Below are 56777 nucleotides of genomic sequence, written 5' to 3'. Positions count from 1 at the left end.
CGTCCCGTAGCGCTGGACCACCCCGGCGTTGTCGACCGCCCGGTACACCGGCATGAGCACCCGGCCGGTTCTGTCGTTGTCGGGCGCCATCTGGGCCCGGAGGGTGCGCAGCAGCGCCGCGGAACGCGTGGGCACGGTGGAGGGCGGCGGGTGGAGACCGCTCGCCGGGCACAGCCGCGCGTAGGCGTCCGCGAGGCGGGGCGTCACCATGGAGCCACCGAGCCGGGTGCTGTTGTTGAACTCGAGGAGACGGGGCCGCCCGTTCTCGATCAGGATGTCGGGACGGGCGTACCGGGTGAGCTCCGCCGCCACCAGCGGGCGGTCCTGGTCCATCAGCGGGAGCTCATGGGGGAAGCGGAGTACCTGGCGCAGCTCGCCCAGTGTCGAGGCCCGGCGCCGGCACGCGTCCACGGCCAGGTGCAACAGCCGGGCCGCGAGCGACTCGAGCCCCCGGTATGCCCCCTCCCCGATGATGACCGGCCGGAGTGGTTCCCAGCGCCTGCCGTCGGACTCCTGGCGCGGGTAGGACCCCCATCCGGTCGGCGTCGTCATCCGGCGGGTGAGGAACTCGCCGCGGAACTCGGCGGGAAGTGCATCCCACGTGTCCTGGACCCGGAGGTCGAGAAGCTCGCTGCCTGCGCTGCCACGAGCTTCTGCCGCGGCGAGGGGGGCGGCGGTACGGAGATCGCCTGTTGGCGAGGTCACGGTCAGCGCTCCCGACTACGCCGGCAGACCATGACGTTCGCATCCTCTGTAGTACAGCGAGAGGAGGAGCGAGTCGCGGATCCGGCCGCGCTGGAAGTGCGACCGGAAGCGTGCGTTGTATTCCTTGAACCACTTCGCTGAATGATGCAGGAAGAGGATGTCGTGCGGCGCCATGTGCCGGATGGCGAGCATGGCGACCGGGGCGACGGAGACGCGGAAGTCCGGGTTGCGCACTGCTCTCTCGTCGCAGTGGGGATGGAACTGCCCGATCATCAGGCCCGACTCCACGGCGAAGTCCTTCAGGGTGTTGTCGTACACCGCATCGAGGCGCTTCCAGCCGTCGGGGCCCATGCAGGGCATGACGATCAGCCGGCTGTCGAGCACCACCCCACTGCTCTGCGACGGGCGACCGGCCTTGCCGAACTCGATGATCTCCGCCCGGAGCTGCTCGGCCAGTTCCGACTCACTGGATCCGTGGATGTCGTGTCGCATGATGCTCTCCAGCGCGTGCTGAGCGAGCGTGCGCGGGATGAACGGGCACACCGGTCCGGACCGGCCGACTCGCCGGTCGCCGACGGACACGTACTCCCGCAGCCAGGTGTCTACTTGCCGGTGGTGCTCGTCGGAAATCGTCTCGTCCGTCATGGCGTGCCCGCCACCGGGACAGACGATATCGCGAGCACGTCGGCCCGTACGGAACTGTTCATACGACTCTTCCAATCTTGCAATGCGCCGACCTCCCTGTGGACGCGCTATCGGCGCGGCTGGGAGTCGGGACGTGCGGTCGGTTGTGGCCCGGCTGATCGGTCTGGACCGGATGGGGTCTGAGCTGGCGGGGTCTGGGCCGGCTGGGGCGTGGCCTGCGGGGTCTGGGCTCAGGTCGCCTCGTGGAAGCGCAGGCGCAGGAGATGGCGTTCCGGATCGGTGAACGCGGTGCGCCCGTGCAGCGCGACGTGGTTGTCGAAGATCATCATCCCGTCGGTGGGAATGACCTGCTGGATCTCCCCGGGACCTTCCTCGAGGTGCCTGGTCACCGTGTCCACCGCCTGGAACACCTCCGGCCTCTGGTATTCGGGATGGGCTTTGATACCCTTCCGAATCCCGTTCTTCCGCCAGCGCCACATGGGTTTCTCGGCGAGCACCGGCGCGTAGAGGTAGCCATCCGAAGAAATGCTTGCGTACTTCTTGAACGCTTCCGGAATGCGCCTGGGCAACGGCGTGTCGGTTAGTAGGCGCACCGCATCGCGACCTTCCGGGGTTTCCTCGAGCTGGTTTCTGACGACGCGCCCGTCGCGGAGCAAGGACACCCCGCCGCCGCACTGGGCGGCGCGCACGGCGTACAGGAAGAAGAAGCGCTCCGGAATGGGCAGGGCCCCGTTGTCCGTGTGGTAGCCGGCCTTGAGGTCGTTCTCCGAGAAGCTCGTATGGCCCGACGACTCGTCTCCGCGGTTCTGGACGTCCCACAGGACGTGGTCGAACGGTATGTTCGCGGTCGGGTCGCCGAGCAGCACGGCCAGTGCGAAGACGGCCTTGCGTTTGTCGTCGATCCCCAGGTCGCGCAGGCCGACCTCCTCCAGCAGCACCGCACAGGCCTCGTCGTCGTCGAACGCCGAGCGGATGCGGTCGGTGAGTGCCGTCAGTCGGGGCGCGACCTCCCGTAGTCGCTCCCGTAGGGCGACGGGATCGTGCGGAGGAGCCAGCGCCTCGCCGGGGACATCAGCTCCGTAGTGGTCGGCGAGAGCGGCCCTGACGGCGTCCTTCTCCGTCGGCCACCACGCTCGTGCCCCGTCCGTCTCCAGCCGCACGATGCTGGTGAACGATGCGGTCGTCGTCATCTGCGATACCTCCGAACCCTCGAGTCCGGCAGCCACGGTCATCTGCCGGATCGGCTCACATTCGTTTCGATTCCCGCCTGCTGTGCCGACGGGCTGGTCTCATCGAGAAGGAGAGGTCGAGTAGGCGATCGCCGGACTCCGGGGCGTCGGCGAGGTGCTTGGTGGCTCCTGTCGGCTCAGGCGCGCTCGGGCGGCCAGGGAGAGGTCGTTGTTGCTGATACCGAGGTGGATCCCGTGCCCGGCCATGGCGGCCAGCACGTCGGGGGCGAGTGCGGGGTCGGCTTCGGCCATCGCGGCCATCAGCCGGGAGAAGTGCCGCCGTTCGCGGAGGGCATCGCCGATGAAGCCCGCGGGATTGTGCCGTCCGGCCAGTTCCAGCCCGCGGAGCAGCAAGGTGTCGAAGCGTGCGGGGTCGGCGCCTGCGTCGATGACGCGCCTGCGTGCGCTCCAGCACGCGGACGCCCAGACGGTGCCGTCGGCGTGGGGATCGCTGTGCGGGCCACCCTGGAAGTGGGCCATCGTCCAGCGGGGATCGAGCTTGCGGCGCCGTTGCTCGGTCTCCGGCACGGCGTGGCGGTGCCAGCCGTAGATGTCGGGGGTGCCCAGCAGCATCGCCGTGATCACATCGGAGGTGCCTTCGTCCAGTGCGGTCTTCTTGTTCGTCTGCTGCCCTGGCGGCCGCAGCCGGTTGAGCCGGAAGTCCGCGGTGTGGCGGCACACGTGGTGGCCGACCTCGTGACAGATGATGGCCGCGTTGTGTGCCGGCGCGCAGAAGTACGGCGCGGTGCCGGGGGTGACGACGAACCCGGCGCCACCGCTCAGATGCACCTCGCCGTCCGGGCTGGCCGCGTCCGGGTCGGCTCCCAGCCCCTGCCCGGGCAGCCGGTAGTGCCCGCCGCGCCATCGGCGCGTCTGCTCGTGGATCCCGATGCGGACCAGTAGCCGCGGCAGGGGATGCCCCAGCAGCCCGCTGACGTAGCGCAGCGCCCGCTGGGCGTGGAACGCCGCGTTGACCACCCCGAACGCCCGTGCTGCCCGGTCGGCCGCCGCGCCGGCAACGGGACCACCGCCGGCGGAGGGGTCGAAGACCAGCCCCTCGCCGGTGAACAGTGCCCCGCCCCGCTCGTCGCGGACCGTCACCTCGGGCAGTACCACGTGCGCCGGCCCGACCTCGAGGACGTCCAGTTCGACCTCCCCGAGCCGGCCCGGCCCGGTTGACCAGCCGGGCGGGTCGGGGAGGTAGACAGTGGCGCGGGTCACGCGGGAACCGCCACGCCGCTCAGCAGTTCGAGCGCACCACCGGCGATCAGCTCGGCGGGCGACAGCACCGGAAGCCCGGTCGCCGCCTCGGCTTCCCGGGACGCCAGCGGGCTCGCGGTCAACAGCCCGCTCACCGCCCGCACCGGCGTGCCCAGATCCGCCATGATCCCGACGCCGGCCACGGCACTGAGCGCATCGGCCACCGCGAGCACGACCCCGTCGGCGAATCCCGCCAGACCGGCGGCCAGTCCCCGGGTCTCCTCCTGCAGCAGGCCGTCGGCGATCTCAAGCACCACCACCGACGCGCCGCGCTCGACCAGCGCGTCGCGGATCCCGACCATGGTGGCGTGCAACCGCTGCGGCGGGTAGCCGAACGTCGAGGGCATCCCGAAGTCCAGGAAGTCCACGATCTCGGACGCCCCCGCGTCCTGGTACATCCACCGGTCCTTCCCGCTCCCGGACCCGGTGACCTTGCCCGCCCCGACGCGTAACCCGGCGCTCGACCATCCGCGCACCAGCGCCGATGCCGTCGTGGTCTTGCCCGCCCCCATCGACGAGCCGACCACCACGTAGGTGCCCAACTCGGGCCGGCCCGGCGCCGGCGCCGGCATCGCGTATCCGTCCAGCGACAACGGCCGGCCGGCCGGGTCGGCCAGCAACCCCAGCACCTCCAGCACGGTGGGCTCCGCCCGCCGCGCGTGCGCCGAGGCCACCTGCCCGACCACGCCTCCCGCGGTCAACATGTGCGCCACGGTCCCCGTCGGCAGGTACCCCTCGTAGTAGTCGGTGGCGTACCGATTACCGAACGCACCCGCGACGACGTCCCCCGGATACAGCCGGACCTGCCGGCCGTGCGTGTCCTCCAGATGGTCGTGGGCCCCCACGCTCACGACCCTGGCTCCGACGAGATCACCCAACCGCGGTTCCCGGTCAAGACTCCCCAGCGTGACCGTTCCGCGATCAATCACCCCGCGGGTGACATAGCTCCACTTGGCATCCACAAACTGTTGCATCACTGGCCCCTCGCGCAGGTTCTCGATCGGATCTCCGCGCTCACGTATGGTCGTTTCACACTGCTTGCAACATCACCCGTAGCGCCCGCGGCCGGAAGCTCGGCAGGCGCGCAAAGAATCGAGTGTGTCGATGATCTCGTTGCCGGCCCCCGCCGGCGACCGAGATCGTTTCGTGCATTTTCTCTCCCGGATGGGTGTGCTCGTCATCGATCACCGGTGGCGACCGCAGACCATCCCCTTCGTCTGGGCGTCCGGTTCGTACCGGGCGCAAACCGCTCAAACGAGACCGCGTCGACGGCTGTCGCCGCAGCTAGGCAGGATGATCACGCGCCGCCTGCCCCGTCTCGTCCGGCGTTCGGCACGCAATCACAAATGTCCAGATTGACATCATGATCAATCGAAACCTGTATTGCTCCCCGCCGACGAACGGCGTCGTGATCTTCCCGAGTTGACATCCGGCCCGGTCTATTCGGCTTAAACCCGGAGCGGAGGGCGCATCGCCAGTGTAGGACAGAACCTCGGTGGCCGCCCTGATGACGCCTTCTCATCGTACGCTTGCTTCACCGACGTGCAAGGTTGTCATTTCAGCGTGGCGGATTTCATGATCCCCCGTCGAGCGGTCCGGCGGTCGACCACCATTTGCCGTGCCGCTGGTTGGCGGAGAGTAGGCGGCGATTGGTGGACAAGGGTAGGCTGGGTGGCCGTTCATACGGTTGCCGGTAAAGATTCACAAAGTGCAAAGTAAAAGATCGGCTTTAGGCAATTCGGGTCGCCGGTCGCAACTGTGAACACGCCGCGTCAGTGGAACCGCATCGAGGCATGCCGCCGGCCGGGTGGCGGCGGGGCGGGTCAGCGGGCCAGCGGTTCGGCGGTGATCAGCGCAGCCCGGCGCCCGGCGCGGCGGGCACCGAGCCAGCCGAGCAGTGTGGCGATCGCGTCCTCGGCGAACGCCCCGGGCTTGTCCGAACCGAAACGGCGCGCCGCGGCGGCGCGCAGGCGCACCCCCAGCGCGGCGGCGGCGCCGGCGGAGGCCAGGCCGACCAGCGCGGGCAGTGTCGTGTCGTACTGGTTGCGGCGGGCCATCGCCGCCGCAGAGGTGGCACCCAGCACGGCCCGGGGCAGCAGTCCCGGCAGAGCGAGCCGGCTCGGGGTGGCCGGCAGCTTGTCGGCCACGAGCTCGCCTGCGGCGGCCAGCGCGGAGATCACCGTGCCGGCGCGGCTGCCCAGCCGCGCCGCGACGGCACCGGGGTCGTCGCGGCCGGAGGTGAGGGCGATCGCGGTGACCCCTGCGGTGCTGCGGGACCCGGTGGCCGCGCCCAGCGCGGCGGCCCGCAGGAGCGTCGCCGGGCTGCCGGGGGGTACCGGCTCACGGCTCTCGGCCACGCGGGAGACGGCGACGAGGGTGGCGTGCGTGGCGACCCCGTAGACGAGGTGCGGGACGACGTCGGCGACCCAGTCGGTAGTGCTCCAGGTGCGGGGGTCGCTGATGCGCCATGCGGTGAGCGGCCCGCCGGCGGCCGCCATCGCCGCCAGCCCCAGCAGGGGGCCTCCGATCACGGTCGGCAGTCGCAGCCCGGCAGCGCGCAGCACGCCCGCCGCGCTGCCGATCGCCACCCCCGTGGCGGTGGCGGCCAGCGGACCCGGCGCGGAGAGCCTGCCGGTCCGCTCCCAGGGGTTGCGGAGCGTCTCCGGCCCGGCCGCCCGCCCGCGCACGGCCCCACCGAGGTACGTGGTCGTGCCCCGCGCTGTCGTGCCGGCGGCGCCGGCGACCGCTCCGCGGGCGAGGCCGGTCCAGCTCGAGCTCACGACGGTGCCGTACCCGGGGCGCGGGAGAGCGCACCGAGCAGCCGGTCGACGAACTCCGCCTGGGCCGTCACGAGCTTGCGCCGTGCCGTGCCGGTGTCGAACCACGCCGCGCGGTCGATCTCCGGGAACTCCCGCACGGTGCCCGACCGTGGCGGCCATTCGAGCTCGAAGACGCCGGGCGTGATGTGGTCGGCGTCGAAGTCGCCCTCCCGGGCGAAGACGGTGATCAGCTTCCCGGTCCGTTGCCGGACGGTGCCCAGCTCCAGCACCGGGCCGGGCGGAGGCGGGGAACCGAGCTCCTCGGTGAACTCGCGCTCGGCCGCTGCCTGCGCGTCCTCGCCGGGGTCGTGCTCGCCCTTCGGGACCGACCATGCGGCGTCGTCCTTGCGGGCCCAGTACGGCCCGCCCATGTGTCCGAGCAGTACCTCGACCTCACCGGCGGCACCCGGCCGGAACAGGAGCAGCCCGGCGCTCAGCACGGTCATGTCGCTGCCGGCCCGGTTGCTGATGTCCCGGTCGCCGCCGTCCCCGTTATGGCCGGGGTGGCGCGGTTGCGGCGCCGTCCCGGCGCCCGTGTCACAGCCGCCACCGGCGCAGCATGGCAGACCGCCTGCCCGCGGAGCGGGCGGCGCGCGCCGCCGCGGCCCGGACGTGTCGTCAGCTGCCCCCGTACGGCTCGGCAGTCTGGCGCGATCGGCGGCCGGACGATGGACCGGACGGCGCACCCAAGCGGAGCAAAACGGACCAATCGTGATGGCGGCGCAACGGTTGGGTAACGTACTCGTAACGCAGAGTCGCCAGGGTCTGGTGCTGGCGCGCGAGGGCCCGGCGGCGCTTCCGGTCGCCGGCACTGGCTACGGACGTCCGGAAGGAGGCCCTGCAGGTGGACCCCGACGATGCGGAGCCCACGGTCGGGCGCACCGGAGCGCGGTTCGGCGGTGGCTCCCGGCGGCGGAAGTCGAAGCGGCGCGGTCCCGGTGGGCAACCGACCTCCGAGTTGAACACCGAGGCGCTCGCGGCCGTTCCCGAGGCCGAGGCGGAGGGAAAGCCCGACCACGCACCGGATGACGGATTCGTCGTGTATCGTTCCTCGCCCGTGGGGCTCACCGGGGCGCGGTTCGGGGGAGCCCCCCGCGATCACAGCCGGAGCGCCCAAACTGACCCCCCTGACCTCGAGGAGGGACCGATCAACGGTCCATCGGCCGGTTCTGACCCGGCAGGCGCTGACCCCGCATCCGCGTACCCCTACCAGTCGGGCGGGGACTACCTCGCGTCCGGCTACGGGGCGGAGTCAGGAGCGGCGGTCGAGGGCCCCACGTCGTTCGTCCGACCCTACGTCCTGACGCGCGGTCGCACACGGTCCCAGTACGAACTGTCCATCGAGACGCTGGTCTCGGCCGTGCCCATGGCCACCAGCGGGCCCGCCGCGGCCGAGCACGAGGCCGTCATCTCGCTCTGCCAGGAGCCTCGTTCCGTCGCCGAGGTGGCGGCGCTGCTCGGCATCCCGCTCGGCGTGGCCAAGGTGATCCTGGGCGACCTGGTGGCGAACGGCGCTGTGGCGGTGCACCGCACGGTCGGCGTGGCCGGCCCGGATCTTGCGCTGATGGAGCGCGTGCTCGCCGGGCTCCGCCGGCTCTGACGACGTCCCCGCCGCGCCGGGGGAGGGGAGCCGGCCATCGGGCGCCGACGCTCAGGCCTGCGGGTCGCTCTGCTTGCGACGCCCGCCGCGCTGCATGTTGCCGGTGGTGATGCGCCTGCCGGGGTCGACCAGCCGCTTCCACTTGGCCTGCGCGGCCTGCCGGCTGCCGAGCTGCGCCTGCACGGCTTCGGCCACCTGGGCCCAGGTCAGACCGTCCTGGCGGAGCTTGCGGATGAGATCGCGCTCGTACCGGTCGGCCACCCGGTGCATCTCGTGCACGATCGCGTACCAGGCGGCTGCCGCGTCGCGGGTGAGAGGTCCGTCGGCACTGCGCTGTTTCAGGGTCTCGAGCTCCTCGGTGAGGGAGCGGGCGGCCCTCGTGACGCTGGGTTCGGCCCGTTCGAGCCAGAGGCGAGCTTCCTCGTACTTCATACTGTCAATGATACAATGACGCCAGCACAGCGGCAATGATCGGTTGACCCTCGTGGCGCCGGAGCGCCACGACGGGCGACCCAGCTGCTCAGAGGCCGCCGAGCGGCTCCACGGCGGTGATCCAGACGACGGGGGAGCCCTCCTCGTCGGAGGCCGCGAGGTCGACCTCGGCGGTGATCGCCCAGTCCCGGTCGCCTGCCGGGTCGTCGAGCACCTGCCGGACGAGCCAGCGCTCGGGCTCCTCGGTGACGGTGATCATGGCCGGTCCGCGGGCGTCGGGCCCGGTGCCGATGTCGGTGTGCTCGGCGAAGTAGGGCTCCAGCGCCGCGCGCCAGGCCTCGGCGGTCCACCCGGACTCGGCGTCGAGCTCGCCGAGCAGGTCGAAGCGCCGCAGCGCCGCCAGCTCGACGCGGCGGAACAGCGCGTTGCGCACGAGAACGCGGAAGGCGCGGACGTTGCGGGTGACCCCGGCGGGGCCCTGGTCGAGCGACGGGGGAGCGGGCTCCTCGCCCGTCCCCGCTCCGGCGGCGAGGGCCTCCCACTCGTCGAGCAGGCTGGAGTCGACCTGGCGGACGAGCTCGCCGAGCCACTCCTCGACGTCGGTGAGCTCCTCGGTCTTCGCCTCGTCGGGCACGGTCTGACGCAGGGCGCGGTAGGCGTCGGCGAGGTAGCGCAGCACCAGGCCCTCGGAGCGGGCGAGCTGGTAGTGCGAGACGTACTCGACGAAGGTCATCGACCGCTCGAACATGTCGCGGGCGACCGACTTGGGCGACAGGCGGGCGTCCTCCACCCACGGGGCGCCCCGCCGGTAGGTCTCCAGCGCGGCGTGCAGCAGCTCGTCGAGCGGCTTCGGGTACGTGACGTCCTCGAGCAGCGCCATGCGCTCCTCGTACTCGATGCCGTCGGCCTTCATCGCCGCGACGGCCTCGCCGCGGGCCTTGTTCTGCTGCGCGTAGAGCACGGCCCGCGGGTCGTCGAGCGTCGCCTCGATCACCGAGAGCACGTCCATGGGGTAGCTCGGCGCCTCCCGGTCCAGCAGCTCGATCGCGGCCAGCGCGAAGGGCGACAGCGGCTGGTTGAGGGCGAAGTCGAGCTGCAGGTCGCCGACGAGGCGCACCCGCCGGCCTTCCGCGTCGGGCTCCGGGAGCTCCTCCACCACCCCGGACGCCCGCAGCGCCCGGTAGATCGCGATGGCGCGCAGGATGTGGCGGCGCTGCCGGGGCCGCGGTTCGTGGTTGTCCTCGAGCAGGTGGCGCATGGCCGCGAACGCGTCACCCGGCCGGGAGATGACGTTCAGCAGCATCGCGTGGGTGACCTTGAAGTGGCTGGTCAGCGGCTCGGGCTGGGCGTTCTGCAGCTTCTCGAAGCTGGTCTCCGACCAGCCGACGAAGCCCTCCGGGGGTTGCTTGCGCACGATCCGCTTGCGCTTCTTGAGGTCATCGCCCGCCCGAGCGAGCAGCCGGGCGTTCTCCACCTCGTGGTCAGGTGCCTCGGCGACGACGGTGCCCACGGTGTCGTAGCCCGCGCGCCCGGCGCGGCCGGCGATCTGGTGGAACTCACGGGCCTTGAGCGGACGGGTCCGCTGCCCGTCGTACTTGGCGAGGCCGGTGAACAGTACCGTGCGGATCGGCACGTTGATCCCGACGCCGAGGGTGTCGGTGCCCGCGATGACGCGCAGCAGCCCGGCCTGGGCGAGGGTCTCCACCAGGCGCCGGTAGCGCGGGAGCATCCCGGCGTGGTGCACGCCGATGCCGTGGCGCACCAGCCGCGACAGGGTCTTGCCGAAGCCCGAGGTGAAACGGAAGTTGCCGATCACGTCGGCGATCGCCTGCTTGTCCTCCTTGGACGTGACGTTCACGCTCATCAGCGACTGCGCCCGCTCCACGGCCGACTGCTGCGTGAAGTGCACGGCGTAGACCGGCGCCTCGTGGGTCTGCAGCAGCTCGCTGATCGTCTCGTGCAGCGGGGTGAAGACGTAGCGGTAGTGCAGCGGCACCGGCCGTTCCACGGATGTGATCACCGCGGTCGGCCTGCCGGTGCGCCGGGTCAGGTCCTCCTCGAAGAAGGAGACGTCCCCCAGCGTGGCGCTCATCAGCAGGAACTGCGCCTGCGGGAGCTCGATCAGCGGCACCTGCCACGCCCAGCCGCGGTCGGGGTCGGCGTAGAAGTGGAACTCGTCCATCACCACGGATCCCACGTCGGCGTCGCGGCCGCTGCGCAGCGCGATGTTGGCCAGGATCTCCGCGGTACAGCAGATGATCGGGGCCTTCTCGTTGACCGCGGCGTCCCCGGTGAGCATCCCGACCTTGTCGGCCCCGAACACGTCGATGAGCGCGAAGAACTTCTCGCTGACCAGCGCCTTGATCGGCGCCGTGTAGAAGGTGCGCTGCCCCCGGGCCAGCGCCGCGGCGTGCGCGCCCACCGCCACCAGCGACTTCCCGGACCCGGTCGGTGTGGAGAGGATGACGTTGCTGCCGGTGACCAGCTCCAGCAGCGCCTCCTCCTGCGCCGGGTAGAGCGAGAGACCCTGCTCCTCGAACGCCCAGTCGGTGAACGCCTCGACGAGCGCGTCGGGGTCATCAGGTGTGGGTGGGAGCCGGTCGGTGAGCGTCATGATGCCCCGATCGTCTCTCGCCGGGCAGCCACGCCGGTGCGCGGGGCCCGGAACGGCCACGTCAGCGGCGCCCGCGGCGTTCGATGCCGCCGGTAACCGTTAGCGTGTGTGCCGTGACAGGGGGGCCGACTTCGGGCGAGTTGCCCGATCTCGTCCCCCCGATGCAGGCGGCCTCGGTGGCGGGGGATCCGCCGGTCGGACCGGACTGGGTGGTCGAGGTGGCCTGGACCGGCCACCGGTGCATCGCGTACGTGCAGCCCGGCAGGCGGGTGCGGCTGCTGAGCGGCGGCAACAACTCGATGAGCGCCGCCTACCCGGAGCTGTCCGAGCCGCTGCTGCGCCGCTCGCCGCCCGGCGGGATGGTGCTCGACGGCACCCTCGTCGCGCGCGGCGAGGAGCACGCGGTGCGTCCCCGCCTGCTCAAGCGCCGCAGCGCACGGCATCGTCCCTCCGACGAGACGATCCGGCGGATCCCGGTGGACTTCCAGGTGGCCGACCTGCTCTGGCTGGATGGGCACAGCACCACCGACCTGCACTACGCCGACCGGCGGGCGCTGCTCGACGGCCTCGGGTTCGCCAGCCCTCCGGTGTGGACGACGTCACCGCTGCCGGCCACCGAGCTCGACACGATGTTGGCGATCGCCGACCAGAAGGGCGCCGAAGGCCTGCATGCCCGGCACCTGCGGGGCCGCTACCACCCCGGGGGCCGCTCGCGCTTCTGGCTCCGGGTGCCCATCCGGCGCACGCGCCAGGTGCTCGTGGGCGGCTGGACACCCGCCGACCCGCGGCGTCCGGACACGGTCGGCACGCTCCTGCTCGGCGTGCCCGTCGGCGGCGGGCTGCACTACGTCGGGCGGGTGGGGGTGTCGCTGGAGCAGCGCCGCCAGCTGGCCGCCGAGCTCGTGGCCCGCAGGCTGGCGAAGCGGCCCTTCTCGGGGGAGGTGCCCGCCGATGCCGGGCGCCACGCCAGCTGGGCGGCGCCCGAGCTGGTGGGGCTCGTGGAGTTCACCGGCTGGATCGGCGGCGGCCGGATGCGCCGCCCGCACTGGCGGGGACTCCTCGCCCCGTCGGCGGTGCAGCAGGCGGGATGGGCCCGTCCGCCCGAGCCGGTGATCGAGACGCCGGCTCCGGAGCTCGCCCCGCCGGTGGAGCCGGCGGTGGCGATGTCCCCCGGCCCCGCGTCATCCGGACCCGCGGCTCCCGAACCCGTGGCGGCCGAACCCGGTGCCGGCGAGCCCGCCGCTGCCGGGCAGGTGGTGCAGGCCCGCCGCCTCGAGCAGCACTTCTTCTACAACTCGCTCAACACCATCGCCGCGCTGATCCGCACCGACCCGATGCGGGCGCGCGAGCTGCTGTTCGGTTTCGCGGACCTGTCCCGGGTGGCCGACCTGCCGGGCACGAGCACCCTCGGCCGGGAGCTCGACGCGGTGCGCGGCTACCTGCAGCTCGAGCAGGCGAGGTTCGGCGAGCGGCTACGGGTCGAGGTGGACGTCGAGAGCGGCGTCGAGCCGGTTCCCGTCAGCGCGATGCAGGTGCTCGACGTGGTGCGCAGCGCCGTGCAGCAGGAGATCGAACCGCTGCCCGACGGCGGCACCCTCGCCCTGGTCGCCCGCCGGACGGCGGCGGGTTGCGCGATCACCGTGACCGCGGGCGAACGGGCTCCGACAACGCTGCTGCTCGCGGCGCCACCCGACTGAGCGAGGGCGTGACCCGTGTACCGCCGAAGGTGATCATGGACTTCGGTACCGTGGAGAAATGCTCGGCCTTCCTGATGGCACCCGCGCGTGCCTCTTCGATCTCGACGGTGTCCTGACCGACACCGCCAGCGTGCATGCCGCCGCGTGGAAGCAGACGTTCGACGACTTCCTGCGCTCCCGTGCCGAGCACGACGGCACCCCCTTCAAGCCGTTCGACGTGAAGGCCGACTACGGCCCCTACGTCGACGGGAAGCCACGACTGGCCGGCACCGACTCGTTCCTCCGCTCCCGCGGCATCGCACTACCCGAGGGCGGCCCCGGTGACGCCCCTGACGCCGACACGGTCTACGCACTGGCCACGAGGAAGAACGAGCTCGTCCAGGAGAAGATCACGACCGTGGGCGTCACGGTCTACCCCGGTTCCGTGCGCTACCTGAAGGCCGTGAAGGAAGCCGGTCTGGCCACGGCCTGCGTCTCGTCATCGGCCAACGCGGCCCAGGTGCTCGACGTCGCCGGCCTCACCGCGTTGATCGACCACCGCGTCGATGGCGTCACGGCCCGGGAGCGGGGCCTGCCCGGCAAGCCCGCCCCCGACACGTTCCTCGCCGCGGCGGCCGACCTGAACGTCGACCGGAAGCAGGCCGTCGTGTTCGAGGACGCGCTGGCCGGAGTGGCGTCGGGTAAGGCGGGTGGGTTCGGCTTCGTCGTCGGGGTCGACCGCCTCGGGCAGGCCGACGCACTGCGGGAGCACGGCGCCGACACCGTGGTCACCGACCTCGCACAACTGCTGGAGGAGCAGCGATGAGCGAGCTTGCGAGCGAATCAGTGACACAGCGCCTGCGCGAAGCGCCGGCCGAGCGCAGCGAGGGCGAGCGATGAGCGAGCTTGCGAGCGAATCATGGACACAGTGCCGGACGAACTGCCGGCCGAGCGCAGCGAGGACGTGCAATGAGTCCTGATCCGGGACGGCCGTTCACGGTCGAGCCGTGGGTGGTACGCGAGTCCAAGCTCGACCTGGACGCGATCGGCCAGGTGGAGTCGGTGTTCGCGCTCTCCAACGGCCACATCGGGCTGCGGGGCAACCTGGACGAGGGCGAGCCCAACGCCTGGCCGGGCACCTACCTCAACTCCTTCTACGAGCGCCGCCCCCTCCCGTACGCCGAGGGTGGCTACGGCTACCCGGAGTCCGGGCAGACGATCATCAACGTCACCAACGGCAAGCTGATCCGGCTGCTCGTCGAGGACGAGCCGTTCGACCTGCGCTACGGCGAGCTACGCCGCCACGAGCGGGTGCTGGACCTGCGGGCCGGCACGCTCACCCGCGAGGTGGAGTGGGCGTCGCCGGCGGGTCGCGTGGTGTCGGTGCGCAGCACGCGCATGGTGTCGCTGACCCAGCGTGCCGTCGCGGCCATCTGCTACGAGGTGGAGGTGCTCGACGCCCCCGCCCTGCTGGTCGTGCAGTCCGAGCTGGTGGCCAACGAGCAGCTGCCGTCGCGCAGCGACGACGACCCACGGGTCGAGGCCGCACTGACCGACCCGCTGGTGGCGGAGCAGTGGCGCAGCGACGAGGCGGGCGCGATCCTGATCCACCACACGCGCCGGTCCGCGCTGCGGGTGGCGGCTGCGATGGACCACGAGGTGCACGGCCCGGACGGCGTCAAGATCACCTCGGAGGCGACCGAGGACATCGGCCGCACCACCGTGATCGCCCGGCTGGAGCCGGGGCAGAAGCTGCGGATCATCAAGTACCTGGCGTACGGCTGGTCGGCGCGCCGGTCGCAGCCCGCGCTGCACGACCAGGTGCGCGCGGCGCTGGCCGCGGCGCGCTACACCGGCTGGGAGGGGATGCTGGCGGAGCAGCGCCAGTACCTCGACGACTTCTGGGAGACCGCCGACGTCGAGATCGACGGCGACGCGGAGCTGCAGCAGGCGGTGCGGGTGGCGGTCTTCCACGTGCTGCAGGCGGGCGCCCGCGCGGAGCGGCGGGCGATCGGGGCCAAGGGGCTCACCGGCGAGGGCTACGACGGGCACACGTTCTGGGACACCGAGACGTTCTGCCTGCCGGTGCTGTCGCACCTGGCCCCGGAGGCGGCGGCCGACGCGTTGCGCTGGCGGCAGTCGATCCTGCCGATGGCCTACGAGCGGGCCGAGCAGCTGGGGCTGGGGGGCGCGGCGTTCCCGTGGCGGACGATCCGCGGGCACGAGTGCTCGGGGTACTGGCCTGCGGGCACCGCGGCGTTCCACATCAACGCCGACATCGCCGACGCGGTCCGGCGCCACGTGGCGGCCACGGGTGATGTGGACTTCGAGCGCGAGGTCGGCCTGGAGCTGCTGGTGGCCACGGCGCGGCTGTGGCGTTCGCTCGGGCACCACGACTCGGCGGGGCAGTTCCGGATCGACGGGGTGACCGGCCCGGACGAGTACACGGCCATCGTCGACAACAACGTCTACACCAACCTGATGGCGCAGCAGAACCTGCGGGTGGCCGCCGACACGGCGGCCCGCCACTCGCGCGCGGCGGCCCGGCTGGGCGTCAACGCCGAGGAGATGGCGAGCTGGCGCGACGCCGCCAAGTCGATGCGCATCCCCTACGACGAGGTGCTCGGTGTGCACCCCCAGTCGGAGGGCTTCACCAACCACCAGGGCTGGGACTTCGAGAACACCCCGCCGGAGAAGTACCCGCTCCTGCTGCACGTGCCCTACTTCGACCTCTACCGCAAGCAGGTGTCCAAGCAGGCCGACCTGGTCCTGGCGATCCAGCTGCGGCCGGAGGCGTTCACCCCGGAGCAGATGCAGCGCAACTTCGCCTACTACGAGGCGATCACGGTGCGCGACTCGTCGCTGTCAGCCTGCACACAGGCCGTCGTCGCGGCGTGGACGGGGCATCTGGACCTGGCCTACGACTACCTCGCCGAGGCGGCGCTGGTCGACCTGAACAACCTGGCGGGCAACACCGAGCACGGCGTGCACATCGCGTCGATGGCGGGCACGTGGACCGCGGTGGTGTCCGGGTTCGGCGGGATGCGGCTCGACAACGGGGGCATCGCCTTCGCGCCGCAGCTGCCGCCCGCACTGTCGCGGATCTCGTTCGGGCTGCTGTGGCAGGGCCGCCAGCTGCGCGTGGAGATCCGGCCGGGCGAGGCCGAGTACCGGCTCGTCAGCGGGGCCCCGATGCGGCTGCGCCACCACGGCGAACCACTGGCGCTGGCCGATGCCCCGCAGGTCCGGCCGATCCCGGCGTGCGAGCCCGTCGAGCCCGTCGAGCAGCCCTACGGCCGGGCGCCCAACGCCCGCCACCCGGGGAGCTGACGGCTCGCCGTTCGCCCGTTCCCCCCGTCCGTCGGTCCGCTCGGCCACCCGTACGCCTGCACCTCCCGGTGGAGGCGTACGGGTCCGGCGGGGTGGGTATGCGAGAGCGCTGATGCTTCCCGCACGTGACGGAAGGACGACCGTGGACCTCGATCGCGCCCGCAAGATGCTGACCACCGAGCTGGCCGAACTCGACGAACGCGCCCGCTTCGCCGAGCAGAGCCGGGCCGAGGCGTCGGCCGACACGCTCGGCCAGGAGGGCGCTCTCGGCCAGCACCCCGCCGACTACGGCACCGAGGTGAACACCTCGATGGAGGCCGAGCTGAGCGTCGACACGATCGAGGAGCAGCGTCGCCGGATCATCGACGCCGTGGAACGCCTCGACGCCGGCACCTACGGCCGCTGTGCGGTCTGCCACCGCGAGATCGACGACGAGCGGCTGGAGGCCCGTCCCGAGGCGGCCACGTGTCGCGAGCACGCCGACACCCCGGTGGTCACCTGACCGGTTCGCCCGTCTCTCCGGCGGGTATGGGGCGGGGTGTGAGTGAGCCACCTGCCGGACTGGTCCGGGTCGACCCCGCGACGCCCGGGCTGACGCGCCGCCGCCGCGGGCGCGGATGGAGTTTCCACGACGCGAGCGGGCTGCCGATCAGCGACCCCGTGGAGATCGCCCGGATCAAGTCGCTGGTCATTCCCCCCGCGTGGCGGGACGTGTGGATATCGCCCGACCCGAAGGGGCACATCCAGGCCGTCGGCACGGACGCGGCCGGGCGGCGCCAGTACCGGTACCACGACGAGTGGCGCCGCCTGCGCGACCGGGACAAGCACGACAGGGTCCTGAGCCTGGGGGCGCGGCTGGTCGACGTCCGCGGTGAGGTCCTGGCCCGGCTGACGGAGAAGGGCCTCGGCCGGGACCGCGTGCTGTCGGCGGGGGTTCGGATGCTCGACGTCGGGGTGTTCCGGGCAGGCGGGGAGGAGTACGCCCCCGGTGACGACGACGAGGACGGCACGTTCGGGCTGGCGACGCTGCGCCGCGAGCACGTCCGGCTCCAGCGGGGCGCCGTCCTGTTCTCCTATCCGGCCAAGGGCGGGATCCCGCGCACCCTGGCGCTGCGCGACCCGCTGCTGCACCGGGTCGTCAACTCGTTGCTGCGCCGCCGGGGCGGCGGGGACGACCTGCTCGTCTACCGCATCGGCCGGGGCTGGCACGACGTGCGTGCCGAGGATCTGAACGCGGCCGTGAAGGAGCTGATGGGGGAGCAGTACACCTGCAAGGACCTGCGGACCTGGAACGCCACCGTGCTGGCTGCGGTCACGCTGGCCGCGGGAGTGGCCCGCGGCGGCGTCCCCGAGAAGGAACGGGCCCGCAAGCGTGTGGTGAACCGGGCGATCAAGGAGGTGTCCGAGCACCTCGGCAACACCCCGACGGTGGCGCGCAACTCGTATGTCGACCCGCGGGTGCTGGAGCGCTTCGAGGAGGGGCGCACGGTGCTCCCCGCCCTGCGCAGGCTCGACGGCATCTCGGCGGTGCCCGACCTCACCGACGACACGACCCGCGCCGCAGTGGAGCGGGCGGTCGTGCGGCTCATCGGTTCCTGAGGTGCTTGCGCGGCCGACGGGAACAGGCCGGCTAGTCGTCGCCCTTCGGCTTCTTCGTCAGCGCCCCCGGGCGGTGCACCGCGTCGCGCCCGCTCTTCTCGCTGCGCACCCGGTACTGCGGGTCGTCGGGGGTGGCCCGCACGGTGCGGCCCGCCGCCTCGGTGTCCTCGGTGATCTCCTCCTCGACCTCTCCCTCAGCGATGCCGCCGTGACTCTTCCACGTGACGTGGTCGCCCTTCTCGAACTCGCTCATGCGGGGCGCTTACCCCGTGCCGGACCCGGGTACGCGATCTGCGTACGGCAACGAGGAAAGGAAGAACATGGCAGGCAAGCTGGACGGTAAGCGCATCGCGATCCTGGCCACCGATGGTGTGGAGCAGGTGGAGCTCACGCGTCCACGCGAGGCGGTCGAGCAGGAAGGCGCCCGGACGGAGATCATCTCGCTGTCCGAGGGCGAGTTCCAGGCGATGAACAACGACATCGAGCCCGCCGACACCTTCACCGCCGACAAGGCGGTGCAGCAGGCGTCGGCTGCCGACTACGACGGGCTGATCCTGCCGGGCGGCACGGTCAATGCCGACCGCCTCCGGATGGACCCCGACGTCGTCGCGTTCGTGCAGGAGATCTTCCGCGCCGGCACGCCCGTCGGCGTGATCTGCCACGGGCCGTGGACGCTCGTCGAGGCCGACCTCGTGCGGGGCCGGACCCTGACGTCCTACCCGAGCCTGCGCACCGACATCCGCAACGCCGGCGGCACCGTGGTCGACGAGGAGGTCGTCACCGACCACGGCCTCGTCTCCAGCCGCAACCCCGACGATCTGCCGGCCTTCTGCGCCAAGATCGTCGAGGAGTTCGCCGAGGGTGCACACGCGGTGCACCACCAGGGCGCAACGGTCGCCTGATCCGGACATTTTCGGGCGCGGTCCGGGTACTCCCCGTCCATGGGGTGCCCGGACCGCCGCGCTCCCGCGCCGGGGCCGGAGCGCCCCGGCGAGGGGCCGCTCCAACGCGCCGACCGCAACATGATCGAGCTGCTGCAGGAGCTGCGCGTGGCGCAGACGGGGGTGCAGATCCTCTTCGCGTTCCTGCTGTCGCTGTCGTTCACCGACCGGTTCGCCGAGCTCGACGACGTGGAGCGGTGGACCTACGTCGTCACGTTGCTGCTCTCGGTGATCTCGGCCGGGTTGCTGGTCGCCCCGGCCGCCGCCCACCGGGTGACGTTCCGCCGCGGGCTGAAGAAGGAGACCGTGCAGCTGGGCCACCAGCTGTGCACCGTGGGGCTGGCCGCGCTGGCACTCACCCTGACGGGCGCGGTGCTGCTCGTGCTCGACGTCGCGATCAGCCTGGCGTTCGCCGTGCCGGTCGCCGCCGCCGTCGGGATCGTCCTGCTGACGATGTGGTTCGTCCTCCCGCTCCGGTTGCTCTGGCGGACCGGGAGGATCGACGACGGCGCGCCGGACGGTGACCGGGCCGGGAACGGACGGGTGCCCGCCCGGACCTAGTGGGTGCCCCCGGCTACCCGTCCTCCTCGATCATGCGGCGGCGCAGCTGCGCCACCGTCTGGGAGAGCAGCCGCGACACGTGCATCTGCGAGATCCCGACGCGGTCGGCGATCTGGGTCTGGGTGAGGTTGCCGAAGAACCGCAGCAGCAGGATGGTCCGCTCGCGCTCAGGCAGCTCGTCGAGCAGCGGGGCGAGGGCCTCCCGGTACTCGACCTTCTCGAGCTCCGCGTCGGCGCTGCCCAGGGTGTCGGTCAGGGTGGTGTCGGCGCCGGCCACGAGCTCGTCGAGCGAGCTGCTGCGGTAGGCCTGCTGGGCGTCGAGACCCTCGACGACGTCCTCGGTCGGGATCCCGAGCCGCGCCGCGATCTCGCTCGGCCGGGGCGCGCGTCCCAGCTCCTGGGAGAGCGGCCCGATGGCGCCGTTGATGCCGCTCTGCAGGTCCTTGAGCCGTCGGGGCACCCGCATGGACCACGTCCGGTCCCGGAAGTGGCGCCGGATCTCGCCGGTGATGGTGGGTACCGCGTAGGACAGGAAGTCGATGCCGCGGTCGGGTTCGAACCGGTCCACGGCGTTGAGCAGCCCGACCGTCCCCGCCTGCTCCAGGTCGTCGACCGGCTCACCTCGTCCGGCGAATCGGCGGGCGATGTGCTGGGCCACCGGCAGGTACCCTGTTACGAGCTTCTGGCGCAGCACGGCCCGGCCCGGGTCGTCCGGTGGCAAGGCCGCGAACTCGGCGAACAACGGCGCCAAGTGCGCGTAGTCGGAGTCGCGGGAGGTGTCAGACACGGCAGCGCGGGCAGCTCGGGCACGGGACGGATCGCACCCCGTGAGCTACCCGCGGGTCGGCGGGAGAAAACGCTCGCGCTGGTACGTTCGTAAGTCGCCATTCCGTCCGCCCGCTTCGCGAAGGTGAATTTGCCGGTGTCGAACAGCACGTCCCCCGCTCGAAGCGGCAGCGGCTCTCAGGGCGCCGACTCGCCTGCCGGCTCCGCGGCGACGAACGGCAGCGGGAGTGCCACTCCCGTCGAGGAGGGGCTCGAGTACGAGCGCCGTTACGTCGGCATGCTCTACGAGCGTCTCGACGCCCGCCGCGCCGACACCGCGCGGCGCCTCGAGGGCGTGCTGCACGACGAGACCGTGGGCACGCCGCAGGCGCTCACCGAGCGCGATGCCGCAGCGGCGATGTACACCGACCGGCTCGCCGCGCTCCGCGCCGCCGAGCACGGGCTCGCGTTCGGCAGGCTCGACACCGACGACGGCGAGCGCCGTTACGTCGGTCGGCTCGGGCTGCTCGACGAGGACAACGAGTACGAGCCGCTGCTGATGGACTGGCGGGCGCCCGCGGCCCGCCCGTTCTACACCGCCACCGCGGCCTCTCCCGAGGGCATCCGCCGCCGCCGGCACCTGCGCACCCGGCGCCGCGAGGTCACTGCGGTCGACGACGAGGTGCTCGACCTGGACGACGCCACCGCCACGTCGCAGGCCGGCGGGCTGACGAGCGAGGCGGCGCTCCTCGCGGCCGTCGCCGCCCGGCGCACCGGGCGGATGTCCGACATCGTCGCCACCATCCAGGCCGAGCAGGACGCGATCATCCGGTCGAAGCCCAGCGGCGTGCTCGTGGTGCAGGGTGGCCCGGGCACGGGCAAGACGGCGGTGGCGCTGCACCGTGCCGCCTACCTGCTCTACACCCACCGCGACCGGCTGGCCCGCCGCGGCGTGCTGGTGGTCGGCCCCAACCCGACGTTCCTGAGCTACATCGGGCAGGTGCTGCCGTCCCTCGGGGAGACGGCCGTGGTGCTCGGCACTGTCGGGCAGCTCCACCCCGGCCTCGACGCGCGGCGGGTGGAACCCACCCTGACCGCCGCGGTGAAGGGCCGGGCCGAGATGGCGGCGGTGATCGCCGCTGCCGTGCGGGACCGTCAGCAGGTGCCGCGGCGTCCGATCGAGCTCGTCGTCGAGCAGCAGCGCGTGCGGCTCGACCGCGACGTGGCCAACGCGGCCCGCACCCGCGCGCGGCGCTCGCGCCGGCCACACAACGAGGCCAAGCGCATCTTCCACAAGGAGGCGATCCGGCTGCTCGCGGAGCAGGTGGCGCGCACGCTGGGCGGCCGTGGCCTGCTGGACGCGGGCGACCTCGCCGACATCCGTGAGGAGCTGAGCGAGAGCCGCGAGCTCACCCGCGAGCTCGACGCCCTGTGGCCGACGCTGTCGGCCGAGCAGCTGCTCACCGATCTGTTCGCCTCGCCGAAGCGGCTCAGCACGGTGGCCAGGCGGATCCCCGCGGCCGAGCGGGAGCTGTTGCTGCGCCCCGCGCCCGGCGCCGACGTCCCGCCCGACCAGCGGTGGACCCCCGCCGACGTCCCGCTGCTCGACGAGGCCGCCGAGCTGCTCGGTGACGACGGAGCCGAGGCGGCGGCGCGGGAGGCGGCCGCGCTGCGCGAGGAGGTGATGTACGCGCAGGGGGTGCTCGACGTGCTCGACCTCGAGGAGGACCTCGATCCCGAGCTGCTGCGCGCCACCGACGTCGTGGACGCCGACCGGCTCGCCGAACGGCAGGCGGTGCGCCGCTACGACTCCACCGCCGACCGCGCCGCGGCCGACCGGGAGTGGACCTACGGGCACGTGATCGTCGACGAGGCGCAGGAGCTGTCTCCGATGGCGTGGCGGCTGATCATGCGGCGCTGCCCGAGCCGTTCGATGACCATCGTGGGGGACATCGCGCAGACCGGCGACCTGTCCGGCGCCGCGTCGTGGGGCGAGGTGCTCTCGCCGTTCGTGGCCAACCGGTGGCGGCTCGAGCAGCTCACGGTCAACTACCGGACGCCGTCGGAGATCGCCGACGTCGCCGACGACGTGCTCGCCGCCATCGAGCCGGGCCTGGCCGCGCCGCGCTCGGTGCGCAGCACCGGCGTGCCGCCCCGGGCGGTGGCGGTGGACGCGAGCCGGCTCGACGACGCGGTCGCCAAGGTGCTCGCCGAGGAGACCGGCGCGGTCGGCGAGGGCCGCACCGCGGTGCTCGCCCCGACCGCGCGGGTGGCGGCGCTGCGGGAACGCCTGGTGGGCGAGCCACCGGCGGACGCCCCCGACATCGACCTCAGCGCACCGGTGGTCGTGCTGCCGGTGAGCTCGGCGAAGGGCCTGGAGTTCGACGCCGTCGTGCTGGTGGAACCCGCCGAGCTGCTCGCCGAGTCGCCGCACGGTGTCAACGACCTCTACGTGGCCCTCACCCGCTCCACGCAGCGCCTCGCGGTGGTGCATGCCCAGCCGCTCCCGGCGATGCTGCACCGGCTGGCCGAGGGCTAGTGCGCGCTACAGGGGCGTGACGTAGGCGCCGGAGATCCCGCCGTCCACGAGGAACGTGGACGCCGTGATGAACGAGGCGTCGTCGCTCGCGAGGAACGCCACGGTGCCGGCGATCTCCTCGGGCCGCGCGAACCGGCCCATCGGGATGTGCACCAGGCGGCGCTGGGCCCGCTCGGGGTCGGCGGCGAACAGCTCCTGCAGCAGGGGGGTGTCCACCGGTCCGGGGCACAGGGCGTTGACCCGGATGTTCTCGCGCGCGAACTGCACGCCCAGCTCACGGGACATGGCGAGCACGCCGCCCTTGGACGCCGTGTAGGAGATCTGCGAGGTGGCCGCGCCCATGACCGCCACGAACGACGCCGTGTTGACGATCGAGCCGCGCCCGGCCCGCTGCATGTGCGGGATTGCGGCGCGGCAGCACAGGTACACCGACGTGAGGTTGACCTCCTGGACGCGCCGCCAGGCGGCCAGGTCCGTGGTGAGGATCGAGTCGTCCTCCGGCGGGGAGATCCCCGCGTTGTTGAACGCCACGTCCACGCTGCCGTAGTGCTCCGCGGCTGCGGCGAACAGCGCCTGCACCTCGTCCTCCGACGTGACATCGGTGCGCACGAACAGGCCGTTGACCTCGTCGGCCGCCGCCTGTCCCGGCCCGGCGTCGATGTCGCCGACGACGACCCGGGCGCCCTCCTGGGCGAGCCTGCGGACGGTGGCCAGCCCGATGCCGCTGCCGCCGCCCGTGACGACCGCCGTGCGCCCCGCGAACCGCTCGATCATGTCCGCAGACTATTCGCCGGCTAGGGGCGAGCTCCGGCCGAGCCCGGCGGGAGGGGTGGCCGCTGCACCGGCCTGGCACCGGTCGGCGTGTGCCGCAGGTGGGGACGGTCGGGTGCTCGCTCGGCTACCGCCCCGGTGGCGTTGGGTTCCCGGTCGCCGCCGCCACCAGTGCCGTCATCAGCCGAACGTCCGTGGCGTCCTGTTCGGGATGCCACTGGACGCCCACCACGAACGGTGCGCCGTCCAGCTCGACGGCCTCCACCGTGCCGTCCGCGGCCCGCCCGGTGACCCTCAGCCCGGGAGCGACCCGGTCGATGGCCTGGTGGTGGTGGCACTGCACGGCCACCGTGGTGCCGACGGTGGCGGCCACGCGCCCGCCGGGCACGAGACCCACCGTGGTGGTGCCGAAGACGCCCGGGGTGGGGTTGTGCCCGGTGTGGCCGACGGCGTCGGGGACGTGCTGGACCAGCGTCCCGCCCAGCGCGACGTTCAACAGCTGCACCCCGCGGCACACACCGAGCACGGGAATGCCGCGCTCGAGCGCCCGGTGCAGCATCGCGATCTCGGCGGCGTCGCGCTCGGGCCGCGGCTCCCCGGTGCGGGGGTGCGGCGCCTCGCCGTACCGGCCCGGGGCGATGTCGGGGCCACCCGAGAGCACCAGCGCGTCGATCCGGTCGACGGCGACCGCCGACTCGACGCGGGGTGGCAGCAGCACGGGGATTCCGCCGGAGGCGAGCACCACGTCGGGGTAGGTGACGGGGAGCAGCACGGCCTCGTGCTCCCACACCCCGTACCGGACGTGCTCCCCGTATGCGGTGAGCCCGACGATCGGGCGGTGGGTGCGGCTAGAGCCGTTCGAAGCCACGCCGGCGCTCCCAGTCGGTGACGGCGGAGTCGAAGGCGGCCAGCTCCACCCGCGCCGCGTTGGCGTAGTGCTCGACGACCTCCTGGCCGAAGGCGTCGACGGCCACCGTGGAGCCGGCGAACAGCTCGGCCGCCTCCCGTAGCGTCGACGGGACCCGTGGTGCGTCGGAGGTGTAGGCGTTGCCGGCGAGCTCCGGCTCCAGGGGCAGCTCGTTCTCGATGCCGTGCAGCCCGGCCGCGATCAGTGCGGCGACCCCCAGGTACGGGTTCATGTCACCGCCGGGCACCCGGTTCTCCACCCGCAGCGAGGGGCCGTGCCCGACGACGCGCAGCGCGCACGTCCGGTTGTCGAGCCCCCAGGCGACCGCGGTGGGCGCGAACGAGCCCTCGGCGTAGCGCTTGTAGGAGTTGACGTTCGGTGCGAAGAGGTAGGTGAGCTCGCGCAGACACGCCTGCTGGCCCGCCACGAAGTGCTCGAACAGCGGGGAGAAGCCGTGTTCGGACTCCCCGGCGAAGACCGGCCCGTCCTCCCCGCGCAGCGAGATGTGGATGTGGCAGGAGTTGCCCTCCCGCTCGTCGTACTTGGCCATGAAGGTGAGCGCCGTGCCGGCCTGGTCGGCGATCTCCTTCGCGCCGGTCTTGTAGATCGTGTGGTTGTCGCACGTGGTCAGCGCGTCGGCGTAGCGGAAGGCGATCTCGTGCTGGCCGAGGTTGCACTCGCCCTTCGCCGACTCGACGACCATCCCGGCGCCCGCCATCCCGTTGCGGATCCGGCGCAGCAGCGGCTCCACGCGTGCCGTGCCGAGCATCGAGTAGTCGACGTTGTAGAGGTTGGCGGGCTCGAGCTGGTGGTAGCCCTTGCGCCAGGCGGTGTCGAACGAGTCGGCGAAGATCATGAACTCCAGCTCCGTGCCGACGTCGGCGTGCAGGCCGTGCTCGGCGAGCCGGTCCAGCTGGCCACGCAGGATCTGCCGCGGCGACGCGACGACGGGCGACCCGTCGGCCCACTGCGCGTCGCACAGCACGAGCGCGGTGCCCTCCTGCCACGGGACGAGCCGCAACGTCGCGAGGTCGGGCTTGAGCACGAAGTCGCCGTAGCCGCGTTCCCAGCTCGACATCGCGTACCCGCCGACGGTGTTCATCTCGACGTCCACGGCCAGCAGGTAGTTGCAGGCCTCGGCCGCGTGCGGCACGACGTCGGCGAGGAAGTACGGGGCGGCGCAGCGCTTGCCCTGCAGCCGGCCCTGCATGTCGGTGAACGCGACGAGCACGGTGTCGATCGACCCCTCGTCCACCGCGGCCCGCAGCTGGTCGAGCGTGAGCATCCCGCGTGGCTTCATGGGGATGAGGATCTCACGGGGCATCGGCCTCCAGCTGTCCCTCGATGCCGGTCAGCTCCTCCTCGGTGCCGGCCTCCCGGACCGGGCCGGTGAACCAGTGGCGCGCTGAGAGCAGGTACCAGCCACCGAACAGGAGCAGCGCCCCGCCCACCGTGATCGGGGCGTAGTTGACCACGTTCCAGTCGAAGTCCGCGGCGCCCGGGATGCCCTTGGGGGAGACCGGCAGCAGGAACAGGACGCACACGAGCGCGATCCACGCGACGGCGACGGGTGCGACCCAGCGGTAGTGGTGACCGAGGCTCCACGCGCCGCCCTCGAACCGGGAGCCGGCCCGGATCCGCAGGACGATCGGCAGTGCGAACGCGATGTAGAGGCCGATCACCGCGATGGAGGTGCCGACGAGGTAGCCGACCACGCCGTTCGCGAGCGTCGGGAGCATCAGTGCCCAGCTCAGCACGGCGATCGCGGCCACGGCGTTCACCGGCACGCGGTTGGCGGCGACCTTGCGCCACAGCCGCGAGGCGGGCACGGCGCCGTCGCGGGAGAACGCGAAGAGCATCCGCGACGCCGACGTCACCGACGCCGTACCGCAGAAGAACTGCCCGACCACGGCGATGAGCAGCAGGAACTCGGCCCACGCCCCGCCGAGTGACTCCGTCCAGATGTAGACGACGGCGTTGCCTGCTGCGTCGAGCGTGCCCTGGACGTCGGGCACCGCGAACGTCACCGCGACCAGCAGGACGAAGCCGAAGACCACCGACACGGCGACCGACATCACCATGCCCCAGGCCGCGGCCCGGGACGCCAGGCGCGTCTCCTCGCTCATGTGCGCCGATGCGTCGTACCCGGTGATCGTGTACTGGGCCATCAGCAGGCCGATGCCGAACACGAACCAGAACCCGGCGTCGCCGAAGCCCTCCCCGGAGAACCCGGAGTTGTTGAGCGTCTCGCCGAACACGAACGCGGCGGACTGGTGGTTGTCGGGGACGACGATCAGGACGGCGACGATCACGAGCACGCCGACCATGTGCCACCACGCCGAGAACGTGTTGAGCCGGGCCAGCAGGTTCACGTTCAGCAGGTTCAGCGCGAGGTGCAGCGCGATGATCACCGAGTAGACCACGAAGACCGTGCCTGTCCCGGTGCCGACGACGGCGGGGAACCACAGGTTGAGCAGCGCGGTGGTGAAGATCGCGGCGCCGTAGTCGATCGCGGCGGTCACCGCGATCTGGCCGATCAGGTTGAACCAGCCGGTGAACCAGCCCCACGCCGGGCCGCCCAGCTTCGACGCCCAGAAGTACAGCGCCCCGGCGGTGGGCATCGCCGAGGCGATCTCGCCCATGGCCATCGCCACCAGCACGCAGAACCCGCCGACCAGCAGCCAGCCCCATGTGATCGCGACCGGGCCGCCGTTGTTGAACGCGATGTAGTACGAGGTCAGGCAGCCCGCGAGGATCGAGATGATCGTGAAGGAGATGGCGAAGTTGGAGAACCCGCCCATCTCGCGGTAGAGCACCTGCGCGTAGCCGAGCCGGCGCAGGGTGGCCTCGTCGCCGTGCCTGTCGTGCCCGTTCCTGTCGTCACTGTTCGGGTCGTCGGCGGGCATGCGGCCTCCAGGTGTCACAGATCTCGGTCGGGCGGGTGCGCTGCCGTGAGCAGGTGCTCGAGGTCGGGGCCGTCGAACTCCGCGACGGCCCGGTCGTACTTCTCCATCCCCCAGGACCAGAAGTCGAAGTGCAGCGGGCTGGAGCCGTCCTGGATCGACGCCCACAACGTCCAGCCGTACTTCGCCATCAGCGCGAACAGCCGGGCGCGGGCCACCTGGCGGGGGCACGGGCGGCCGAAGTAGGCGGCGACGAGCACGTCGAGCAGCGGGGCCGGCAGGGCCGCCTCGCTCCAGATGTTGCCCAGCTCGAAGCACGGGTCGTTGTTGCCCGAGTACTCGAAGTCGATGATCCGCACCCGCTCGCCCCCGCTCCCGTCCGGGCACAGGAGCAGGTTGGCGGCGAGGAGGTCGTTGTTGCATGGCGCTGTCACCCGCGGTCCGAGCGCCGCGCGGATCCGGGGCACCAGCGGGGCGAACTCGTCGTAGCGCGGCGGCAGCCGGAAGCCGTGCTCGGCGACGATGCGCCGGTAGCGGGCCTGCACGGCGAACATGTCGAAGTCGTTGACGAAGCGCGGCCCGGCGTGCAGCCGCCGGCACGCGGCGGCCACGAGGCCCAGCACGGCGGAATCGTGGAGGTCGCCGTCGGTGAGCGGGCGCCCGGGCAGGTACTCGACGGTCAGCCCCACGCCCGGCCGCCGGTGCAGCACCCGCGCCCCCACGCCCGCCGCCGCGGCGGCCACGGAGTTGGCGTACTCGTGGTCGCGGTCGATACCGAGCAGGCCGCCCCCGTCCTGGGCGGGGATGCGCACGACGCAGCACCCGTCGGGGTTGGTGACCTTGAGGTTGCGGTTGGTGAGGCCGCCGGGTAGCTCCTCCACCGTCCGGGGCCGCCGGGAGGTGCACGGGATGGAGTCGAGCAGCGCGTCCGTCACGGGGTCGAGCACCGCGGATCGGACTTCCATCGCAGGATCGTAGGGCTCGCTCCGGGAACGGTCTAGACCGTAGGGTCGGGGCATGGTGCAAGCGCTCCCCGGGCGGGCCCGCGTCGTGGTGATCGGTGGGGGAGTGGGCGGCACGAGCGTGGCGTTCCACCTCGCCGAGCGCGGCGAGCGGGACGTGCTGCTCGTCGAGCGCGCCGAGCTCACGAGCGGGTCCACGTTCCACTCGGCCGGCCTGGTCGGGCAGCTGCGGTCCGACCCGGCGCTCACCACGATCAACGGCTGGTCGGTCGAGCTCTACCGCAGGTTGCAGGAGAGCGAGCACGCCCCGGGGTGGGTGGAGTCGGGGTCGTTGCGGCTCGCGTCCTCACCCGCCCGGCTCGAGGAGATCCGCAGGCAGGCGGGCTGGGCGCAGCGATCAGGGCTGCCACTGGAGCTCATCTCGGCCGACGAGGCACGGGAGCTGTTCCCGCTGATGTCGGTCGAGGGGGTGCTCGGCGCCGCGTACACGCCCACCGACGGCCAGGTCGACCCCGCCCGGCTCTGCTACGCGCTCGCCGCGCTCGCCCGCGAGGGGGGTGTGACGATCGCCCAGCGGACCAGGGTGGTCGGCATCGACACCGACGGCGGCCGGGTCACCCGCGTGCGCACCGACCGCGGCGACGTCGAGTGCGAGGTCGTCGTCGACTGCGGCGGCATGTTCGCCGCCGAGATCGCCCGGCTGGTCGACGTGCGGGTGCCCGTGGTGCCGATGTCGCACCAGTACGTCGTGACGGCCCCGCTCCCGGCAGGCACCCTGCCCGACCACCCGCTGCCGTCGCTGCGCGACCCCGACCTGCTCGTCTACTACCGCCAGGAGATCGACGGGCTGGTGATGGGCGGCTACGAGCGTCACAGCGCGCCCTGGACGGCCACCCCGCGATCGCTCGACGCCGTCCCGGCCGACTTCAACGGCAAGCTGCTCCCGCCGGACTGGGAGCGGTTCGAGGAGATCCTCGAGAACTCCCAGGTCCGGTTCCCGGTGCTCGCCGACACGGGCGTGGCGTCGATGATCAATGGGCCGGAGGCGTTCACCCCGGACAACGAGTTCTGCCTCGGTGAGACCGAGGTGGCCGGGTTCTTCGTCGCCGCCGGATTCTGCGCGCACGGCATCGCCGGTGCCGGGGGCATCGGGCGCGTGCTGGCCGCCTGGATCCTCGACGGCGACCCCGGTCTCGACCTGTGGCACATGGACGTGCGCCGCTTCGGCCACCGGCACTACCGCTCGCCCGGCTACACGCTCGCGCGGGTGCGGGAGAACTACGAGAGCTACTACGACATCCGGTACCCGGCCGCGGAACGGACGGCGGGGCGCCCGTTGCGCACCTCGCCCGCCTACCCGTGGCACGCGGCGCACGGCGCCGTGTTCGGGGAGAAGGCCGGTTGGGAGCGGGTCAACCACTACTCCGAGCCCGGCTCCGAGGAGCTGCGCCCCCGGGGCTGGGCCGGGCGGCACTGGTCGCCCTGCGTCGAGACCGAGCACCTCGCCGTCCGGGAGGCAGCAGGCCTGTTCGACGAGAGCTCGTTCTCGAAGATCGAGATCTCCGGGCCGGACGCGGCGGCGTTCTGCCGGCACGTCTTCGCCGGGCGGACCGACCGCGAGCCCGGCGCCGTCGTCTACACGCAGGCGCTCAACGACCGTGGCGGCATCGAGATGGACGTGACCGTCACCCGGGTGGGCCCCGAGGAGTTCCTCGTGGTGACGGGCACGGCGTTCGGGCCGCACGACCTCGGCTGGCTGCGCCGCCAGGCCCGGCGCACCGGTGCCGCGTTGCGGCTGGCCGACGTGACCGGCGCCTGGGCGTGCTTCGGGCTGTGGGGGCCGCGCTCCCGCGAGGTCCTCGCCCCCCTGACGCCCGCGTCGCTGGCCAATGCCGACTTCCCGTACCCGTCGATGCGCGAGACCACGGTCGGGGACGTCCCGGTGCGCGCGCTGCGGGTGACGTTCGTCGGGGAGCTGGGCTTCGAGCTCTACTGCTCCACCGAGTACGGCGCCGCGCTGTGGACCACGCTCGTGGAGGCCGGCGCGCCCCACGGGCTGCGCCCCGGCGGCTACCGCGCGATCGAGAGCCTGCGGCTGGAGAAGGGCTACCGCGTGTGGGGGTCCGACATCGGCCCCGAGACCACCCCCGACGAGGCCGGCCTGGGCTTCGCCGTGCGCCGCGACGGGGAGTTCGCCGGGCGCGGGGCACTGCTGGCCGCCCGGGCGCGCGGGGTCGCCCGGAGGCTGCGCTGCCTCGTGCTCGACGATCCCCGCGCGGTCGCCCTGGGCGGGGAGCCCGTGCGGGTCGGGGACGAGGTCGTCGGCCAGGTCACCTCCGGCGGCTACGGCTACACGGTGGCCCGTTCCCTCGCCTACGCCTACCTGCCCGCCGGCACCCCCGAGGGGGCGCCGGTGGCGGTGCAGGTCGACGGGACGTGGGTGGACGGCGCTGTCGCGGCGTCGGTCCTCTACGACCCGAAGGGCGAGCGCATCCGCGCCGACGGCTGAGGGCGTCCCCGCGCCGGGGTCACCGTGGTTGCGGCCAGAATGGCGGGGAGCCGCGACAACGGAGGTGCAGATGGTGACCGGTCCCCACGTCGTCACGTTGCCGTCGGGCGAACAGGTGGCGGCGCTCGGCCAGGGCACGTGGTACCTGGGCGACGATCCCCGGCGCCGCGCCGACGAGATCGCGGCGCTGCGCCTGGGCCTCGACCTCGGCCTGAGCGTGGTCGACACGGCGGAGATGTACGGCGACGGCGCGTCGGAGGAGCTGGTCGGGGAGGCCGTCGCCGGCCGTCGCGACGAGGTGTTCCTGGTGGACAAGGTGCTGCCCCACCACGCCACCCGCGCCGGCACCGTGCGCGCCTGCCAGGAGAGCCTGCGGCGGCTGCGCACCGACCGGATCGATCTGTACCTGCTGCACTGGCGCGGCCGGGTCCCCCTCGCCGAGACGCTCGCCGGGTTCGCCGACCTGTTCGACGCCGGCGCGATCCGGTACTGGGGGGTGAGCAACCTCGACCGGGACGACATGGAGCAGCTGTACGGCCTGCCGGGCGGCCACGCCGTGGCTACCGACCAGGTGCTCTACAACTTGACCCGCCGCGGTCCGGAGTACGACCTGCTGCCGTGGTGCGGTGAGCACCGCGTGCCGGTGATGGCCTACTCGCCGATCGAGCAGGGCAGGCTGCTCGGCGAACCCGGGCTGACCGAGGTGGCCCGGCGGCACGGGGCGACGCCCGCCCAGGTGGCACTGGCGTGGGTACTGCACCGGGATGCCATGATCGCGATCCCGAAAGCCGCCGACCCCGAGCACGTCCGGGAGAACGCCGCCGCCCGCGACCTGGCCCTCACCGCCGACGACCTGGAGACGCTGGACGCGGCATTCCCACCACCGCGGCGCCCCCAGCCGTTGGAGATGCTCTAGAGGTCCCGCTCCTCCTCACAGCACTACGGCTCCACAGTGCGCAGGTCGGCCGGTGTGACGACCTTGCAGAATCGGAAGGATCAACGATGTTCAAGGTCTTCGCCTACCTGACCAAGCGTGCGGACCTCAGTCGCGAGGAGTTCATCGACTACTACGAGAACCATCACGTACCGCTCGTGCTGAGCCATGCGCCGCTGCCGAGGGTGTACAAGCGCAACTATCTCTCCCGCGGCGATGCGGCCAACCTCGAGTCACCGGCCATCGGGTTCGACGTGGTCACGGAGACGGTGTGGGACGACCGCTCCGGGTTCGAGAACTGGATCTCCAGCCTGGGCATTCCCGCGATCGCCGAGGACGAGGCCCGGTTCCTGGACCGTTCGAAGACCACGGCTTACGTGATCGAGGAGGGGGTGTCGGCCCCCTGACCTCGGGAGACCGCACCTGAGCTCAGCCCGCGAGCGCCTCGAGCACCTGCGCGCCGTACTTCGCGAGCTTGTTCTCCCCGATCCCGCTGATGGTGCCCAGCTCCGCGGTGGTGGCGGGCATCCGCGTGGCGATCTCCCGCAGTGTGGCGTCGTGGAAGATCACGTAGGCGGGTACGCCCTGCTCCTTCGCCGCGGACCCGCGCCAGGCCCGCAGCCGCTCGAACACCGGCGCGGCCGCGGCGGGCAGCTCCACCTGCGGGGCCCGTGCGGAACGCGTGCGCCCCTGCGCCTGGCGTTTCGGGTCGCGCCGCAGCATGACCTGTCGCTCACCCCGCAGCACCCCCCGGCTGGCCTCGGTGAGCACGAAGGTCTGGTAGTTGCCCTCGACGGCCAGCAGGCCCTGCGCCATCAGCTGCCGGATGACCCCGCGCCACTCACCCTCTCCCAGTTCGGTGCCCACACCGAACACGGTGAGCGAGTGGTGGTCGAACTGCTCGACCTTCGCGGTGCGCTTCCCGAGCAGGATGTCGACGATCTGCCCGGCCCCGAACTTCTGGTGGCGCTCCCGGTCGAGCCGGAACACCGTGGAGAGCACCTTCTGCGCGGCGACCGTGCCGTCCCACGACTCGGGCGGAGCGAGGCAGGTGTCGCAGTTGCCACACGGCTTGCCCTGCTGCCCGAAGTAGTTGAGCAGCTGCACCCGCCGGCACTCGACGGTCTCGCAGAGCGCGAGCATCGCGTCGAGGTGCTGGGCGAGGCGGCGGCGGTGGGCCAGGTCGCCCTCGGAGTCGTCGATCATCTTGCGCTGCTGCACGACATCGGCGAGCCCGTAGGCCAGCCAGGCCGTGGACGGCAGCCCGTCGCGCCCGGCGCGGCCGGTCTCCTGGTAGTAGCCCTCCACCGACTTGGGCAGGTCCAGGTGCGCGACGAAGCGGACGTCGGGCTTGTCGATGCCCATGCCGAACGCGATGGTGGCGACCATGATCACGCCGTCCTCGCGCAGGAACCGCGACTGGTTGGCCGCGCGCGTGCCGGCGTCGAGACCGGCGTGGTACGGCAGCGCCGTGAGCCCCTGGGCCACGAGGAACTCGGCGGTCTTGTCGACCGAGTTGCGGGAGAGGCAGTAGACGATGCCGGCGTCGCCGGGATGCTCGGTGCGCAGCAGGTGGAGCAGCTGGCGGCGGGGCTCGTCCTTCGGCGCGATCCGGTACTGGATGTTGGGCCGGTCGAAGCTCGCGACGAAGTGCCGGGCGCCCTCGAGGTTCAGCCGCCCGGCGATCTCGGCGTGGGTGGCCTCCGTGGCGGTGGCGGTGAGCGCGATGCGGGGCACGTCGGGCCAGCGCTCGTGCAGCTGTGAGAGCGCGAGGTAGTCGGGGCGGAAGTCGTGGCCCCACTGGGCCACGCAGTGGGCCTCGTCGATGGCGAACAGCGCGATCCGGCCCCGCTCCAGCAGGCGCAGGGTGGACTCCACCCGCAGCCGCTCCGGGGCGAGGTAGAGCAGGTCGAGCTCCCCGGAGAGGAACGCGGCCTCGACGGCGCGCCGCTCGTCGGGCCCCTGGGTCGAGTTGAGGAACCCCGCCCGGACGCCGAGCGCGAGGAGGGCGTCCACCTGGTCCTGCATGAGCGCGATCAGGGGGGAGACGACCACCCCGACTCCGTCGCGGACCAGGGCGGGGATCTGGTAGCACAGCGACTTGCCGCCACCGGTGGGCATGAGCACGAGGGCGTCGCCGCCTCCGCAGACGTGCTCGATGATCTCCTGCTGGTTCCCGCGGAACGTGTCGTAGCCGAAGACCCGGTGGAGCACCTGCTGCGCGTCGGCGGTCCGGGGGAGCGTCACCCGGCGATCGTAGGCGCCGGCCCCGTCAGCATCGGTAGCCGCTCGGGTCGCCTCGGCCCGCCGCGTGCACATGGCCGGTGATCAGCCGGGTCAGCTCGGGGACGAGCTGAGGGGGTTGCTCGTGGCCGACGCCGTCCCACGTGACCAGCGTGGCCGCCGGGATGCCCTCGGCGAGGACCTCGGCATGGTCGTAGGGATAGATCGGGTCCTCGGTGCCGTGGACGACGAGGGTCGGTACCTGGATCCGGGCGAGATCGTCGATGCGTGAGGACGCCGAGGGGGCGTTGGCCGCCGGGTTCGTGCCACGGGCGTGATCGGCGACGGCGATCTCGCGGTAGTACCGCTCGTCGAACGCGAACCGGCTGCCCGCCACGGCGCGGCAGAAGTCGACCTCCAGGTCGGCCAGGTCCTCGTCGGTCTCGACGGGGCGGTCGAGGCCGGCGAACACGGAACCGTCACCCGGCGACAGGCGGGGGTCCGGCCCGGGTGTGGAGCTGATGAGCGTCAAGGAACGCACGCGGTCGGGATGTTCCAGGGCCGCGACCTGGACGACCATCCCGCCCACCGACACACCGACGAGGTGGGCGGCGGCGATGCCGAGGGCGTCGAGCACGCCGACCGCATCGGAGGCCATGTCCCCGATCCCGTACGGCGCACTGGCCCAGTCGATGTGGGTGGACAGCCCGACGTCCCGGTTGTCGAACCGCACGACCCGGTACCCGGCGCCGACGAGGCCCTCGATCAGCTCACGTGGCCACCAGAGCACCGACGCCCCGCCTCCCATCACCAGGAGCACCGGCGTCCCGTCCGGCCGGCCCAGCTCCTCGTACCACAACGTCACTCCGTTGGTGTCCACATATCCCGCGGCCATCACGCCATTCCTTCCGTCGGTCCTCTCTGAGACCTGCTGGGCGCTCGATGCTCATCGGTCGAGCTCCGGCGACCGTCCGCGGGATGGAAAATGGGCTGGAGCGGCAAGCCTCCCACTGCGATTCACGGGCGTCGTGGAGTGGGTCGAGTGGGTAGTCTCGAATTCGAGTCGCCGATCTCCCGACTATTCCCGGGGGCTGGTCCGATATCGGCGGAATGGGATTTGTTCCCACAAGGGGGGATTTGTGTTGCGCACTGTCGCCGACGTGGTGGAGAGGCACCGCTCGTCCGGTCGCGACTTCGAGGCCGACGGGGTGCGGAGCTTCGTTCTCGACCGGGGCGACGGACCGCCGGTGGTGTGCCTGCACGGCGTCCCGGCAAGCTCGTTCCTCTTCCGCAAGCTCGTGCCGGAGTTCGCCGGTCGCGGACTGCGGGGCGTCGCGTTCGACTTTCCCGGCCTCGGCCTGGCCGATCGCCCGGTGGGGTTCAACTACTCCTGGAGCGGCCTCGCGGAGTGGACCGGCCACGCGGTCGACGCGCTGGGGATCGATCGGTGCCATCTGGTCGTGCACGACATCGGCGGGCCGATCGGGTTCGAATGGGCCATCACCCACCCGGAGCGGGTGCTCTCGCTGACCGTGCTCAACTCGCCCGTCGACGTCGCGGTGTTCCGGCGCCCGTGGTCGATGCAACCCTTCGCGATCCCCACCGTCGGGGAGGCCTGGCTCGCGGGACTGCGCCCTCCCGGCTCCCGCTGGCTCTTCCGCCACGTGGGGCTGGCCGACCAGACCGCCATGGACAGCTCGGAGATCGACGCCTACTTCGCGTTGCTCAAGCGCGAGGACGGCGGGCGGGCGTTCCTGCGGATCATGCGCGGGTTCGAGCTGACGGAGGCGAAACAGGCCTTCTTCTACAAGGGCCTGCGTTCCCGGCCGTACCCGGCGCAGGTGGTGTGGGGGCAGTACGACCCCGCGCTCGGGGAGAACCGCCGCCGCGCGGTGCAGGACGCATTGGGAGTGGAGAGCGCCACTCAGCTGCGCGCCCGGCACTTCCTGCCGGAGGAGCAGTCGCCTGCCATCGCCGCGGCCGTCGTCCGGCTGGCCGGGCAGCAGGCCACGCCGCACTAGCCGCCCGGGTGCTGCCGGCGCCGCTCCTGGATGTCGGTGCGCACCATCAGCCGGACGCGGTCGGCGCGGTAGACGTCGCGGGCGAACTCCACGGGCAGCCCGGCCACCGATTGGGCCACCCGCTCCACGCTCATCAGCGCCGTGCCTCGGGGGACCCCGAGCGCGTCGGCGTCGGCGGCGTCGGCGCTGACCGACTCCAGGTACTCCACGGCGGTGTGCGGGGCGAGCCGGAACTGCAGCGAGAGCAGGTCGTAGATCGACCCGGTCAGCGGGTGGTCGAGCAGGCCGGGGAGGTGCTCGGCCGGGAACCAGGACCGTTCCAGCGCGAGTGGCGTGCCGTCCGCCGAGCGCACCCGCACGAGCTCGTGCACCGCCGTGCCCGGCGGCATCCGCAGCGCCGCCGCGACCGTCTCCTCGGCGGCCACCGTCCGCGCGGACAGCACCTCGGCCCCGGCGCGCCGGTGCGCCCGCCGCATCTGCTCGGTGAACCCGGCCAGGCCCGTGAGATCACAGTCGATCTTGGGCTCCGCCACGAACGCCCCGCCCGTGCGTCCCGGCAGCCGGACGAGCACCCCGCGGCGGGCGAGCCCGTCCAGTGCCTGCCGCAACGTCATGCGGCTCACCCGCAGCGCGGCCGCCAGTGCGCGCTCCCCGGGCAGCCGGTCGCCGGTGGCGATCTGGCCGTGCGTGATCTCGTCCATGAGCCACTGCTCGATCTGCGCGTGCACCGGCAGCCCGTGGCGACGTTCCAGGGTGGGGGCGCGATCGAGCAGCTCCGTCGACACGCTCCCAGGGTAGGCCGCGGCGGTTGCCGAGCCCTCGGGCCGGTGCGATCGTCGGGTATGGACCCAGCGACCGGTACCGCTCCGCTCCTCGGCGACTTCTTCCGCTACGCCGACCTCCTCACCGACGAGGAGCACGAGGTGGTGGCCCGGGTGCGGGAGTTCCTGCGCACCGAGGTGGCGCCGGTCGCCGTCGAGCACTGGACGCGCGCCGAGTTCCCGCACCACCTCGTACCGGGGTTCGCCGCGCTGGACATCGCCGCCCTGCCCTACGACGACCTGGACGGCCCGGCCGCCCGTCGCCTGCTGATCGGGTTCGTCGCACTGGAGATCGCCCACACCGACCCGTCGATGAACAGCTTCTTCGGCATCCACAACGGCCTCGCGATGGGCAGCATCGACCTGTGCGGCTCGGCCGAGCAGCGGGCGCGCTGGTTGCCTGCCATGGCGCGGATGGAGCGGATCGGTGCGTTCGGCCTCACGGAGCCCGACGGCGGGTCGGACGTCGCCCGCGGGCTGCGGACCACCGCCCGCCGCGTGGGCTCCGGACCGGACGCGGAGTGGGTGCTCGATGGTGAGAAGCGCTGGATCGGCAACGGGACCTTCGCCGACCTCGTCGTGATCTGGGCCCGCGACGTCGCCGACGACTCCGTGAAGGGCTTCGTCGTGGCGCAGGACAACCCCGGCATGACCACCAGCAAGATCGAGAACAAGGTCGCGCTGCGCACCGTGCAGAACGCCGACATCGTGCTCCAGGACTGTCGCGTGCCCGAGTCCGACCGGCTGCAGAACGCCGGCTCCTTCGCCGACACCAACAAGGTGCTGCGGCGTACCCGTGGGGGAGTGGCGTGGGGCTCCACCGGCACGATGATGGCCGCCTACGAGGTCGCGCTGGCGTATGCGAAGGAACGCGAGCAGTTCGGCCGTCCGATCGCGGGGTTCCAGCTCGTGCAGGACCTCCTGGTCCGGATGCTGGGCAACATCACCGCCTCGTTCGGGATGGCGGTCCGGCTCGCGCAGCTGCAGGACGCGGGGGAGGCCCGCGACGAGCACGCCGCGCTCGCCAAGGAGTTCTGCACGAGCCGGATGCGCGAGACCGTCGCGCTCGCCCGCGAGGTGGTCGGGGGCAACGGCGTGGTCCTCGACTACGGGGTGGCGAAGTTCTTCGCCGACGCCGAGGCCCTCTACTCGTTCGAAGGCACCCGCCAGATCAACACCCTGGTGGTGGGCCGGGCGATCACCGGCCACAGCGCCTTCATCTGACCCGGCCCCCGGCGGCGCCGGAAGTTCAGGAAAGCCACTTTCCTGCCCTGAGAGGGCCTGAAAGTGGCTTTCCTGAACCGCGGGGGGTGGTTGCCGGGGTCGGGCTCCCGAAACGAACGTAGGCGCCGTCGCTGAAGGCGACGTGGTCCGGGGGGCGGTGCGTGAGGTCGCCGAGGCCGGCCGCGGCGACCAGCCCGTCGTCGAGCTCCAGCACCTCCGCCGTGCGCAGCGGCCAGGTGGCGTGTTCGTTGGGCAGGTACCAGGTGCGGCCGAGATGAGCCGTGTGCAGGCCCCAGCGCGCCGTGAGGAACTGCTCCAGCGGGCCGTCGGGGGCCTGCGTGCCGGCGCGCACGACGATGCGGCTGCGTGCGGACACCCCGGGCCACCGCACCCGCGTCGCGTAGCCGCGCACGTCCCCATCGGCGACGAAACGCATCCGCGCCCACCGGTAGGGCAGCCCGAAGGCCGCGCGGGCGGCCGCCACGGCGACGGCCCGCTCGGCGTCGAGGCTGAGGAAGACCACGCCGCGCCGCCCCGTGGCGTCCACGGAGTACAGGCGCACGTTGGTCTCCAGGAACGTGCCCACCCACGGCAGGGTGGGCCCGTGGGCGAAGCCGGTGCCGGTCATGCGGAACGGCACGAGGCCGACGTAGGTCCAGCCGTCGAGGACGTCCGGCTCGACGCCGGGCGGGAAGAACCGGGCCACCGCGGCGGGCCGGACGGCCCAGTGCAGGAACGCGACGTCGCGCCAGCGCTGCCGCAGCAGGTGCGGGTGGGTCAGCGCCGGCGCGACGACGGACACCGGTTCGGGCGCGACGGGCTCCGGAGGCATCCCGCCATCCTGCCGCTCAGGCGAGGGACGCGCGCCACGCCTCGTGCAGGTCGGCGAACTCGCCGCTGCCGCCCAGCAGCTCCGCCGGTGACCCGTCCTGCACGATCCGGCCGTCGGCGAGCACCAGCACGCGGTCGGCGATCAGCACCGTCGAGAGCCGGTGGGCGATGATCAACGACGTGCGGCCGGCGAGCACCGTCTCCAGTGCGGCCTGCACCGCTCGCTCCGACGGGATGTCCAGGGAGGACGTGGCCTCGTCGAGCAGCACCACCGCCGGGTCGGCCAGCACCACCCGCGCGAGCGACACGAGCTGACGCTGGCCTGCCGAGAGCCGCCCGCCGCGCTTGCGCACGTCCGTGTCGAACCCGTCGGGCAGTGCCTCGATGAACTCGCGGGCGCCCACCGCCTCGGCGGCCGCCGCGATCTCGGCGCGGGTGGGCGGCCGATGATCGTGGCCGTCGTCGTGGCCGCTGCCCATCGCGATGTTGTCGGCCACCGACCCGGAGAACAGGAACGCCTCCTGCGTGATCATCACCAGCGCGGACCGCAGGTCGGCGTCGGCGACGTCGCGCAGGTCCACCCCGTCGAGCCGGACCGCGCCCGAGGTCGGGTCGTAGAACCGCACAGCGAGCTTGGCCAGCGTCGACTTCCCCGCACCGGTGGCCCCCACCAGCGCGACCGTCTGCCCGGCCGGGATGCGCAGCGAGAACTCCGGCAGCACCGTGCGTTCGGCCGCCCTCCGGTAGGCGAACCGGACGTGGTCGAACTCCAGGTCCCCGCGCACGGGCGTGGGCAGCGGCACCGGCCGGGCCGGTTCGGGCACCCCGGCCGGGGTGTCGAGAACCGAGGCGATCTTCTCCAGGGCCGCGGCCGCCGACTGGTAGCTGTTGAAGAACTGCGCCAGGTCGTCGAGCGGGTCGTAGAGCCGGCGCAGGTACAGCAGGAACGCGGTGAGCGCGCCGAGCGCCAGCGTGCCGTCGACCACCCGCAGGCCGCCGATCAGCAGCACGAGCGCCAGCGACACGTTGCCGACCACCCGGATGCCCGCGATGAACCAGGCGACGCTCAGGAACGCCTCGGTGTTGGCGTCGCGGTTGGCGACGGTGAGCCGGTCCATGATCTCGTCGTTGCGCCGCTCGCGACGGAAGGCATGCACGGCACGGATGCCGTTCATCGTCTCGACGAAGTGCACGATCAGCCGGGCGACGGTGCTGCGGGTGCGCCGGTAGCTCGCCCGGGAGCTGCGCTGGAACCAGCGCGTGATCACCATCAGCGGGACGAACCCGATGAGCACGACCGCGGCGAGCATCGGGTCGAGCCACACCAGCAGCACGGTGACACCGACCAGCGAGAGCACGGCGCCGAACAGCCCGTCGAGACCCTTCTCCAGCAGGTCCGACAGCGAGTCCATGTCGCTGGTCAGGCGCGAGATCAGGCGCCCGGAGGTGTAGGACTCGTGGAAGTCCAGCGACAGCCGCTGCCCGTGGGCGAACACCCGCCGCCGCAGGTCGAGCAGCACGTCCTGCCCCACCCGCCCGGACAGCAGGAGGAACGCCGAGCGCAGCGCCGCCCCGGCGATCCCGGTGGCCGCGTACCCCGCGATGGACCAGGCCAGCGGCGCGGGCCGCCCGGCCAGCGCCGCTGGCACGCCGGTGTCGATCGCGGTGGCCACCAGCAGCGGGCCGGCCAGCATCACCAGGTTCTCGGCGACGAGCAGCACCAGCGCGACGGTGACGGCACGCCGGTGCGGCCGCAGCAGCTCCGCGACGAGCCGGCGGGCGCGCTGCTGCAGTTTCAGCCCGGTGCGCCGGTCGACGGCGTCGGCCTCGTCGTCCTCCGGCGCGATACCGCGCCAGGACTCGCCGGCGGTGTCGACGTCGGCGGTGGCGGCCTTGCCCGTGCCCGTCTCCGTGGTGGTGCCGACGTCGGACTCCGTACCGGTGCTCACGCGCCCACCTCCTCTCGTTCGTCGGCTCGTTCCTCGTCGGGGCTGGACAGCAGCCGCCGGTACTCCGGGTCCGCGGCGAGCAGCTCGCTGTGCGTGCCGACAGCCGCTATCCGCCCGTCGACGAGCAGCGCCACCCGGTCGGCGAGCTGGACCGTGGACGGCCGGTGCGCCACGACCAGCGCCGTCACCCCACCCAGCACCCGGCGCAGCGCCGCCTCGACCTCGGCCTCGGTGTGCACGTCCAGCGCGGAGAGCGGGTCGTCCAGCACCAGGACGGGAGGGCGCCCGATCACCGCACGGGCCAGCGCGAGCCGCTGGCGCTGCCCGCCCGAGAGCGACATGCCCTGCTCGCCGATGCGGGTGTCGAGGCCCCAGGGCAGCGCCGCGACGAACCCGTCGGCGCTGGCCACCCGCAACGCCTCCCAGACCTGCTCGTCCGACGCGGCCGGGAGCCCGAGCGCGACGTTCTCCCGCACGCTCGCCGAGATCAGCACCGGCTCCTCGAACGCGGTGGCCACGATCGTGCGCAGGTCGGCCAGCCGCAGGTCGCGCACGTCGACCCCGTCGATGAGCACGGCGCCGCCGGTGACGTCGTAGAGCCTGCCGACGAGCGCGGTGAGGGTGGTCTTGCCCGAGCCGGTGGCACCGACCAGCGCCATCGTCTCGCCCGGCCGCAGCGCCAGGTCGACGCCGTGCAGGACGTCACGGGTCCCGCCCGGGTAGCGGAAGGACACCTCGTGCAGGACGAGCTCGCCCCGCACCGGGTCCGGCGCCGGAACCGGCGTGGCCGGATCGGTGATCGCCGGCACCACGTCGCGGACCTCCCAGTACCGGCGGGTGGCGGCCGCGGCGTTGCTGGCCTCCGCCAGCAGCCAGCCGATCGACGCGATCGGCCAGAACAGGTAGGTCATGACGGTGACGGCGCCGACGAGGGTGCCGAGGGTGAGCGTGCCGGTGGCGACGCCGTAGGCCCCCAGCCCGAGTATCAGCGCGATGGCCGACTCGGGCAGCATCACGAGCACCGCCCACAGCGCCGCGAGCAGCCGGATCTTCAGCAGCTCGGTGCCGCGCAGCCCGCGCGCGTCGGCCACGAAGCGCGCCGTGAGCCTGCGCCCCCGGCCGAGCGACTTGAGCACGCGGATGCCCAGCGCCGACTCCTCCACCACCGTGGCGAGATCGCCTGCCTGGTCCTGCGAGCGGCGGGCGGCCACCGAGAAGCGGCGCTCCAGCGCGAGGGTGAGCACGATCAGCGGCACCGCGATCACGGCGATGACCAGACCCAGCACGGGGGAGAGCCACAGCAGCACCCCGACGCCCGCCACCATCGTCAGGACGTTGACCACGAGGAAGATCCCCGAGAATGCGACGAACCACCGGATCGTGTTGAGGTCCGTCGTCGCCCGGGAGAGCAGCTGCCCTGAGGGCCACCGGTCGTGGAAGGCCACGGGCAGCCGCTGCAGGTGCGCGAACAGGTCCTCCCGCATGGTGGCCTCGATGCGGGTGCTCGGGCGGGCGACGAGGCGCCGCCGCAGGAACATCAGCCCCGCTTCGAGCAGGCCGAACGCGAGGACCCCGAGCACCAGCCACGGCAGCACCGACAGCTCGGACCGGGCGATCGGCCCGTCCACGATGGCCCGGGTGACCAGCGGGATCGCCAACCCGGCGAGGCTGCTCGCGAGCGCGGCGAGGCCGCCTCCGATCAGGGCGGCTCGGTGGGGACGGACGTACGGGGCGAGGCGGCGCAGCGCACCGAGGGTGGCGCGGTGGGGCTGCTGCTCGAGATGGTCGCTCATGGCATCGATCACGGTAGGTTTTTCCGAACCGCGACGCATGCGAGTTCTGGCATGCCTGTCACCGTGCGACCTCGAGGCGGGTGGAGGTCAAGGGCGCGGTTGTAGCACTCTGGAGGGAGCAGAAACAGTCGGGTCGGGAAGGATCTGAGGACGTGGCGTTGCGGATCGGCTACAAGGCCTCGGCGGAGCAGTTCGCGCCGCGGGAGCTCGTGGAGTACGCGGTGCGGGCGGAAGAGCTGGGCCTGGACAGCGTGGTGACGTCGGATCACTTCCTGCCGTGGCGGCACGAGGGCGGCCACGCGCCGGCCTCGCTGATGTGGCTCGCGGCAGTGGGAGAGCGCACCGAGCGGGTACAGATCGGTACGTCGGTGCTCACCCCGACGTTCCGTTACAACCCGGCGGTGCTCGCGCAGACCTTCGCCACGCTGGGGATGCTCTACCCCGGCCGCGTCATGCTCGGGGTCGGCACGGGGGAGGCCCTGAACGAGATCGCCGTCTCCGGACGGGAGTGGCCGGAGTTCAAGGAGCGCTTCGCCCGGCTGCGGGAGGCCGTCAAGCTCATGCGTGAGCTGTGGACGGCCGACGAGGAGGTCTCGTTCGAGGGTGAGTACTACCGCACGGTCGGCGCGACGATCTACGACAAGCCCGAGCAGCCGGTGCCGGTGTACGTGGCGGCCGGGGGCCCGGTCGTGGCGAAGTACGCAGGCCGCTCGGCGGAGGGTTTCATCTGCACCTCCGGCAAGGGCATGGACCTCTACACCGAGAAGCTGCTGCCGGCGGTTGCCGAGGGCGCCGAGGCGGCCGGACGCAGCCTCGACGACGTCGACCGGATGATCGAGATCAAGCTGTCCTACGACCGCGACCACGAGCAGGCGCTGGAGAACACCCGGTTCTGGGCGCCGTTGTCGCTCACGCCCGAGCAGAAGCACAGCGTCGACTCGGCCGTCGAGATGGAGCGGCTCGCCGACGAGCTGCCCATCGAGCAGGTGGCGAAGCGGTGGATCGTGGCGTCCGACCCGGAGGAGGCCGTGGCCCAGATCAAGCCCTACGTGGATGCCGGGCTGAACCACCTGGTCTTCCACGGGCCGGGCGCGGACCAGGAGCGCTTCCTCACGCAGTTCGCCGAGGACGTCCTGCCGAAGCTGCGCGCCCTGGGCTGAGCACGGACACGCCGGGACCTCGGTCGGCCACGCCGACCGAGGTCCGGTGGTTCCCGCTACTTCTTCTTGCGCGCCTTCGCGGTCTCGCGGTTGTTCGCCTTACCGATCGCCTCGACCAGCTCGTCCTTGTTCATCGACGACCTGCCGCGCACGTCGAGCTTCTTGGCGACGTCGAGCAGGTGCTCCTTCGACGCATTGGCATCCACACCGCCGGCGGTGGGGAGGTCGCTGTCGCGGCCACCCCGGGCGGCCTGCTCGTCGGACGGACCCTTCCCGTCCTTGGGCTCCCAGTGGTCGCCGACCTTCTCGTGGGTGTGCTTCAGCGACGCGAAGGCCGTGCGACGGGCGCGGGCACCGTCACCGTCGTAGCTGTCCATCGCGGAGTCGTAGGTCTTCTCCCACGTCCGTTCGGCCTTGTCGTCCGAGCGCTCCACCGTGCTCGGAACCTCGTCCTTGCCGGCCATATCCCTCACACCTCCGTTCGACTACGGACCGGTGCCCGCGGCGCGTCCAGGAAGCGCCGCACGCCCTTCATCCCGTACCGGTCCACCGCAGTCTTGATCAGACCGAAGATCGCGCCCTGCAGCGTGGCGGCGAGCAGCACCTCTCGGGTGCTGTAGTCGTTCGACAGCGGCTGCGGTGTCTCGTCCTCGTTCGACAGCTTCTTCCACACCAGTGCGAAGACCTGCCCCGCCACCAGGCCCCCGATCATCCCGAAGATCAGGCCGATCGGCTTGTAGGCGAGCTTCGCGAGGCCGGTCAGCTCGTTTCCGTCGCGCTTCATTCCGACCCCGCGGCACGGGCCTCGGCGCCGGTCTCCCCGGCGTAACCCGCATCCTGCCCACTGACGCGGCCGACGAACTCCTCGTTCTCGTCGGTACCGGTCGTGCTGCCGCCGTCCGGGTCGGCTCCGGAGTCGTCGGGGTGCTTCTTGCGATCGGGGTCCACCCCACCGGTCTCGCGGGTGCGCGCGAGGTTCGGGTCGGCGGCCACGTCGGGCTCGGAGGAACCATGCATGGACGGCGAGTACCCGATCGGTGCCCCGGCGACACGGTTTGGACCTTGCTGCGCCGGGCACCACTGTCTGCGTGGTGGACGACGGAGCGATCACGTACCTGGGTGGGCAGCGGTCGGACCGCAGGCTGCGGCTGCGGCACCACGCGCGCGCAACCGAGCTGAGCGTCATCCGCAGACGGATCTCCGCGTGGGCAGGCGGCAACCGCCTCCCCGCCCACACGGTGGTCGACCTGCAGCTCGCCGTCGGGGAAGCGGTGGCGAACGGTGTGGAGCACGCCTACGGCGCCGACGCCTCCCGCCCGGATGCCGATGCGGGCGCCACCGTGGAGGTGGAGCTGGAGCTCGACGGGAGCCCGTCGCGACCGGTGGTGGCGGTGACGGTGACCGACCACGGCCGGTGGCGACCGGTGCCGGTGGACCCGGGACACCGGGGTCGCGGGCTCGCCCTCATCCGGGAGCTGTCACGACGGATGCAGGTGTCGATGTCGGGCCAGGGGACCCGCGTGTGCTTCGAGATTCCCCTGGACCGCTTGCAGCACTCCGCGACGGGTTAGACCCGCCGACGCTCAGCGCGTCGAGGTGCCCGGGACCGAACCACCGGCGACCAGGCGGCGCGAGCCGGGGGCTGCGGCCCCGCGGACGGAGCGCAGGCCCGGCAGCTGCACGGCGGAGCGCGGCATCGGACGACGTGCCCGCAGCACCGGCCACGCGGGCGACGGCGGGAACAGCGCCTCCAGCCCGGACGGAGCGGGGCCACCGACGCTCGACCGCAGCAGCTCCTGGTAGTCGTCGTACTCGGCGACGGCGGCGGCGATGTTGCCCTGGGCCAGGTGGGCCTCGATGAGGGCGCGGCGGGCGCTCTCCCGGCTCGGCGCGGTCTGCACGGCGGTCTGCGCCATCGTCACGGCCTCGTCGAAACGGCCGGCAGACGACAGCCGCAGGCTTCGCTCCTCGATCGCGTGGAGCCGCAGCTGGCGGAACCGCTCCCGCTCCACGGCGATCCACGGGGCCGTCCAGCCCGGCAGGATGTCGGCCGACAGCAGCGCGATGTCCGGGTCGTGGTTGGTGGGGATCTCGGGCATCGCGCGCACGAGCCCCATCGCGTCGGCGAGGTCGACCTCGACGTCGGCGGCCAGCGCCATCGGCGCGGTCTCGTCGTCGTCCTCGGCGAACAGCTCCGGTACGTCCACGGCGGCTACGGCGTCGGCCAGCATGCGCGCCGCCGCGCCGGCGGGAACGCCGGGCCACAGGTCGGCGGCGAGGCTCGAGCGCTCCTGCGGCCGGGGATGCACGGCGAGGTACGCGACGAGTCTGCGGGAGTCCACCCCGAGCGGCACGGTGGCGCCGTCGGTGGTCAAGGTGAAGGAGCCGAGCACAGTGACCCGGCGCCGGCAACCGGAGTGAGCCTGCATCATGCGAGATCGTCGCTGGTCGTCAGACATGGTGGTCCCAAATGTGATGGTGCCCGAATGTGGTGCTGACTATGGTTGTGCCCGAAGCTGGTGCTACGCATGTGGCCTGTCGGCGTCCCGATGGCGCACGAGCCCGCGATGGAGTGTTCTCCCGACCGGGCCTGTTGCCAAGGGGCATATTCGTCACACTCACGGCCGGGCGCGGGCCATGCGGGTGACGCGCCGAACCCGATCTTACGTCACGGGGCGGCCTGCATGCGGACGTGGGTGCCCCAGCGGTCGGCCCACACATGGAGCGTGTCGCACAGCTGACGGGCGATCCACACCCCGCGGCCGCGGGGGTCGGAGGGGTGCGGGGCCTGCAGTCCGGGCAGCGGATCGGCGAGCACGCCCCTGTCGTGGATCTCGCACACCACCCCGCTGCCGCTGCTGGTCCAGATCGCGAGCTCGGCCTCGGACGCACCGTGCTCGACGGCGTTGGTGGCCACCTCGTTGACGGCCAGTACCAGGTCTTCTGCCCGGGACCGGCCGTACCCTGCGGCCCGCAGGGCCTCCTCGACGGCCGTGCGCACCTCGTGCAGCTGCCATGCGCTGAACGTGATCCGCAGGTCGGGTGGCCCGAGCAGCGCAGGCGCGGGAGCGGGCCGCATCGTGAGGACGTCGCGGGGGCAGCGGTGCTGGGGGTTGTGCACCAGCCTGCCGTCGACGAGCAGCAGCGGGTGGTTGTGCCGGGCGCCGTCGAGGATCTCGAGATGGAGGGGCAGCTCCGGGTAGAAACATGTCATCCGTACGGGGAGATCCGCGAGTGCCACGTTCAGGGCAGCGTCCAGCTCCGTCCAGAAGCTGCCGTCGGCGCCGTCGAGCGAGGCGGTGTGCTCCGCCAGGACGGTGACGGGCCCCCCGGTGCTGGAGGTCAGCTCGCGCAGCTCCAGCGCCCTGCGGGTGGCCAGGGTCTGGCCGGAGGCGCCGTCCGGGCCGTCGGGGTGGCTGAGCTGGATCAGCCCCGCCGTTCCCCCCAACTGGGTGTGCAGTGCCCGTTCCGTGCGCGGACGCAACGCGAGCGCGACCGGTTCGCCGCGCTCCAACCCCGCGCGGGCCAGCGCGACGAGCTGGGCGAGCAGGTCGGCGTCCGAGCGGTGGTACCCGGCTGCGTGCTCGAGCCGGACCCCGACGGCCGAGCGGGTGGTCTCGATCCTCATCGGGCCTCCGAAGGCGCGTACTCGGGACGGGACTGCACGACGAGCTGTGCGGCGAACGGTGCGCCGCAGCGGTCCAGCACGCGCAGCACGCGCGGCCGCACGCCGGTGAGCACGAGCCGGTGGGAGCTCGGGAACTCCTCGGCGGCGTGCACGAGGCTGACGGCTCCCGCGACGTCGAGGAACCGCAGCGACGACAGGTCGAGAGTGATGTCGGTGGGGCCGGCGTGCGACCGCAGTGCCTGGTCGAGCGCCGTCTCGAGCAGCCTGCGGATGCGGGGGCGGTTGCTGTGGTCGACCTCGCCCGCCAGCCGCGCGGTGCCGGCCCCGGTGCTGGTGATCCGCAGCAGGTTGTCGTCGTAGATCGCCGGCACGACGAGCTCGGTGTGGTGCCGGGCGCGCAACTCCTCGATCGCGCCCTCGGGGAAGCGGCGCCGGTCGTAGAGGCACAGGACCCGGGCCGGGCGGACGCGGGCCACCTCGTCGAAGACGGTGTCGTACTCCAGGAGGGAGGCCCCGCCCGCGCGTCTCAGGCCGTAGCTGAACTGCCCCGTGACCCGGATACCGGTGTATCCCCGCTCGAGCGCGCCGTCGACGGTGCTGCAGATGAGCTCCTGCACCTGCGGCGGGGGGCTGCGCAGCGTGGCGCGTGTGGTGTCGGGCGAGACGATGGCGAAGCTGCCGTCGTGGAGCGACTCCGCCACCGCCACGCGGTCGTCGGCGAGCCGCTCGAGCACGCCGTCGACGGTGCCGTCGTCGAAGTACACGACCTGCTCGCCCGCGGCCAGCCCGGCGGCCACGAACGCGGCCGTCATCTCCCAGAGCTGCTCGTCGCTCACCGGAACGGCGCAGGCGTGGTCGACGGACCGCAGCTCCTCGACCGTTCTCGTCATCACGCATCCCTGCGGTGCCGCCCGCCATGGACCCGGACGCCGCGACCCCTTCGCCGGGAGAACGCTGCGTCACGTGGGCGACACTCTACGTCCGCGCACCGGGTGTCCGGATCGCTCGGGTACGGGGCCGGGCGACGAAGCGGCGATCAGCCGCGACGAACGGGGCTGTCACGCCACCAGCGGCGGAACCATCACCTCCACGAGGTGCGGTCCGGGCTCGGCGGAGGCCCGGCGCAGCGCGTCGGCCATCTCCTCGGCCGTGGTCACCCGCACCCCCGGCACGCCCATCCCACGGGCGATCGAGACGAAGTCCAGGTCGGGTCCGCCGAGGTCGAGAAGGGCCTTCGCGCGTTTGCCGTCGTGCTGGACGAAGCCGGCCGCCCCGACCTGCTGCAGCTCGCCCCGCAGGATGGCGTAGGCGTTGTTGTTGTACAGCACGGTGGTGACGTCGAGCCCCTCGCGGGCGTGGGTCCACAGCGCGGAGATCGTGTACATCGCGCTCCCGTCGGCCTGCAGGGCCCACACCGGCCGGTCCGGGCAGGCCACGGCGGCACCCGTGGCCGCGGGCAGCCCCCATCCGATCGCCCCGCCGGTAAGGGTGAGCCAGTCGTGGCGGGGCGCGCCCGCGGTGTCGCCGGGCAGGCCGAACCCGGACGTGACCGCCTCGTCGACGACGATGGCCCCCTCGGGCAGCAGCGCGCCCACCACGGCGGCGGCGCTCGCGACGGTGAGCGCACCCGTGGGCAGCTCGGGCCGCGCGAGCGCTGCCACGCGCGCGGTCGTGCCCGGGGCCACGAGGTCCGCGAGCTCGTCCAGGGCCGCGGCGGCTCCTTCCCTGGCGGCCACGGTGTGCACGTGAGCGCCCGGGGGGACCAGGTCCGACGGCTTGCCGGGGTAGGCGAAGAACCCCACGGGGGAGCGGGCTCCCACCAGCACCACATGCTGCGCTCCCGCGAGCTGGCGGACAGCGATGTCGACCTGGTAGGCCACCCGCTCCACCGGAGCGACGCCCGCCCCGCGCTCCAGGCGCGTCGGGAACGTCTCGGCTAGGACCGTCGCCCCGGTCGCGGCGGCGATCCGGTCGGCGGCGGCCAGGCCGTCGGCGCTGGTGGCGTCGCCTCCCACGAGCAGGATGCACGGCTCGCCGGAGCGCAGCGCGGCGGCCGCGGCCCCCACCGCGTCCGGGTCGGCCGCGGCCCGGGGCGCGGCGGGGACCGGGTCGGCGACCACGCCGCCGTCCGGCTCCCAGCTGACGTCGGCAGGCAGGACGAGGGTGGCGACCTGGCCCTCCCGGGCCGCGGCCACCGCCGCCGCTGCGTCGGCGCCGACCTCGGAGGTCAGCGCGCTGTGCCGCACCCATCCCGACACCGCGCCCGCGATGGCCCCGATGTCGGACTGCAGCGGGGCGTCGTACTTCGCGTGGTAGGTGGCGTGGTCGCCGATGACGTTCACGACCGGCGAGCCGGCCCGCCGGGCGTTGTGCAGGTTGGCCACGCCGTTGCCCAGCCCGGGACCCAGGTGCAGCAGGGTCGCCGCCGGCCGCTCGGCCATCCGGGCGTAGCCGTCGGCGGCCCCGGTGGCGACGCCCTCGAACAGGACGAGGACGGCGCGCATCTCGGGCACGCCGTCCAGCGCCGCGACGAAGTGCATCTCCGAGGTGCCGGGGTTGGCGAAGCAGACGTCCACCCCGCTGGTCACGAGGGACCGGATCAGAGCGTGGGCGCCGTTCACCGGACCTCGGTCCCGTCGGTCCCCCCGGTCCGCACCTCCACCGACGTGGCGGGCGAGGACACCAGCGTCTGCAGCACCACGCAGTACCGCTCCGTCAGCTTCATGAGGGTGGCGACCTGGTCGGCATCCGCGGTCGTGTCGAGGTCGAAGGTCAGCCGGATGTCGCGGAAACCGACCGGCGCCTCCTTGTCGACGCCCAGCGTGCCGCGGAAGTCGAGGTCACCCTCGGCGCGGACCGCACCGCTCACCTCGAGCCCCAGCGACGTGGCGACCGCGCGCAGCGTGACCCCTGCGCAGGCGACCAGCGCCTCCAGCAGCATGTCGCCGGAGCACAGCTGGGAACCGTCCCCGCCGGTGGCCGGGTGCAGGCCGGCCTCGGCCAGCGCGGTCGCGGTGCGGACCCGGCAGGCGACGCCGGTCCCGTCGAGCTCGCCCTCGGCCTTCAGCGTGATCAACGCCGCGTCCGGGTCGTCCCGGTAGCGGGCCTTGAGTGGGGCCTGTGCTTCTCGCAGCGCCATCGTTTCCATGGCGACGATCCTGCCTGCGGCGGCCCTCCTGTGCACCCGCCGGTGGCCCCGGGGGTGCACCAGTAGGCTCCTGATGTGCCCGACCTGCCGACCACACGGCCCCGGGCCGACCGCATCGTGACGGTCCCGAACCTGCTCAGCGTGCTGCGGCTGGCCGGGGTGCCGCTGTTCCTCTACCTGCTCCTCGTGCCGCGCGCCGACGGGTGGGCGATCCTCGTGCTCGCGGTCGGCGGGTTCACCGACTGGCTCGACGGCAAGCTCGCCCGGCTGCTCGGGCAGTACAGCCGACTCGGTGCACTGCTCGACCCGGCGGTGGACCGGCTCTACATCCTCGCGGCGCTCGTCGCGCTCGGTGCCCGCGACGTCGTGCCGTGGTGGGCCGTTGCGGCGCTGGTGTGCCGCGACCTGGTGCTGGGTGCCACGCTGCCGGTGCTGCGCCGCCGTGGCTACGGCCCCTACCTCGTCACCTACATCGGCAAGGGCGCCACGTTCCTGTTGCTGTACGCGTTCCCGCTGCTCCTGCTCGGCCAGGGCACCGGCTGGTACGCCGAGCTGGCGCGGCCGTTCGGGTACGCCTTCGCGATCTGGGGCACCGCGCTCTACCTGTACTCGGGCGCTCTGTACCTGGCCCAGTTCGTGCTGGCGATGCGCGCCGATGCGGTGCCGCCGGGGGTCGCGGGCGCGGCCAGGAGCGGGGACTAGAGTCGTCGCGTGATTCCCGAGGACCTCCGCTACACCGAAGCTCACGAATGGGTGCGCGACCTGGGGGACGGGGTGGTCCGGATCGGCATCACCGACCACGCCCAGTCCCAGCTCGGCGACGTCGTGTTCGTGCAGCTGCCGTCCGTCGGTGACTCCGTGGCCGCCGGCGGGGTGGTGGGGGAGGTCGAGTCGACCAAGTCGGTGTCCGACATCTACGCTCCGGTGTCCGGCACGGTGGTCGCCGTCAACGAGTCCCTCGAGAACAGCCCCGAGCTGATCAACAGTGGGCCCTACCAGGCAGGCTGGATGATCGACGTCCGGCTCGCCGACGACGCCTCCGAGGCGCCGGAAGGCCTGCTCGACGCCGCGGCGTACAGCGAGCTGACCGGAAGCTGACCGGCCCGGAACCGGACGCCGCCGCGCGGTAGGTTTGTTGGACCCACGGCACGTGGGGCCGCCACATCACAGAACGACGAGCTACATCCATGCAGGAGGAGACCCCGAGGTGACCACGAACGACGGGCCCGGCGTACCCCCGGAGCGTTCCCCGGAGACCACCTCGGTCTTCCGCGCGGACTTCCTCTCCGAGGTCGAGCCCCCCGCCCAGGACCAGCCGGTCTCCGGCGTCGACGCGCTTCCGGCGGGCTCTGCCCTGCTGGTGGTCAAGCGCGGGCCCAACGCGGGGTCGCGGTTCCTCCTCGACCGCCCGTCCACCAGCGCGGGCCGCCATCCCGACAGCGACATCTTCCTCGACGACGTCACGGTCTCGCGGCGCCACGCGGAGTTCCGCAGCGATGCCGGCGAGTTCGTCGTCGTCGACGTGGGCAGCCTCAACGGCACCTACGTCAACCGCGAGCCGGTCGACACCGCCGTGCTGGCCAACGGTGACGAGGTGCAGATCGGCAAGTTCCGGCTGGTCTTCCTCACCGGTCCGCGCGAGTCCGGCGCAACCGGCTGAAACCGGCGCCAAGACAACGGCTCGCCGCCCGTCCGGAGGCGGGCGCGGGCCGGGTGCGCCGTGTAGCGTCGACACTGCAGGACCGTCAGGAGGAGGGAAGCGCATGAGCGAGATGCGCGTCGTGGGCGTCCGGGTCGAACTGCCCGCGAACCAGCCGATCCTCCTGCTGCGGGAGACCAGCGGCGACCGGTACCTCCCGATCTGGATCGGTTCGGTGGAGGCCACTGCGATCGCCCTGGAGCAGCAGGGGGTCAAACCCGCCCGACCACTCACCCACGACCTGCTGAAGGACGTGATCACGGGGTTGGGGCGTCGCCTGGAACAGGTGCGGATCACCGACCTCCAGGAAGGCACGTTCTACGCCGAACTCGTCTTCGACGGTGGAATCAAGGTGTCGGCGCGGCCGAGTGACTCGGTGGCGCTCGCACTACGGATCGGGGTGCCGATCCACGCCGACGAGAGCGTGCTCGCCGAGGCGGGTCTGGTCATCCCGGATGAGCAGGAGGACGAGGTCGAGAAGTTCCGGGAGTTCCTGGACTCGATCTCGCCAGAGGACTTCCGCGGCGCCCAGCCGTAGGCCCGAGGGGCCATTCGGCCTCGACACGCCCAGCACCGGGTGACCCGCGGCGGCGCGCCGCGTTGACCGGCCGCGCGCACGCGCTTACCGTCGGCTGTGACGGCCCGCTCTTGCGGGCCCCGGCGGAAGGAGCTCGGTGGAGAACCCGCCGTCCGGCTCGCCCGAACAGGGCGAGCTCTTCCCCGATCCCTTGCTGGGAGCCGGCCTCGACGGGATGCCGGATCAGCTCGTCGGCTTCCGTGGGCCCACTGCCTGCCAGGTCGTGGGGATCACCTACCGGCAGCTCGACTACTGGGCCCGCACCGGCCTTGTCGTCCCCTCCATCCGTGGAGCGGCGGGTTCGGGTTCGCAGCGGCTGTACTCCTTCAAGGACGTGCTGGTCCTGAAGGTCGTGAAGCGGTTGCTGGACGCCGGGGTGTCGCTGCAGAACATCCGCGTGGCCGTCGAGCATCTGCGCCGCCGCGGCATCCGCGATCTCGCGGGCATCACGCTGTTCAGCGACGGCACCACGGTGTACGAGTGTTCCTCCCCCGAGGAGGTCGTCGACCTCCTGCAGGGCGGGCAGGGCGTCTTCGGTATCGCCGTCAGCGGCGCGATGCGGGAGATCAGTGGCTCGATCAAGGACTTCCCGGTGGAACGAGCCGACGGCGGCAGCGTCGACGAGAGCCCTGAGGACGAGCTGTCCCGCCGCCGCGCCCGCCGCGCCATCAGCTGACGCCGTCGGGGCTCACGCATCGACCTTGAACGGGTCGTGTTCGGCGAGCAGTCTGTCGAGGCGCGCCTGGTCCACGCGGCTGATCACACCCGCGCTCTCCTGCCGGTCGCGCACGCACTTCGCCAGCGTGAACGCGGACGTCACCACGTAGAGCACGGCGAGGGCGAGGAACGCGCGGACCCACGGGTCGGCCGGCAGGTAGGCGACGGCCAGACCGACCGCGACGAGCGAGACGCCGAACGAGATCACGGCCTGGACGTGGAAGGCGACGGTGGTCGGAGCCGCGGGCGGTGTCGTGGTCATGCCGGCAGTCTGAGGTTCGAGCCTCCCCGGCCGCATCGGAAGAACTACGTATTCGGCCCGTTGCGGGCAGCAATTCCGGCAGGGACACGAACCTGACATGCGCCGCGCCGGGGATCGCTCGGCCGGGAGGGCTACGATGTGAGCGGTAGTCGCCGAACCCGCGCGGGAGAGTCCCGGACGTCGTCGCAGCTGACACGTCGTACGGGCGCCGAAGGAGCAAATCCTCCCCGGAATCTCTCAGGCATCCAGGACCGCTCGGGCGAGACGCCTCTGGAAAGCGACGGGCGTGCCCGTCCGCCGACGGGGAAAGCCCGCTCTGCACGGGGTGAATCTCTCAGGCGCCCGGGTACCCGGGCGGGGACAGAGGGGGAGGGCAGCAGTCGCCTGCCCATTCGCCTGACTTCGGAGGCCCCGTGACCGACGACCGCCCCGCGCTGACCGACCTCGAGCGGGGCATCCCCTTTGTCGAACGGCACCTCGGCCCGCGGGCCGCGGAGCTCGGCACCATGCTCGCCACGATCGGAGCCGACTCGCTCGACGCGCTCGCCGATGCGGTGGTGCCCGACAGCATCCGCGACCGGGAGACCGTCGCCTCCACGCTGCCGGCTGCGGCGTCGGAGACCGAGGTCCTCGCCGAGCTGCGCGCTCTCGCGGCACGCAACACGGTGACCGTCCCGATGATCGGGCTGGGCTACTCGGGCACCGTCACGCCCCCGGTGATCCGCCGCCACGTGCTGGAGAACCCGGCCTGGTACACGGCCTACACGCCGTACCAGCCGGAGATCAGCCAGGGCCGGCTGGAGGCGCTGCTGACGTTCCAGACCACGGTCGCGGACCTCACCGGGCTGCCGGTGGCGGGGGCGTCGCTGCTGGACGAGGCCACCGCGGCCGCCGAGGCGATGACCCTGCTGCGCCGGGCCGGCCGTGCCGCGTCCCCGCGGTTCGTCGTGGACGCCGACACCCTGCCGCAGACGATCGAGGTGCTGCGCACCCGCGCCGAGCCGCTCGGTATCGAGCTCGTGGTGGCCGACCTGGGCGCCGGGTTGCCCGAGGGTGAGCTGTTCGGGTTGCTGCTGTCCTACCCGGGCGCATCGGGCGCGGTCACCGACCCGTCGGCGCTGATCGCGGAGGCGCACGAGCGCGGCGCGCTGGTGGCGGTGGCCGCCGACCTGCTGGCCCTCACCCTGCTCACCCCGCCGGGGGAGCTGGGCGCCGACGCCGCGGTGGGCACCACCCAGCGCTTCGGGGTGCCGCTCGGCTTCGGGGGCCCGCACGCCGGCTACCTGTCGGTGCAGCAGAAGCACGCCCGGCAGCTGCCCGGCCGGCTCGTGGGCCTGTCCCGCGACGCCGACGGGAACCCGGCGCTGCGCCTGGCGTTGCAGACCCGTGAGCAGCACATCCGCCGGGAGAAGGCCACCTCGAACATCTGCACCGCGCAGGTGCTGCTGGCCGTCGTCGCCGCCTGCTACGCCGTCTACCACGGGCCGGAGGGGCTGCGCCGGATCGCGCAGCGGGCCCACCGGATGGCGGCCGTGCTGGCGGCCGGCCTGCGGGCCGGGGGAGTGGAGGTGCTGCACGGCGAGTTCTTCGACACCGTGCAGGCACACGTGCCGGGGCGGGCCGAGCAGGTGGCCGACGCCGCACACGACGCCGGGATCGCGGTGCGCCGGGTGGACGCCGACACGGTGGGTATCGCGTGCTCCGAGGTGACCACCGTGGCGCACCTCGAGGCGGTCTGGCGGGCGTTCGGCGTCTCCGGGGACGCCGGGGCGCTCGATGCCGCCACCGAGGACGCCCTGCCGGCCGGCCTCGCCCGCACCACCGAGTTCCTCACGCACCCGGTGTTCCACGAGCACCGCTCGGAGACGTCGCTGATGCGCTGGCTGCGTCGCCTCGCCGACGCCGACCTGGCGCTGGACCGCACGATGATCCCGCTGGGGTCGTGCACGATGAAGCTCAACGCGGCGGTCGAGATGGAGCCGATCTCCTGGCCCGCGTTCGCCGACCTGCACCCGTTCGCGCCCGAGGCCGACGCCGAGGGCACGCTGGCCCTGATCTCCGACCTGGAGCGCTGGCTCGCGGAGCTCACCGGCTACGCGGCCGTGTCGTTGCAGCCCAACGCGGGCAGCCAGGGAGAGTTCGCCGGCCTGCTCGCGATCGCGGCCTACCACCGCAGCCGGGGCGAGGAGCACCGCGACGTGTGCCTGATCCCGGCGAGCGCCCACGGCACCAACGCGGCGTCGGCGGTGATGGCCGGGATGCGGGTGGTCGTGGTGGCCACCTCGCCGACCGGCGACGTCGACCTCGACGATCTGCACGCCAAGATCGCCGAGCACGGCCCGGCGCTGGCCGCCCTCATGATCACCTACCCGTCCACGCACGGAGTGTTCGAGACGAAGGTCCGCGAGGTGTGTGACGCCGTGCACGCGGCGGGCGGCCAGGTCTACGTCGACGGCGCCAACCTCAACGCGCTGGTCGGGCTGGCCCGGCCGGGTGCGTTCGGCGGCGACGTGAGCCACCTCAACCTGCACAAGACCTTCTGCATCCCGCACGGTGGCGGCGGCCCCGGGGTCGGGCCGGTGGCGGTGGCCGAGCACCTGGCCCCGTTCCTGCCCGGACGCGGGGGACCGGGCGGCGTGGGAGCGGTGTCCGCGGCTCCGTACGGCAGCCCGGGCGTGCTGCCGATCTCGTGGGCCTACATCCGGCTGATGGGCACCGACGGGCTGCGGCAGGCGACCCTCACCGCCATCCTGGCCGCCAACTACGTGGCGAAGCGCCTGAGTGAGCACTACCCCGTGCTCTACGCGGGGGAGCAGGGCCACGTCGCCCACGAGTGCATCCTCGATCTGCGCGGGATCACGCGGGACTCCGGTGTCTCCGTCGACGACGTGGCGAAGCGGCTGGCCAACGACACCGACACCGACCCCGTCAGCGGCGAGCCGTTCTCCTCCCGACACCTCGCCGAGTGCCTGCGCCGCGGCGCCGAGCGCTTCGGCTGGGCCCGGCGCACGCCGGAGCCGGGC

53 protein-coding genes and 1 riboswitch (1 of these 54 running past the window's edge) are annotated in these 56777 nt (G+C 72.4%); of the genes, 22 read left to right on the top strand and 31 right to left on the bottom strand.

The genetic code is table 11. From position 1 onward, the window contains the following. The 7 genes from HF577_RS06410 to HF577_RS06380 form a co-directional block, all read right to left on the bottom strand. Nucleotides 1-705 carry the start of an ATP-grasp domain-containing protein gene (locus HF577_RS06410; protein ID WP_169394808.1) on the bottom strand. 819 nt of this gene lie to the left of the window's left edge, so the window shows 705 of its 1524 coding nt (coding positions 1-705); its start codon is at nt 703-705; the stop codon falls past the left edge of the window. Nucleotides 706-720: 15 nt separating this feature from the next. Next, entirely contained in the window at nt 721-1350 is a 630-nt protein-coding gene (locus tag HF577_RS06405) for a DUF6875 domain-containing protein (protein WP_211173875.1), read from the bottom strand. Nucleotides 1351-1580: 230 nt separating this feature from the next. After that, entirely contained in the window at nt 1581-2582 is a 1002-nt protein-coding gene (locus HF577_RS06400; RefSeq protein ID WP_169394806.1) for a TauD/TfdA family dioxygenase, read from the bottom strand. 57 nt (nt 2583-2639) lie between these two features. Further along, nucleotides 2640-3800: a hypothetical protein gene (locus HF577_RS06395; protein ID WP_169394805.1), complete on the bottom strand. Its 1161-nt coding sequence runs from the start codon at nt 3798-3800 to the stop codon at nt 2640-2642. Further along, nucleotides 3797-4690, bottom strand: coding sequence for a P-loop NTPase family protein (locus HF577_RS06390; RefSeq protein ID WP_169394804.1), 894 nt, complete (start codon nt 4688-4690; stop codon nt 3797-3799). The genes HF577_RS06395 and HF577_RS06390 overlap by 4 nt, the downstream gene beginning before the upstream one ends. 972 nt (nt 4691-5662) lie before the next feature. Continuing rightward, a complete protein-coding gene (locus HF577_RS37345) occupies nt 5663-6619 on the bottom strand; it encodes a hypothetical protein (protein ID WP_211173874.1) in 957 nt (318 codons plus the stop codon). Further along, the gene (locus HF577_RS06380; protein WP_169394803.1) at nt 6616-7104 is read right to left on the bottom strand and encodes an NUDIX domain-containing protein; all 489 of its coding nucleotides are present in this window, start codon (nt 7102-7104) and stop codon (nt 6616-6618) included. The genes HF577_RS37345 and HF577_RS06380 overlap by 4 nt, the downstream gene beginning before the upstream one ends. 398 nt (nt 7105-7502) lie before the next feature. Between HF577_RS06380 and HF577_RS06375 the strand changes: the two genes are divergently transcribed. After that, nucleotides 7503-8258, top strand: a complete 756-nt coding sequence (locus HF577_RS06375; protein WP_169394802.1) for a DUF742 domain-containing protein — start codon at nt 7503-7505, stop codon at nt 8256-8258. Nucleotides 8259-8309: 51 nt separating this feature from the next. Here the strand turns inward: HF577_RS06375 and HF577_RS06370 are convergent, their stop codons facing one another. Further along, nucleotides 8310-8690, bottom strand: coding sequence for a hypothetical protein (locus HF577_RS06370; protein ID WP_169394801.1), 381 nt, complete (start codon nt 8688-8690; stop codon nt 8310-8312). 88 nt (nt 8691-8778) lie between these two features. Then, on the bottom strand, nt 8779-11304 hold the full coding sequence (locus HF577_RS06365; protein WP_211173873.1) for a DEAD/DEAH box helicase: 2526 nt from the start codon (nt 11302-11304) through the stop codon (nt 8779-8781). Nucleotides 11305-11417: 113 nt separating this feature from the next. On the opposite strand from HF577_RS06365, the gene HF577_RS06360 reads away from it, so the two are divergent. From HF577_RS06360 to HF577_RS06340, 5 genes are all read left to right on the top strand, one after another. Then, on the top strand, nt 11418-13001 hold the full coding sequence (locus HF577_RS06360; protein WP_169394799.1) for an ATP-dependent DNA ligase: 1584 nt from the start codon (nt 11418-11420) through the stop codon (nt 12999-13001). A gap of 58 nt (nt 13002-13059) precedes the next feature. Continuing rightward, nucleotides 13060-13806: a beta-phosphoglucomutase family hydrolase gene (locus tag HF577_RS06355; protein ID WP_169394798.1), complete on the top strand. Its 747-nt coding sequence runs from the start codon at nt 13060-13062 to the stop codon at nt 13804-13806. Between the two features lie 143 nt (nt 13807-13949). Next, the gene (locus tag HF577_RS06350) at nt 13950-16310 is read left to right on the top strand and encodes a glycoside hydrolase family 65 protein (protein ID WP_169394797.1); all 2361 of its coding nucleotides are present in this window, start codon (nt 13950-13952) and stop codon (nt 16308-16310) included. Nucleotides 16311-16452: 142 nt separating this feature from the next. Continuing rightward, nucleotides 16453-16812 (top strand): TraR/DksA C4-type zinc finger protein, encoded by a 360-nt coding sequence (locus HF577_RS06345; RefSeq protein ID WP_169394796.1) that lies wholly within the window; start codon nt 16453-16455, stop codon nt 16810-16812. Between the two features lie 38 nt (nt 16813-16850). Beyond that, nucleotides 16851-17909, top strand: coding sequence for a DNA topoisomerase IB (locus tag HF577_RS06340; protein ID WP_312858972.1), 1059 nt, complete (start codon nt 16851-16853; stop codon nt 17907-17909). A gap of 31 nt (nt 17910-17940) precedes the next feature. Here the strand turns inward: HF577_RS06340 and HF577_RS06335 are convergent, their stop codons facing one another. Beyond that, the gene (locus HF577_RS06335) at nt 17941-18162 is read right to left on the bottom strand and encodes a hypervirulence associated TUDOR domain-containing protein (RefSeq protein WP_169394794.1); all 222 of its coding nucleotides are present in this window, start codon (nt 18160-18162) and stop codon (nt 17941-17943) included. Nucleotides 18163-18229: 67 nt separating this feature from the next. Here HF577_RS06335 and HF577_RS06330 point away from each other — a divergent pair, with 67 nt between their 5' ends. Continuing rightward, on the top strand, nt 18230-18811 hold the full coding sequence (locus HF577_RS06330; protein WP_169394793.1) for a type 1 glutamine amidotransferase domain-containing protein: 582 nt from the start codon (nt 18230-18232) through the stop codon (nt 18809-18811). A 39-nt stretch (nt 18812-18850) separates the two neighbouring features. After that, the gene (locus HF577_RS06325) at nt 18851-19411 is read left to right on the top strand and encodes a DUF6328 family protein (protein WP_169394792.1); all 561 of its coding nucleotides are present in this window, start codon (nt 18851-18853) and stop codon (nt 19409-19411) included. A 13-nt stretch (nt 19412-19424) separates the two neighbouring features. Here HF577_RS06325 and HF577_RS06320 read toward each other — a convergent pair whose 3' ends face one another. Beyond that, nucleotides 19425-20198 carry an RNA polymerase sigma factor SigF gene (locus HF577_RS06320; RefSeq protein WP_169394791.1) on the bottom strand — a complete coding sequence of 258 codons (774 nt, stop codon included), beginning with the start codon at nt 20196-20198 and terminating at the stop codon, nt 19425-19427. Between the two features lie 276 nt (nt 20199-20474). Here HF577_RS06320 and HF577_RS06315 point away from each other — a divergent pair, with 276 nt between their 5' ends. Beyond that, entirely contained in the window at nt 20475-22715 is a 2241-nt protein-coding gene (locus tag HF577_RS06315; protein ID WP_169394830.1) for a HelD family protein, read from the top strand. A 6-nt stretch (nt 22716-22721) separates the two neighbouring features. Here the strand turns inward: HF577_RS06315 and HF577_RS06310 are convergent, their stop codons facing one another. From HF577_RS06310 to HF577_RS06290, 5 genes are all read right to left on the bottom strand, one after another. Then, nucleotides 22722-23489 carry a 3-oxoacyl-ACP reductase gene (locus HF577_RS06310; protein WP_169394790.1) on the bottom strand — a complete coding sequence of 256 codons (768 nt, stop codon included), beginning with the start codon at nt 23487-23489 and terminating at the stop codon, nt 22722-22724. 124 nt (nt 23490-23613) lie between these two features. Further along, on the bottom strand, nt 23614-24354 hold the full coding sequence (locus HF577_RS06305; RefSeq protein WP_169394789.1) for a gamma-glutamyl-gamma-aminobutyrate hydrolase family protein: 741 nt from the start codon (nt 24352-24354) through the stop codon (nt 23614-23616). Next, a complete protein-coding gene (locus HF577_RS06300) occupies nt 24335-25678 on the bottom strand; it encodes a glutamine synthetase family protein (RefSeq protein ID WP_169394829.1) in 1344 nt (447 codons plus the stop codon). Before HF577_RS06300 ends, HF577_RS06305 begins: the two co-directional genes overlap by 20 nt. Nucleotides 25679-25706: 28 nt before the next feature. Then, a complete protein-coding gene (locus HF577_RS06295) occupies nt 25707-27299 on the bottom strand; it encodes an amino acid permease (protein WP_169394788.1) in 1593 nt (530 codons plus the stop codon). Nucleotides 27300-27313: 14 nt separating this feature from the next. Beyond that, nucleotides 27314-28261 (bottom strand): phosphotransferase, encoded by a 948-nt coding sequence (locus tag HF577_RS06290; protein ID WP_169394787.1) that lies wholly within the window; start codon nt 28259-28261, stop codon nt 27314-27316. Nucleotides 28262-28313: 52 nt separating this feature from the next. Between HF577_RS06290 and HF577_RS06285 the strand changes: the two genes are divergently transcribed. The 3 genes from HF577_RS06285 to HF577_RS06275 all read left to right on the top strand — a co-directional run bounded on the left by HF577_RS06285 (nt 28314) and on the right by HF577_RS06275 (nt 32108). Continuing rightward, the gene (locus tag HF577_RS06285; RefSeq protein ID WP_169394786.1) at nt 28314-30767 is read left to right on the top strand and encodes a GcvT family protein; all 2454 of its coding nucleotides are present in this window, start codon (nt 28314-28316) and stop codon (nt 30765-30767) included. Nucleotides 30768-30837: 70 nt separating this feature from the next. Further along, complete coding sequence (locus tag HF577_RS06280; protein WP_169394785.1) at nt 30838-31683, top strand: aldo/keto reductase; 846 nt, start codon at nt 30838-30840, stop codon at nt 31681-31683. Nucleotides 31684-31769: 86 nt separating this feature from the next. Then, a complete protein-coding gene (locus tag HF577_RS06275) occupies nt 31770-32108 on the top strand; it encodes an EthD domain-containing protein (RefSeq protein WP_169394784.1) in 339 nt (112 codons plus the stop codon). Nucleotides 32109-32130: 22 nt separating this feature from the next. Here HF577_RS06275 and recQ read toward each other — a convergent pair whose 3' ends face one another. Then, nucleotides 32131-33948, bottom strand: coding sequence for a DNA helicase RecQ (gene recQ / locus HF577_RS06270; RefSeq protein ID WP_312858971.1), 1818 nt, complete (start codon nt 33946-33948; stop codon nt 32131-32133). 25 nt (nt 33949-33973) lie between these two features. Next, the gene (locus HF577_RS06265) at nt 33974-34819 is read right to left on the bottom strand and encodes an alpha/beta fold hydrolase (protein ID WP_169394782.1); all 846 of its coding nucleotides are present in this window, start codon (nt 34817-34819) and stop codon (nt 33974-33976) included. 244 nt (nt 34820-35063) lie between these two features. On the opposite strand from HF577_RS06265, the gene HF577_RS06260 reads away from it, so the two are divergent. Beyond that, nucleotides 35064-35945, top strand: coding sequence for an alpha/beta fold hydrolase (locus tag HF577_RS06260; RefSeq protein ID WP_211173872.1), 882 nt, complete (start codon nt 35064-35066; stop codon nt 35943-35945). On the opposite strand, the gene HF577_RS06255 is transcribed toward HF577_RS06260, so the two are convergent. Continuing rightward, nucleotides 35942-36730 carry a GntR family transcriptional regulator gene (locus tag HF577_RS06255; protein WP_169394781.1) on the bottom strand — a complete coding sequence of 263 codons (789 nt, stop codon included), beginning with the start codon at nt 36728-36730 and terminating at the stop codon, nt 35942-35944. The genes HF577_RS06260 and HF577_RS06255 overlap by 4 nt on opposite strands. A gap of 57 nt (nt 36731-36787) precedes the next feature. Here HF577_RS06255 and HF577_RS06250 point away from each other — a divergent pair, with 57 nt between their 5' ends. Continuing rightward, nucleotides 36788-37990, top strand: coding sequence for an acyl-CoA dehydrogenase family protein (locus HF577_RS06250; RefSeq protein ID WP_169394780.1), 1203 nt, complete (start codon nt 36788-36790; stop codon nt 37988-37990). A 25-nt stretch (nt 37991-38015) separates the two neighbouring features. On the opposite strand, the gene HF577_RS06245 is transcribed toward HF577_RS06250, so the two are convergent. Genes HF577_RS06245 through HF577_RS06235 form a run of 3 tightly spaced genes read right to left on the bottom strand, consistent with a single transcriptional unit; the run spans nt 38016 to nt 42563 of the window. After that, nucleotides 38016-38822 (bottom strand): YqjF family protein, encoded by an 807-nt coding sequence (locus HF577_RS06245; RefSeq protein ID WP_169394779.1) that lies wholly within the window; start codon nt 38820-38822, stop codon nt 38016-38018. A gap of 16 nt (nt 38823-38838) precedes the next feature. Beyond that, nucleotides 38839-40770, bottom strand: coding sequence for an ABC transporter ATP-binding protein (locus tag HF577_RS06240; RefSeq protein ID WP_169394778.1), 1932 nt, complete (start codon nt 40768-40770; stop codon nt 38839-38841). After that, entirely contained in the window at nt 40767-42563 is a 1797-nt protein-coding gene (locus HF577_RS06235; protein ID WP_169394777.1) for an ABC transporter ATP-binding protein, read from the bottom strand. Before HF577_RS06235 ends, HF577_RS06240 begins: the two co-directional genes overlap by 4 nt. A 152-nt stretch (nt 42564-42715) precedes the next feature. On the opposite strand from HF577_RS06235, the gene fgd reads away from it, so the two are divergent. After that, nucleotides 42716-43723, top strand: a complete 1008-nt coding sequence (fgd, locus tag HF577_RS06230) for a glucose-6-phosphate dehydrogenase (coenzyme-F420) (protein WP_169394776.1) — start codon at nt 42716-42718, stop codon at nt 43721-43723. A gap of 56 nt (nt 43724-43779) precedes the next feature. On the opposite strand, the gene HF577_RS06225 is transcribed toward fgd, so the two are convergent. Genes HF577_RS06225 through HF577_RS06215 form a run of 3 tightly spaced genes read right to left on the bottom strand, consistent with a single transcriptional unit; the run spans nt 43780 to nt 44740 of the window. After that, complete coding sequence (locus HF577_RS06225) at nt 43780-44187, bottom strand: ChaB family protein (RefSeq protein ID WP_169394775.1); 408 nt, start codon at nt 44185-44187, stop codon at nt 43780-43782. Nucleotides 44188-44192: 5 nt separating this feature from the next. Continuing rightward, nucleotides 44193-44507 carry a DUF4235 domain-containing protein gene (locus HF577_RS06220; protein ID WP_169394774.1) on the bottom strand — a complete coding sequence of 105 codons (315 nt, stop codon included), beginning with the start codon at nt 44505-44507 and terminating at the stop codon, nt 44193-44195. Then, complete coding sequence (locus tag HF577_RS06215) at nt 44504-44740, bottom strand: hypothetical protein (protein ID WP_169394773.1); 237 nt, start codon at nt 44738-44740, stop codon at nt 44504-44506. The genes HF577_RS06220 and HF577_RS06215 overlap by 4 nt, the downstream gene beginning before the upstream one ends. Nucleotides 44741-44814: 74 nt before the next feature. On the opposite strand from HF577_RS06215, the gene HF577_RS06210 reads away from it, so the two are divergent. Next, a complete protein-coding gene (locus tag HF577_RS06210; RefSeq protein ID WP_312858969.1) occupies nt 44815-45294 on the top strand; it encodes an ATP-binding protein in 480 nt (159 codons plus the stop codon). A gap of 12 nt (nt 45295-45306) precedes the next feature. Here HF577_RS06210 and HF577_RS06205 read toward each other — a convergent pair whose 3' ends face one another. From HF577_RS06205 to HF577_RS06185, 5 genes are all read right to left on the bottom strand, one after another. Next, a complete protein-coding gene (locus HF577_RS06205) occupies nt 45307-46155 on the bottom strand; it encodes an AfsR/SARP family transcriptional regulator (protein WP_169394771.1) in 849 nt (282 codons plus the stop codon). Between the two features lie 236 nt (nt 46156-46391). Continuing rightward, a complete protein-coding gene (locus HF577_RS06200) occupies nt 46392-47351 on the bottom strand; it encodes an ATP-binding protein (RefSeq protein WP_169394770.1) in 960 nt (319 codons plus the stop codon). Beyond that, nucleotides 47348-48241 (bottom strand): MEDS domain-containing protein, encoded by an 894-nt coding sequence (locus HF577_RS06195; protein ID WP_169394769.1) that lies wholly within the window; start codon nt 48239-48241, stop codon nt 47348-47350. Before HF577_RS06195 ends, HF577_RS06200 begins: the two co-directional genes overlap by 4 nt. A 168-nt stretch (nt 48242-48409) precedes the next feature. Further along, on the bottom strand, nt 48410-49972 hold the full coding sequence (locus tag HF577_RS06190; protein ID WP_169394768.1) for an acetolactate synthase large subunit: 1563 nt from the start codon (nt 49970-49972) through the stop codon (nt 48410-48412). Then, the gene (locus HF577_RS06185) at nt 49969-50499 is read right to left on the bottom strand and encodes an OsmC family protein (RefSeq protein WP_169394767.1); all 531 of its coding nucleotides are present in this window, start codon (nt 50497-50499) and stop codon (nt 49969-49971) included. Before HF577_RS06185 ends, HF577_RS06190 begins: the two co-directional genes overlap by 4 nt. 75 nt (nt 50500-50574) lie before the next feature. On the opposite strand from HF577_RS06185, the gene HF577_RS06180 reads away from it, so the two are divergent. The 5 genes from HF577_RS06180 to HF577_RS06160 all read left to right on the top strand — a co-directional run bounded on the left by HF577_RS06180 (nt 50575) and on the right by HF577_RS06160 (nt 53451). Then, entirely contained in the window at nt 50575-51201 is a 627-nt protein-coding gene (locus tag HF577_RS06180; protein WP_169394766.1) for a CDP-alcohol phosphatidyltransferase family protein, read from the top strand. A 9-nt stretch (nt 51202-51210) separates the two neighbouring features. Beyond that, on the top strand, nt 51211-51597 hold the full coding sequence (gene gcvH / locus HF577_RS06175) for a glycine cleavage system protein GcvH (protein ID WP_169394765.1): 387 nt from the start codon (nt 51211-51213) through the stop codon (nt 51595-51597). Between the two features lie 109 nt (nt 51598-51706). Further along, complete coding sequence (garA, locus tag HF577_RS06170) at nt 51707-52159, top strand: glycogen accumulation regulator GarA (protein ID WP_169394764.1); 453 nt, start codon at nt 51707-51709, stop codon at nt 52157-52159. Nucleotides 52160-52262: 103 nt separating this feature from the next. Next, complete coding sequence (locus tag HF577_RS06165; protein WP_169394763.1) at nt 52263-52736, top strand: bifunctional nuclease family protein; 474 nt, start codon at nt 52263-52265, stop codon at nt 52734-52736. A 136-nt stretch (nt 52737-52872) separates the two neighbouring features. Next, a complete protein-coding gene (locus HF577_RS06160; protein ID WP_169394762.1) occupies nt 52873-53451 on the top strand; it encodes a MerR family transcriptional regulator in 579 nt (192 codons plus the stop codon). Between the two features lie 12 nt (nt 53452-53463). Here HF577_RS06160 and HF577_RS06155 read toward each other — a convergent pair whose 3' ends face one another. Then, entirely contained in the window at nt 53464-53754 is a 291-nt protein-coding gene (locus HF577_RS06155) for a YiaA/YiaB family inner membrane protein (protein ID WP_169394761.1), read from the bottom strand. A 153-nt stretch (nt 53755-53907) separates the two neighbouring features. Continuing rightward, nucleotides 53908-54018: riboswitch (glycine riboswitch) on the top strand. A gap of 149 nt (nt 54019-54167) precedes the next feature. Between HF577_RS06155 and gcvP the strand changes: the two genes are divergently transcribed. Beyond that, nucleotides 54168-56777 (top strand): aminomethyl-transferring glycine dehydrogenase (gene gcvP, locus HF577_RS06150; RefSeq protein WP_169394760.1); only part of this gene is annotated, 2610 nt, incomplete at its 3' end.

Source organism: Pseudonocardia xinjiangensis, assembly GCF_012911925.1.
GTDB lineage: Bacteria > Actinomycetota > Actinomycetes > Mycobacteriales > Pseudonocardiaceae > Pseudonocardia > Pseudonocardia xinjiangensis.
Note: the sequence above shows the minus strand (reverse complement) of the source record. Positions and strands in the feature narration are given on the sequence as shown.

Excerpts from the sequence above, each read along its gene's own strand:
- HF577_RS06365 (WP_211173873.1), bottom strand. The coding sequence starts at position 11,304 with ATGACGCTCACCGACCGGCTCCCACCCACACCTGATGACCCCGACGCG.
- HF577_RS06330 (WP_169394793.1), top strand. The coding sequence starts at position 18,230 with ATGGCAGGCAAGCTGGACGGTAAGCGCATCGCGATCCTGGCCACCGAT.
- HF577_RS06285 (WP_169394786.1), top strand. The coding sequence starts at position 28,314 with ATGGTGCAAGCGCTCCCCGGGCGGGCCCGCGTCGTGGTGATCGGTGGG.
- HF577_RS06300 (WP_169394829.1), bottom strand. The coding sequence starts at position 25,678 with ATGCTCACGCTCGACCAGCTGCGGGCCGCGGTGGACGAGGGGTCGATC.
- HF577_RS06310 (WP_169394790.1), bottom strand. The coding sequence starts at position 23,489 with ATGATCGAGCGGTTCGCGGGGCGCACGGCGGTCGTCACGGGCGGCGGC.
- HF577_RS06265 (WP_169394782.1), bottom strand. The coding sequence starts at position 34,819 with ATGGCCGCGGGATATGTGGACACCAACGGAGTGACGTTGTGGTACGAG.
- HF577_RS06295 (WP_169394788.1), bottom strand. The coding sequence starts at position 27,299 with ATGCCCGCCGACGACCCGAACAGTGACGACAGGAACGGGCACGACAGG.
- HF577_RS06225 (WP_169394775.1), bottom strand. The coding sequence starts at position 44,187 with ATGGCCGGCAAGGACGAGGTTCCGAGCACGGTGGAGCGCTCGGACGAC.
- HF577_RS06315 (WP_169394830.1), top strand. The coding sequence starts at position 20,475 with ATGCTCTACGAGCGTCTCGACGCCCGCCGCGCCGACACCGCGCGGCGC.
- HF577_RS06280 (WP_169394785.1), top strand. The coding sequence starts at position 30,838 with ATGGTGACCGGTCCCCACGTCGTCACGTTGCCGTCGGGCGAACAGGTG.
- HF577_RS06185 (WP_169394767.1), bottom strand. The coding sequence starts at position 50,499 with ATGGAAACGATGGCGCTGCGAGAAGCACAGGCCCCACTCAAGGCCCGC.
- HF577_RS06215 (WP_169394773.1), bottom strand. The coding sequence starts at position 44,740 with ATGCATGGTTCCTCCGAGCCCGACGTGGCCGCCGACCCGAACCTCGCG.
- HF577_RS06220 (WP_169394774.1), bottom strand. The coding sequence starts at position 44,507 with ATGAAGCGCGACGGAAACGAGCTGACCGGCCTCGCGAAGCTCGCCTAC.
- HF577_RS06380 (WP_169394803.1), bottom strand. The coding sequence starts at position 7,104 with ATGACCGTGCTGAGCGCCGGGCTGCTCCTGTTCCGGCCGGGTGCCGCC.
- HF577_RS06290 (WP_169394787.1), bottom strand. The coding sequence starts at position 28,261 with ATGGAAGTCCGATCCGCGGTGCTCGACCCCGTGACGGACGCGCTGCTC.
- HF577_RS06405 (WP_211173875.1), bottom strand. The coding sequence starts at position 1,350 with ATGACGGACGAGACGATTTCCGACGAGCACCACCGGCAAGTAGACACC.
- HF577_RS06245 (WP_169394779.1), bottom strand. The coding sequence starts at position 38,822 with ATGCCTCCGGAGCCCGTCGCGCCCGAACCGGTGTCCGTCGTCGCGCCG.
- HF577_RS06235 (WP_169394777.1), bottom strand. The coding sequence starts at position 42,563 with ATGAGCGACCATCTCGAGCAGCAGCCCCACCGCGCCACCCTCGGTGCG.
- HF577_RS06200 (WP_169394770.1), bottom strand. The coding sequence starts at position 47,351 with ATGAGGATCGAGACCACCCGCTCGGCCGTCGGGGTCCGGCTCGAGCAC.
- HF577_RS06335 (WP_169394794.1), bottom strand. The coding sequence starts at position 18,162 with ATGAGCGAGTTCGAGAAGGGCGACCACGTCACGTGGAAGAGTCACGGC.
- HF577_RS06400 (WP_169394806.1), bottom strand. The coding sequence starts at position 2,582 with ATGACCGTGGCTGCCGGACTCGAGGGTTCGGAGGTATCGCAGATGACG.
- HF577_RS06165 (WP_169394763.1), top strand. The coding sequence starts at position 52,263 with ATGAGCGAGATGCGCGTCGTGGGCGTCCGGGTCGAACTGCCCGCGAAC.
- HF577_RS06155 (WP_169394761.1), bottom strand. The coding sequence starts at position 53,754 with ATGACCACGACACCGCCCGCGGCTCCGACCACCGTCGCCTTCCACGTC.
- HF577_RS06350 (WP_169394797.1), top strand. The coding sequence starts at position 13,950 with ATGAGTCCTGATCCGGGACGGCCGTTCACGGTCGAGCCGTGGGTGGTA.
- HF577_RS06325 (WP_169394792.1), top strand. The coding sequence starts at position 18,851 with ATGGGGTGCCCGGACCGCCGCGCTCCCGCGCCGGGGCCGGAGCGCCCC.
- HF577_RS06370 (WP_169394801.1), bottom strand. The coding sequence starts at position 8,690 with ATGAAGTACGAGGAAGCTCGCCTCTGGCTCGAACGGGCCGAACCCAGC.
- HF577_RS06355 (WP_169394798.1), top strand. The coding sequence starts at position 13,060 with ATGCTCGGCCTTCCTGATGGCACCCGCGCGTGCCTCTTCGATCTCGAC.
- HF577_RS06275 (WP_169394784.1), top strand. The coding sequence starts at position 31,770 with ATGTTCAAGGTCTTCGCCTACCTGACCAAGCGTGCGGACCTCAGTCGC.
- HF577_RS06205 (WP_169394771.1), bottom strand. The coding sequence starts at position 46,155 with ATGATGCAGGCTCACTCCGGTTGCCGGCGCCGGGTCACTGTGCTCGGC.
- HF577_RS06195 (WP_169394769.1), bottom strand. The coding sequence starts at position 48,241 with ATGACGAGAACGGTCGAGGAGCTGCGGTCCGTCGACCACGCCTGCGCC.
- HF577_RS06250 (WP_169394780.1), top strand. The coding sequence starts at position 36,788 with ATGGACCCAGCGACCGGTACCGCTCCGCTCCTCGGCGACTTCTTCCGC.